This window comes from Burkholderia aenigmatica (genome assembly GCF_902499175.1).
GTDB classification, from domain to species: Bacteria; Pseudomonadota; Gammaproteobacteria; order Burkholderiales; family Burkholderiaceae; genus Burkholderia; species Burkholderia aenigmatica.
Map to the genome: position 1 here is coordinate 1 of NZ_CABVQC010000045.1, position 55763 is coordinate 55763.

Genomic DNA, 55763 nt, shown 5'->3' on the forward strand with positions numbered 1-55763 from the left:
CCACCACCATCTACGAAACTTGAATTCAGGAAAGATTCAAGTTTCTATCGGGGCGACAACTATTTTGCCGCGGGGGGACCGCTGGAGTATATGGCACACCGAGGTTTTGCCCACGTTGGTCGGCATTTTACGGGTGAAGGGGCGCGTGTTGCTTGCCAGATGCAGTCCATCGACGAGCTGCGTCACTTCCAGACCGAAATGCATGCTCTCTCGCACTACAACAAGTATTTTAACGGCCTGCACAACTCCATCCATTGGTACGACCGGGTCTGGTATTTGTCGGTGCCCAAGTCATTTTTTGAAGACGCGGCCACCGGTGGACCGTTCGAGTTTCTTACTGCGGTGAGCTTTTCGTTCGAATATGTGTTGACCAACCTGCTGTTTGTCCCCTTCATGTCGGGTGCTGCTTACAACGGGGACATGTCGACGGTCACCTTCGGTTTTTCGGCGCAAAGTGACGAATCGCGCCACATGACACTCGGCATCGAATGCATCAAGTTCATGCTGGAACAGGATCCGGACAACGTGCCCATCGTGCAGCGCTGGATCGACAAGTGGTTCTGGCGCGGCTATCGGCTGTTGAGCATCGTGGCCATGATGCAGGACTACATGCTGCCTAACCGGGTGATGAGCTGGCGCGAGAGCTGGGAGATGTACGTCGAGCAGAACGGCGGCGCGCTGTTCAAGGATCTTGCGCGTTACGGCATCCGTAAGCCCAAGGGCTGGGACCAGGCTTGCGAAGGCAAGGACCACATCAGCCATCAGACCTTCGCCGTGTTCTATAACTATAACGCCGCGGCCCCCATCCACACCTGGGTTCCCACAGAAGAAGAAATGGGGTGGCTGTCGGAGAAGTACCCCGAGACGTTCGACAAGTATTACCGTCCGCGTTGGGACTACTGGCGCGAGCAGGCCGCCAAGGGCAACCGTTTCTACAACAAGACGCTGCCGATGCTCTGCACTACCTGCCAGATTCCGATGATATTCACCGAGCCTGGCGACGCAACCAAGATCTGCTATCGCGAGTCGGACTACCTCGGCGACAAGTATCACTTCTGCAGCGACCACTGCAAGGAGATTTTTGACAACGAACCCGAGAAGTTCGTGCAGTCATGGCTTCCGCCGCAGCAAGTGTATCAAGGAAACTGTTTCAAGCCGGATGCCGATCCGACCAAGGAAGGTTTCGATCCCTTGATGGCCTTGCTCGACTACTACAACCTGAATGTAGGCCGGGACAACTTCGATTTCGAGGGGTCGGAAGACCAAAAGAACTTTGCTGCCTGGCGTGGAGAGGTCTTGCAAGGAGAAGCCAAATGAGCGTTGTTGCCCTCAAACCCTACAAGTTCCCGGCACGAGACGCGCGCGAAAACTTTCCGGCGCCGTTGCTGTTTATCGGCTGGGAAGACCATCTGTTGTTTGCGGCACCAGTTGCCTTGCCCCTGCCGTCGGACACGTTGTTCGGTGCGCTGTGCACCCAGGTGTTGCCCGGCACTTATGGCTATCACCCCGATTTCTCAAAAATCGACTGGAGCCAGGTGCAGTGGTTTAAGTCCGGCCAGCCGTGGCATCCCGACCCGGCGAAGTCGCTGGCTGAAAACGGTCTGACGCACAAAGACGTGATCCGCTTTCGCACGCCTGGCTTGAACGGTCTGAGCGGTTCCTGCAATTGAGATTGCGTCATGGCAGCGCAATCACACCGCAGCCGAAGTTACAGGCCGCGGTGTGATTGGCCTCTGGCGATTTGAACAATGACCTATCAACTCAACATTCAGCCCCTGGGTGCCACCATTGAGGTGGAGGAAGGGCAAACTATACTCGACGCGGCCTTGCGCCAAGGCATTTACATTCCGCACGCGTGTGGTCACGGGCTATGTGGAACCTGCAAGGTGCAGGTGTGTGACGGAGAAGTCGATCTCGGCGATGCGAATCCCTTCGCGCTGATGGACTTCGAGCGCGAGGAGCGCAAGGCGTTGGCCTGCTGTGCCACCTTGCTCGATGACACGACCATCGAGGCCGACATCGAGGAAGACCCGGACGCCGAAGTCATCCCGGTCGAGGATTTCAATGCCGAGGTGACACGCATCGAGCAACTCACACCGACGATCAAAGCCGTCTTCCTGAGACTCGATCAACCGATTCATTTTCAGGCGGGTCAGTACGTGCAACTTGAAATTCCCGAGTTGCGCCAGACACGGGCGTTTTCCATTGCCAATTCACCTGCGGACGTCGCAGCAACGGGGGAGATCGAGCTCAATATTCGCCGGGTTCCGGGAGGACAGGGCACGGGTTACATCCATGAACAACTGGCGGTGGGGAACATACTGCACGTGACGGGTCCCTATGGCCGGTTTTTCGTGCGCAGGTCAGCCGACCAACCCATGGTTTTCATGGCAGGTGGTTCAGGCCTGTCGAGCCCTCGGTCGATGATTATCGACTTGTTGCAAAGCGGATGGAGCAGGCCTATCACTCTGGTCTATGGCCAGCGCAATGAGGCAGAACTGTATTACGACGAGGAGTTCCGCGAGCTCAGCCAGCGGTATTCGAACTTCAGCTACGTGCCGGCACTATCGGAAAAAGCAGAAGGTGCGACGCATCCCTTGGCGCAGGGTTTCGTTCACGAGGTCGCCAAGGCTCATTTCGGGAACAACTTTTCCGGCCACAAAGCCTATTTGTGCGGGCCGCCGGCGATGATCGACGCCTGCGTCACGACCCTGATCCAGGGCCGGTTGTTCGAACGCGACATCTATTTTGAGAAGTTCATTTCCGCAGCCGACGCCCAACAAGTACGCAGTCCGCTTTTCAAGAGGGTGTGATCGTGACTACTCAGGACGGGAAGGTCTACGTGACCGTCAAGCAGACCGGCGAGCGTTTCAGCTGCGCTCTCGGTGAGTCTCTGCTTGCCGGCATGGCACGCCTTGGGCGTCGCGGCATACCAGTTGGTTGCCTTAGCGGCGGGTGCGGGGTGTGTAAGGTCGCAGTGTGCAGAGGCAGCGTGCGCAAAACAGGAGCAATGAGCCGTGCGCACATTTCCGAGGCGGAAGAAGCGCAAGGTGTGGTGCTGGCGTGCCGGGTGGCGCCCACTGATGATGTAGAACTGGAGGTGGTCGGCAAGATGCAAAAGCCCTTTTTCAAAGGGTTGAGCTTTCAGGTAGCCCAAGATTCAACGAAATAAGCCGAAGGAGATAGACCATGGGTGTGATGCGAATCGGCCATGCCAGTCTGAAAGTGATGGACATGGCGTTGGCAATCAAGCACTACGAAAACGTCCTGGGAATGAAAAGGACGATGGAGGACGAACATGGAAACGTGTACCTCAAGTGCTGGGACGAATGGGACAAGTACTCCGTTATTCTGACGCCGTCCGATCAAGCAGGGCTCAACCATGTCGCCTACAAGGTTGAGCACGACGCCGACCTAGACGCGCTGCAAAAGCGTATCGAAGCCTATGGCTTCAAGACACAAATGCTCCCCGAAGGTACCCTTCCTTCGACCGGTCGTATGCTGCAGTTCAACCTGCCGAGCGGACATGAGATGCGTCTGTTTGCGACGAAGGAATATGTGGGCACCGGAGTCGGAACGACCAATCCTGACCCGTGGCCCGATGACGTCAAGGGGGCAGGCGCCCATTGGCTGGATCACTGCCTATTGATGTGTGAACTCAATCCGGAGACGGGCGTGAATCGGGTGGCGGAAAATACCCGGTTCATGAAGGAATGCCTGGACTTTTATCTGGCTGAGCAAGTTATGGTAGGTCCGGATAGTAGCATTCAGGCTGCAACGTGGATGTTCCGCACGTCCACGCCGCACGACATCGCTTTCGTAGGTGGGCCTCGCAATGGCTTGCACCACATTGCCTTCTTCCTCGACTCGTGGCATGACGTACTGAAATCGGCTGACGTCATGGCCAAGAACAAGGTCAAGATCGACGTGGCGCCGACTCGCCATGGGATTACCCGCGGGGAGACGATCTATTTCTTCGATCCAAGTGGGAATCGCAACGAGACCTTTGCCGGCCTGGGCTACCTCGCTCAACCTGATCGGCCTGTGACGACCTGGACGGAAGAGCATCTCGGCAGCGGCATCTTCTATCACACCGGTGAGTTGGTCCAGTCATTCACCGAGGTTTACACCTGACTGCCACGCAGGAGATAGCACATGACTCAGGCTGACTCACTTCATAGCGTCGAGGCGCGGCTGATCAACTGGCCTGCGGCTAACCGCGTCGTCGAGGCAGCTGCGCTGCACGCGCAGCGCCTCGGCGTATGCGTGAACATCGCGGTGGTCGATGTGGCGGGGAATCTTGCCGCGTTTCTGCGCATGCCTGGAGCGCCGTTGCACTCCATCGAGATCGCCATCGACAAGGCATACACGGCAGCCAGTTTCGGCTTACCGACCAGTCGGTGGAGTGAGGCCTTGCTGAGTCATTCCGAAGCGGTCCGCCAAGGCATCGTGCGAAGGCCCCGCTTCATCGCCTTCGGCGGTGGTTTGCCGATTGTTGAAAGTGGCCATCGCATCGGGGGTATTGGCGTGTCTGGCGGTACCGAAGAGCAGGACGAGCACTGTGCGCAAGCCGGATTGAGCCTGCTAGGTCTAACTCAAACCTGAATCTTTCCGGAAAGTCGACTGCCGCCGCGACCACATTTGCCTAACAAGGAAGTTTACTGAAACATCATGCTGATTACCGATCCCCAAGCGACCGCGAGCACTGGAAACCAGTCCGGCGCTCGTGCTAAAGAAATCCACAACTTCATCAACGGCGAATATGTGCCGGGTCAGCGTTGGTTCGAGAAGCGCTCGCCGTTGAACAACGCGGTCATTGCCAAGGTGGCCGAAGCCGGCCGTGCCGAAGTCGACGCGGCGGTGGCTGCGGCGCAGGCCGCGCTCAAGGGAGCGTGGGGGCGCATGAGCTTGGCCCAGCGCGTGGAAGTGCTGTACGCGGTGGCCGACGGCATCAACCGTCGTTTTGACGACTTCCTGGCCGCTGAGGTAGAGGACACGGGCAAGCCTATGAGCCTGGCGCGGCATGTGGACATTCCGCGTGGGGCGGCCAATTTCAAGATCTTCGCCGACGTGGTGAAGAACGTGCCCACTGAGTTTTTTGAAATGCCTACACCGGATGGTGTCGGGGCGATCAACTACGCCATGCGTCGACCGGTCGGGGTGGTCGGGGTGATCTGTCCATGGAACCTGCCACTGCTGCTGATGACCTGGAAAGTCGGCCCAGCGCTGGCCTGTGGCAACACCGTTGTGGTCAAGCCCTCCGAAGAGACGCCGCAGACCGCTGCATTGCTGGGCGAGGTGATGAACGCGGCGGGCGTGCCGCGAGGGGTCTACAACGTCGTGCACGGCTTCGGCCCCAACTCCACCGGCGAATTCCTCACCACCCACCGCGGCATCAACGCCATCACCTTCACCGGTGAAACCCGCACGGGTGCGGCCATCATGAAGGCCGCGGCTGACGGTGCGCGCCCCGTGAGTCTGGAGATGGGCGGCAAGAACGCTGCCATCGTGTTTGCCGACTGCGACTTCGACGCCGCCATTGAAGGCACGCTGCGCTCGTGCTTCGCCAACTGTGGCCAGGTCTGCCTGGGTACCGAGCGGGTATATGTCGAGCGCCCCATCTTTGATCGTTTTGTCTCCGCGCTCAAAAAAGGCGCTGAAGGCATGCAGCTCGGCCGCCCGGAAGATCCGGCCACCGGCATGGGCCCGTTGATTTCGCAAGAGCATCGTGACAAGGTGCTGTCGTATTACAAGAAGGCGGTTGAAGCGGGCGCGACGGTGGTGGCGGGCGGCGGTGTACCCGATATGCCGGACGCGCTCAAAGGCGGCGCGTGGGTACAGCCCACCATCTGGACGGGCTTGGGCGACGACTCGGTAATTGCCCGCGAGGAGATCTTCGGCCCTTGCGCGCTGGTCATGCCATTCGACAGCGAAGAAGAGGTGATCCGCCGTGCCAACGATAACGACTACGGCCTGGCCACGGCGATCTGGACCACCAATCTGTCGCGTGCGCACCGCGTGGCGGGGGCCATCGAGGTCGGCATTGCGTGGGTGAACTCCTGGTTCCTGCGCGATTTGCGCACGCCGTTCGGCGGGGCCAAGCAGTCGGGTATCGGGCGCGAGGGCGGAGTCCACTCGCTGGAGTTCTACACGGAACTCAAAAACGTTTGCATCAAACTGTGATCATGGACAAAACTCAAATCACCCAGCTTGGCGACGCCCTGTATCAGGCACTGACCACGCGAACCGTGCTCGATCCGCTGACCGAGCGCCACCCCGATATGACGATCGAGGACGCCTATCACATTCAGCAGCGCATGATCGAGCGTCGTGTGCAGGCTGGTGAAACCATCATCGGCAAGAAGATCGGCGTCACGTCGGCGGCCGTGATGAACATGCTTGGCGTGTATCAGCCGGATTTCGGCTACATGCTCGACGGCATGATCTACAACGAAGGGCAGTCGATCGAGATCGGCACGCTGATTCAGCCCAAGGCCGAAGGCGAGATCGCGTTCATCCTCAAGAAAGACCTGATGGGGCCGGGGGTGACCAACGTGGACGTGCTGGCGGCGACCGAATGCGTGATGCCGTGCTTTGAAATTGTCGATTCGCGCATCCGCGACTGGAAGATCAAGATTCAGGACACCGTGGCGGACAACGCCTCCTGTGGCGTATTCGTGCTGGGTGATCACGCGGTCGATCCACGCAAGCTCGACCTGACGCTGTGCGGCATGGTGATGGAGCGTAATGGCGAGATTATCGCCACGGGCTGCGGCGCGGCGGCACTGGGCTCACCGGTCAACGCCGTGGCCTGGCTTGCCAACACGCTGGGGCGTCTGGGCATTGCACTCAAGGCGGGCGAGGTGATCTTGTCCGGCGCGCTGGCGGCGATGTTCCCGGCCAAGGCGGGCGACAGCTTCCGCGTCAGTATTGGTGGTCTGGGCGGTTGTTCGGTCCGGTTTCACTGAACGCGCCTGGCCAGGCACCACGCCCGGCCGTTGTCGGATGCCGTGCGTAAAAGTCATTTTTATAGGAAGGACAAGGTCATGAAAAAGATCAAATGTGCGCTGATCGGACCAGGCAATATCGGCACCGATCTGCTGGCCAAGCTCAAGCGCAGCTCGGTGCTGGAGCCGGTGTGGATGGTGGGCATCGACCCGGAATCGGAGGGGCTGAACCGAGCCCGTGAGCTCGGCATCAAAACCACGGCGGAAGGTGTCGACGGGCTGCTGCCGCATGTGCTGGCCGATGGTGTGCAGATCGCGTTTGATGCCACCAGTGCATATGTTCACGCGGAAAACGCGCGCAAGCTTAACGCGCTGGGCGTGATGATGATCGATCTGACGCCGGCGGCAATTGGCCCGTACTGCGTACCGCCGGTCAATTTGAAAGAGCACCTGGGCAAACGCGAGATGAATGTAAACATGGTCACCTGTGGCGGGCAGGCCACCATTCCGATGGTCGCTGCGGTCTCGCGCGTGCAGCCGGTCGCTTACGGAGAAATCGTCGCGACCGTATCGAGCCGATCGGTGGGGCCCGGCACGCGCAAAAACATTGACGAATTCACGCGGACCACGGCCGGCGCGGTGGAAAAGGTGGGGGGCGCGAGGAAGGGCAAAGCCATCATCATCATCAACCCGGCGGAGCCTCCGCTGATGATGCGCGACACGATTCATTGCCTGACCGAAAGTGAGCCGGATCACGAGAAGATTACCGAGTCGATTCACGCGATGATCAGGGAAGTCCAGAAGTACGTGCCCGGTTACCGGCTGGTCAACGGCCCGGTGTTTGACGGCAAGCGTGTGACGGTCTTCATGGAGGTGGCGGGCCTGGGGGACTATCTGCCCACGTACGCCGGCAACCTGGACATCATGACCGCTGCCGCGGCCCGGACCGCCGAGATGTTTGCCGAAGAGATGATTGCCGGCAATCTCACGCTCGAACCGGTTGTCGCTTGAGCCGTCAAGGAGAACAGAGATGAACCTGCAAGGAAAAAAAATCACCGTCCACGACATGACGTTGCGTGACGGCATGCATCCGAAGCGCCATTTGATGACGCTGGAGCAAATGAAAAGCATCGCCTGCGGCCTGGACGCAGCCGGGATCCCCCTGATTGAAGTCACGCACGGCGATGGCCTGGGCGGCTCGTCGGTCAACTATGGCTTTCCGGCCCACAGCGATGAAGAATATCTGGGGGCCGTGATCCCGCTCATGAAGCAGGCCAAGGTCTCGGCTTTACTGTTGCCGGGCATCGGCACCGTCGATCATCTGAAGATGGCCAAGGAGCTTGGCGTGCACACCATCCGGGTGGCTACGCACTGCACCGAGGCTGACGTGTCAGAGCAGCACATTGCCCTGGCGCGCAAGCTTGAGATGGACACGGTGGGCTTCCTGATGATGGCGCATATGAACAGTCCTGAAGGGCTGGTCGGGCAGGCAAAGCTGATGGAGTCGTACGGCGCCAACTGTGTCTACATTACCGATTCGGCTGGCTACATGCTGCCCGATGATGTCAGGGCCCGCCTTGGCGCGGTGCGTGAGGCGCTCAAGCCGGAGACGGAACTGGGCTTTCACGGCCACCACAATCTGGCGATGGGGATCGCCAACTCCATTGCGGCCGTTGAGTGTGGCGCCACCCGCATCGACGCCGCCTCGGCTGGTCTCGGTGCGGGTGCGGGCAACACGCCGATGGAGGTGCTGGTCGCCGTATGCGACCGAATGGGGATTCAGACCGGAGTGGATGTGTGGGCCATTCAGGACGTGGCCGAAGACCTGGTCGTGCCGATCATGGACTTCCCCATCCGGATCGACCGCGACTCGCTCACCCTGGGTTACGCCGGGGTCTACGGGTCGTTCCTGCTGTTTGCCAAGCGCGCCGAGCAAAAGTATGGCGTACCGGCGCGCGAGATCCTGGTCGAGCTTGGGCGCCGGGGCATGGTCGGTGGCCAGGAAGACATGATTGAAGACACGGCCATCACGCTGGCCAAAGCGCGTGCGTCAAAGGCGCAGAAGGTGGCGGCATGAAACTGGATCGCACCACCATTGCGCGCCTTGCAGAGCACCTCGAGAACTGCGAGCTCCACGCGCAAGACACGCTCAAGATCACCGATGAGCATCCCGAGATGGATTGGGATGACGCTTACGCGATCCAGGACGAGATTCGCCGCCGCAAGCTGGCCCGCGGCGGGAAGATCGTTGGGCTCAAAGCGGGGCTGACCTCGCACGCCAAAATGAAGCAGATGGGGGTTGAGAGCCCTGTCTTCGGCTTCATGGCCGACTATTACGCGATCCCCGATGGCGGCACGTGCAAGACCGAGGCGCTGATCCATCCCAAGGTCGAGCCGGAAATCGCCTTTGTTACCAAAGCGCCGTTGAAAGGCCCGGGCTGTCATATTGGAGCGGTGCTGGCGGCGACTGACTTCGTGATGCCGGGCATCGAAGTCATTGACTCGCGCTACCGCGATTTCAAGTTCGATCTCAAAAGTGTGGTAGCGGACAACACGTCGGCCGCACGCTTTGTGGTGGGTGGGCGCGCACTGCCAGTGTCTGAGGTGGATCTGCGCACCGTCGGCATCGTGCTGGAGAAAAACGGTGAGCCGGTTGCGTTCGGGGCGGGCGCCGCGGTGCTGGGCCACCCGGCCGCGGCGATTGCGATGCTGGCCAATCATCTGGGCGCGCGTGGCGAGGAGATTCCGGCGGGCAGTTTGATTCTGTCAGGGGGGATCACGGAGGCCATTGCCGTGCGAGCGGGGGATGCCATCGCCCTGCGGGTGCAGGGGATGGGCAGCACCGGTTTGCGCTTCGTTTAAAGGAGATAGCCATGCCGATTGCGCAGCTGTACATCATCGAAGGCCGCGATGCGGAAAAGAAGGAGCGGCTGATCGCCGAGGTCACCGAGGCGATCCATCGCGCGATTGATGCGCCGGTGGAGTCCATCCGCGTGCTCATTACCGAAATGCCGAAAGAACACTTTGGAATCGCGGGTCAAAGCGCCAGGAAACGAGGGCGTTAGGACGTTGTGTGTTTGGTGTGTTGAGGGCCAGTTGGCCTTAGAAATTATGGAGACTGAAAATGGCTTTGTTAAATCGGATGGACTGGTACGACCTTGCCAGGACGACTAACTGGTCGCCGAAGTACGTCACGGAGAGCGAGCTTTTTCCGCCCGAGCTCAGTGGAGATCACGGCATTCCCATGGAAAAGTGGGAGACCTACGACGAACCATACAAGCAGACTTACCCGGAGTATGTCAAAGTCCAACGCGAGAAGGACGCTGGCGCGTACTCCGTGAAGGCCGCGCTCGAGCGCAGTCAAATCTATGAAAAAGCAGATCCGGGTTGGCTCACGGTGATGAAGCAGCACTATGGCGCGATCGCTCTCGGCGAGTACGCAGCCGCGAGCGCAGAGGCAAGGATGATGCGTTTCTCCAAGGCACCGGGCATGCGCAATATGGCGACCCTGGGAAGTATGGACGAAATTCGTCACGGTCAGATCCAGCTCTACTTTCCTCATGAGCACGTCTCGAAAGACCGTCAGTTCGACTGGGCTGCCAAGGCCTTCCATACCAACGAATGGGCAGCGATTGCCGCACGTCATTTCTTCGATGACATCATGATGACGCGCGACGCGATCAGCGTCGCCATCATGCTGACCTTCAGCTTTGAAACCGGCTTCACCAACATGCAGTTTCTTGGGCTGGCGGCAGACGCTGCGGAGGCCGGGGATCACACATTCGCCAGTCTGATCTCGAGTGTGCAGACCGACGAGTCGCGCCATGCACAGATCGGCGGTCCAACGCTCCAGATTCTGATCGAGAACGGCAAGAAAGCCGAGGCCCAGAAAAAGGTTGACATCGCTTTTTGGCGCGCGTGGAGGCTGTTTTCGGTGCTGACTGGGCCGGTGATGGACTACTACACCCCGCTCGAGCATCGCAAGCAGTCGTTCAAGGAGTTTATGCAGGAATGGATTGTTGCGCAGTTTGAACGCGCACTGAGCGATCTGGGGCTCGACAAGCCTTGGTATTGGGACACGTTCCTGCAGCAGCTCGATCAGCAGCATCATGGCATGCATTTGGGCGTCTGGTATTGGCGTCCTACCGTCTGGTGGAACCCGGCAGCCGGCGTCACGCCCGCAGAACGGGATTGGCTGGAAGAAAAATACCCTGGCTGGAACGACACCTGGGGCCAGTGCTGGGATGTGATCATCGACAATCTGGTCGACGGGAACATCGCGCAAACGTACCCGGAGACGTTGCCGATCGTGTGCAACATGTGCAACCTGCCGATCAATTACACGCCGGGCAACGGGTGGGCCGTGCAGGATTATCCGCTCGAATACAACGGCAGGCTGTATCACTTCGGCTCGGAGCCGGATCGGTGGTGCTTTGAGCAGGAGCCGGAGCGTTATGCGGGCCATATGACTTTGGTGGACCGTTTCCTGGCTGGCTTGGTGCAGCCGATGGATCTGGGGGGCGCATTGGCTTACATGGGTCTGGCACCCGGCGAAATCGGTGATGACGCCCACGGCTACTCATGGGTGGACATTTACAAGAAGATGCGCATGAAGAAGGCAAGTTGAGCACTGCTGCCTGAAGAGCCGGTGGTATGACCACCGGCTCAACCACCAACCAAACAGAGGACTCCAAAATGGCTTTGTTTCCCTTGAGCTCCAATTTCGAAGGCGACTTCGTGCTTCAACTGGTGGCGGTCGATACCGAGAACACCATGGACGAAGTGGCGACCGCTGCTGCGCATCACTCCGTTGGACGGCGTGTGAAAGCGCGTCCCGGGCATATCCTGCGGGTGCGCCGGCAAGGTAGCAAGGAATGTTTGCCCCGAACGATGAAAGTGGCTGATTCGGGCCTCAAGCCGACCGAGTGTGTTGAGGTCATCTGGGAACCCGCCCAGCAATAACCAGGCATTCGGCAGTTGATGTGCTGGGGCCCCTTCATCAATAGAAAGGAAGTTCATGACATTTAAGAAAGTGTGCTCTCTGGACGATCTTTGGGAGGGCGAAATGGAGTCGTTCGAGGTCGATGGGCAGGAAATTCTGATGGTTTGGCCGCAGGGCGGCGACCTGAAGGCGTTCCAAGGTATTTGCCCACACCAGGACATTCCGCTCATTGAAGGCAAATTCGACGGCAAGACGGTGATCTGCAGGGCGCATCTTTGGCAGTTCGATGCCTGCTCTGGAAAAGGTATCAACCCGTCGGACTGTGCGCTGGCCGAGTACCCAATCAAGATCGAAGGCGATGCGGTATTTGTGGAAACCGAGGGTGTGAAGCCGCTGTTCGCACATACGTGAGCAGCATTCGGTCCGCCAATTCGAAAGCAAGGAGAAAGCTGTGACTAAAAACGATATTGCATCGGCCCACCTTAACAACAGGGTGGGTCCGGTCATGCGTGCTGGGGAGCTCGCTGAGGCAGTAGTTGAGGCAGCGCGAGAGGACAACCCTGGCAAGGAAATTCGCGTGGACGACAAGCGCGCCTATTTGCGCATCGACACCGACGGGGAGTTAATCCTGCGCCGCGAAACGATCGAGCGGGCGCTGGGCCGACCGTTCAAAATGCCTGACCTCGAGGTTGAATTGAGTTCGTTTGCCGGGCGTATTGAAACTATGCCCGATCAGGTCCGCTTCTACTTTGAGAAGCAAGTCTGAGTAGCGGTACCGGACAACATCCGCCCCACCAAGTAAAGATTCGAGGAGACAAGCATGTCTGAAGTTCAAGTTCTCAAGCCGCTCAAGACCTGGAGTCATCTCGCGACGCGGCGCCGCAAACCGAGCGAATACGAGATCGTTTCCACCAATTTGCACTACAACAAGAGGGATCCGAATGCTCCCTACGAGCTCGATCCGGATATGTGGATGAGCCGCTGGTTCAAGCAGCACACCCTCAATAGTCCGCTCAAGCACGACGATTGGAACGCGTTCCGCGATCCGGACGAAGTCATCTATCGCACGTACAACCTGATGCAGGACGGCCAGGAGACGTATGTCTTCGGGTTGTTCGACCAGTTCAATTCCCGTGAACATGATAAGTCGCTGGATCCCCGCTGGGCTGGTAAGCTGGCCCGGCTATATACCCCGGCCCGCTACCTGTTCCACACGCTGCAAATGGCCTCCGCTTACGTCGGCCAGATGGCTCCAGCGAGCACTATCACCAACTGCAACTATTTTCAGATGGCCGATTCTTTCCGCTGGTTGAGCCATACGGCCTATCGTACGAAAGAGTTGTCGCTAGCATTCCAGGACAAGGGCTTTGGTAGCGACGAACGTAAATATTGGGAAGATGACGTCGCCTGGCAAGGCTTCCGTGAGCTTATGGAAAAGGTTCTCGTAACATGGGACTGGGCCGAAGCGTTTGTGGCGCTCAACCTGGTCGCCAAGCCTGCGGTGGAGGAATCGGTGCTGCGCAAGCTGGGCGAGTCCGGACGCCATAACGGAGATACTTTGCTAGGCCTGTTGACGGACGCCCAACTCATCGACGCGGCACGTCACAGGCGTTGGGCCACGGCGTTGGTCAAGATGGCGCTCGAAAAGCCAGGTAACGCCGAAGTTATCAAGAATTGGATTGCCAATTGGGAATCGCTCGGCGATGCGGCTATCGATGCCTATTGCAGCACGCTTGCCGATGTACCAGACGCCTCGGAGTCGGCCAAGTCGGCGACTCGAGAGTTTCGTCGATCCCTGGGTCTGTAAGGAAAGACTTCCAGCCGATGCTGTCTCAGGGGACCATCAAGAGCGCCTGGATCACGCGCTCTTGGTGATCTTGACAGCGTAATCACAGGGATTTCATGTATGTCTGAACATCAAATACTCATAGAGGGAGAGAAAAATGCCTTTGTCCAGGCGGGGGAAGACACTGTCCTGCGGGCAGCTTTGCGCGCCGGAATAGGATTTCCCTATGAGTGCAACTCGGGCGGGTGTGGCAGCTGCAAGTTTGATCTTCTGGACGGAGAGGCCGAGAATCTTTGGCCAGACGCGCCAGGGCTGACCGAACGCGATCGCCGTAAAGGTCGTCTGTTAGCGTGCCAATGCAGAGCCAAGGGGAACATACAGATAAAGGTGCGCGTCGAGGCGGACCATCAAGCTCAAGTGAGGCCGAAGCGACTGCTGGCCAAGTTTGTGGAATCGCATGAAGTCACCCACGACATTCGCGAATTTCGCTTTGTGACGGATGGCCCGGCCACCTTCTTGGCGGGACAGTATGCGATGCTTTCGGTCCCTGGTGTGACCGCGCCGCGAGCCTACTCCATGTCTAACACCGGCAATGATCGAGGCGAGTGGCATTTCCAGATCCGGCGCGTGCCGCAAGGTAAAGCGACAGAGCAGTTGTTCCATCACCTTCGTGCGGGCGATCAACTGGAGATCGATGGACCTTACGGCCTTGCTTTCTTGAGAACGGAGGCCCCACGCGACATTGTTTGCGTAGCGGGCGGGTCGGGTCTTGCACCGATGGTGTCAATTGCACGTGGCGCGTCGCAGTCCGGCATGCTGGAAACACGCCATCTCCATTTTTTCTATGGTGGGAGAACGCCGTCAGACATTTGCGGAGAATCGTTCCTGCGCATGTTACGTGGCTACGACGAACGCATTCATTTTTACCCCGTCGTGTCTTTGCCGGGTGAGGCCTCCGGATTTCAGTGGAGCGGTGAAACGGGATTTGTTCATGACGTGGTTCGGCGTGTGTTCGGGGATACGCTGTCAAATTTTGAGTTTTATTTCGCCGGTCCTCCACCTATGACTCAGGCTCTTCAGGAGATGTTGATGATCGGCTACTGTGTTCCTTTCGAACAGCTTCATTTCGATCGTTTCTTTTAATGAAGCGTCCACACGACTTGCGAATTAATGTCAATGCAAGTCTATTAATCAGAGGAGAGTAATCGATGAAACTGTACTACAGTCCTGGCGCTTGTTCGCTTTCACCGCACATCGTATTGCGTGAAATGGGCTTGACATTCGAGCTCGAAAAAGTGGATCTGCAAAGCAAAAAGACCGAGAGCGGTTCTGACTTTCGCAGCGTCAACCCCAATGGTTATGTGCCGCTGCTGGTTCTCGACGATGGGCAGGTGCTCACGGAAGGTCCGGCGATCGTACAGTACTTGGCCGATCGGGCTCCCGAAGCGCGGCTTGCGCCTGAAGCCGGGACGATGGAGCGCTATCGTTTGGTGGAATGGCTAAACTTTATTTCGACCGAGCTTCACAAGGCTTTTGCACCGCTTTTCAATCCTAAAACGCCGGAAGAATGGAAAGCCATCGTAAATGATTTGATCGCGGCGCGTCTGGCTTATGTTGAAAAAAAGCTCGGTGGTCAGGTCTATCTGATGGGAGATAACTTCACGGTTGCTGATGCTTATCTGTTCACCGTGCTGTCTTGGGGCAAGTGGGTCGGCGTAGATATCGGACGCTGGCCGACTTTGCAGAGCTATACGAATCGAATTTCTTCTCGCCCGACCGTGCAGGCCGCGCTCAAAGCCGAGGGTCTGATCTAACGAAGACCGGTTCTTGTTGCCCCAACTTTTTCGGAGTTTTGGGGTTCAAGATTTTCCTTTAGAGGCCAGTTCAAAAAGGCTGCTCCGTACGCCTGAAGATGTTCCAGCAGACGAGGGCGCAGCCGAATTTCAAGAATGCTTCGTGAATGTCAGCTCGACGATCGAAGCGTATGCGAAGACGACGGAAGTTGTGGAGCCACGAGTGAGTCCGTTCAACGACCCAACGGAATTTGCCCAGACCACTGCCATGTTCAGTGCGGCGCCGTGCGATCACCGGTTTGATGCCGCGTTCGCGCAATCGTTGACGATGCGGATCGGAATCGTAACCACGATCGGCATAGATGACCTTGGGTCTCTGAAGTGGTCGGCCGCGCGCGCCACGGATCGGGGGAATCGCGTCGACGAGCGGCAGCAACTGGGTGACGTCGTTGCGGTTCGCGCCTGTCAGGATGGCGCTGATGGGAACGCCATTGGCGTCTACGAGGATGTGGTGTTTGGAACCGGGTCGCGAGCGATCCGTGGGGTTCGGGCCAGTTTTTCGCCCGCCCCAACAGCTCGTACCGACGAGGAATCGACGGCAGCGTATGAAAGATCGATCTGCCCGGCCTCGCGCAACTTGTCGAGCAGCAGTTCGTGCAGTCGATCCCATACGCCTGCTTTGCGCCAGTCGTTCAGTCGTCGCCAGCAGGTCGCGCCGGAGCCAAAGCCCAATACGGTCGGCAGGTGGTTCCATCGCAGTCCGGTTTTCAACACGAACAGGATGCCATTCAACGCCGCCCGATCCGATACGCGTGGGCGACCAGGATGCCCTTTGCGCCGGGGCTTGGGCGGCGGCAGTAACGGTTCGATCAGTGTCCACAATTCGTCATCAATAATCGGCGCTTCCATCCCTTGGGTTCCGTTGTTCAGACATCCAAGGTTAACAGCTTACCGAGAAAGTAAACAGCCGCCTCAGGGGTTTTTGAACTGGCCTCTTAAGTATGAAGAGGGGTTGAGACATCAGGATACGGGAAGGTGAAAGCACCACTTATGCTAACTAATCTATAAGGAATCCAAAATGAAAGCCGCAGTCTATTACGGTCCGCAGGATATTCGCTGTACGGATATTCCAGACCCTGTCATTCGCGCCGACCACGAAATGCTAGTCAAAGTAACGGCCACATCGATATGTGGCTCTGATTTGCACCTTTACCGGGGCGCGCTTGATGGAATCATGGAAAAAGGCAAGTCCCAAACAGGTCATGAGTTGATCGGCGAAGTCATGGAGGTCGGTAAGAGCGTCGGGCGCTTCAAGCAGGGGGATCGAGTCAGTATGGGGTACTCAGTCTCATGCGGCCACTGCTACATGTGCGAGGTTGGGCAGACCGCACATTGTGAGACTACCAAAAACGCAGTCTATGGATTCGGCATACCTTTCGGCAGCATCAATGGAACTCATGCGGAGGCCCTGATCGTCCCTCACGCGGATGGTCACGCGATGAATGTGCCGAAGGGAATTCCCGATGAAGCGGCGGTTACGCTTTCCTGCAACCTGCCGTCGGCAATCATCGCCAACCGCCTGGCCGATATCCAGGTCGGGGAGAATGTTGCACTGGTGGGCTGCGGGCCGACGGGAATGATGGCTCTCGATATCGCGCTGCACAGAGGGCCAGGGCGCGTGGTTGTACTCGATAAGGTTGCCCATCGTCTTGACGTGGTGCGCGAGAAGGGTGGCGTGGCGATTGATGCGAACCAGGAAGACTGGAAAGAAAAAGCACTGACAGAAACCGGCGGACGTGGCTTTGACAAAGTGATCGAGGTGGTCGGTTATCCCGAAACCCTACAGATGTGCCTCGATCTGGTTCGCCCCGGCGGAACGGTTGCCGCGATCGGCGTTTTCTGCGACTCAACTTTCAATCTGAATTTGGCCGATGTGTTTCTGCGCAATATCAGCTTGCACATGAATGGCTTCGCTAACGCCCAGCCTTACATGTGGGAGGCATTGCGGATGATGGAGCGTGGTGTGATCAATCCGCAAGAGTACTTTTCACACGCGTTCGAACTTGCTGATGTTGACAAGGCATTCTCGGTCTTTCATCAGAAATCGGACAGCGCAATGAAGGTACTGATCCGGCCATAAAGCTGCTTCGACGTAAAGCGAGAGTAAGCGCGCGTACCCTATACCAATATTAGAAAAATTCTGATCGGGAGACGAAATTGAATATCAATCAGAGTTGTGTCGCTGTACGGGTGATGGTGGTTCTTTCGGCCGCGTTATTTGCGATGAGCACTGCGAAGGCTACTGACGTGTTCAATCTGGAAGGGTACGGGCCGGTCTCGCGTGCCATGGGCGGTACCGGCGTGGCCTACGACGTTGGCCCTGCGGCGATGATGCTGAACCCGGCAACGCTCGGGTTCATGGGTGATGGGAGATACCTCTATCTCGGGTTCGATGTTGTGACGACCGACATCAAAACCACCAATATCGCGACGGGCGAATCGGCAAGCTCGGGCAATCACGGCAACAACAACGGCCCCTACTTTGCGCCCGAAGCGGCATTCGTGTATCGGACCGAGAAGTATGCATTCGGCGTGGGTGCCTTCGCGGGAGGGGGGCTCGGCACGCAGTACGGTGGCAGTAGCTTTTTGTCGCGCACGAGCACCAACGGCATCAACACCGGCTTCGACAATTTTTCGCGTCTCCTCGTGTTGCGCATTCCGTTTGCCATGTCTTACGACGTTACGGACAAGCTGACAGTCGGTGGCTCGCTGGACGCGGTCTGGACCTCGCTGAATCTCGGCTTGCTGCTGGATGCCTCGCAAATCGGTACGCTCGCGGCCCAGCACCGCGCGTCGGGCACGCTGCTGCCCGCACTCGCCAGCGTGCCAGGGCTGTCGGGCGGGTATCTAAACTTCTCGAATAACGGAATCGTGGGCGGCGGAGCCGATGCCTGGGGGATCGGCGGCAAGCTGGGCCTCACGTATCGCCTCACGCCGAACACCGTGTTTGGCCTGGCCTACAACTTCAAGACGCACGTGGGCGATCTGGGCGGGCATGCAACGTTGTCGGCAGTGAGTTCCGTTGCGGGAAACATCCCGCTCGACGGTCAGATCACGGTCCACAGCTTCGAAATGCCCGCGCAGTTCACGGCAGGTATTAGCCACCGGTTCAACGATCACTGGAGCGTTTCGGCCGACTATCAGCGCGTGTTTCTCGCGAGCGCGTTCAAGGACATCAATGTGAGCTTTGTACAGTCGGGCACGGGGGCGAACCTGAACCTGTCGCTGCCGCAGAACTACCGTGACATCAACGTGTTTGGCGTGGGGGCGGAGTACCGCTACAACGCGAGCCTCGCGTTCCGTGCGGGCTTCCATTATGCGCAGGAAGCCATACCCAACAATATGCTGTTGGCCGTCATTCCCGCCATCCCGACCACGACCCTGACCGGCGGCGTCTCTTATGCGTTCAGCCAAAACAGCAAGATCGACCTCGGCATATCATTCGCACTGCAGAAGACCTTGACGAACACGAGTCAGCCCAACACCTCCGTGCCGATAAAGGTGACCCACTCGCAGATCAACGCAGCGGTGGCCTGGCAAAAACGGTTTTGATGCAGAGGCGGGCGCGGGTGGGGTTGACCCTGTAGGTCAGGACTGTCAGACACCGTTAAAGGCAAACATTGTGATTATTGACGTACCACGTTCATCGGCGAAATTTAAGCCCACAAGAGGTCGCGTGAGTCGGGAACAGCAATTTTTGTGTTCACGAAGCCGGACATTGAAGTCATGAATGACCAAAGACGTTTTTAGACATAATGTATTGGACCTGCCGTACCTCAAGCGACGCGGGTTAAGCTTGAGGCTAGTGTCCTGAATTTGACGCTCGTAGAAGGGAAACGGAAGCGGACGCTCGTGCAATGAGATCTACGCGAAAATCCGCTAGCCGCTCAGGAAGTGGTACTTCCCCCAGAGGGCGCGGTCTAGCGTAAGTCGCATTGCGCAGATGATTGCTCCGAGTCATCAGAGGTCGACAAACTATGTTTGACGAGTCAAATATACTGACGCATCGGGGATGCAAAGCACCTGCAGGCGTGGACGAACGCCTGGTTTGAGGCGGCCGTCGAACTAGGTTTTATCCGGTGGCCCTATGTACCCGACAAAGAAGTCGTCAAGCGTTTGCATGGCTACTTCAATGCAGGGTTGATGCCAATGGAAGCCGCCCAAGCATGCTTTGCGGCGAAGCATTGAGAAAGATCGATGATGATTCAACCAAGAAAAATCATACGAGGTTGTTAAGGGAAATCAAGTTATTGCTCGTTGCCGGATACTGGATATATGGAGTTGCAAATGTCGGATTCTTTAGAAATTGCGAATACAGTCACCGCAAATGGTATAAAAACCAATTATCACGATCGTGGTCAGGGAGTGCCTGTTCTTTTGATTCATGGATCGGGCCCTGGAGTAACCGCATGGGCGAACTGGCGCCTCACAATCCCTGAACTCGCGAAGCAGTTTCGCGTCATCGCACCGGACATGGTGGGCTTTGGATATACCGAGCGGCCGGTGGGTATCCGGTATGACATGGATACCTGGGTCGGGCATGCGCTCGGGTTGCTGGATGCGCTTGGCATTGACAAGGCTCACGTGGTGGGCAACTCTTTCGGAGGGGCTCTGGCCTTGGCGCTGGCCATCCGGGCGCCCGAAAGAGTGCGCCGATTGGTCCTCATGGGCAGCGTGGGTATCTCCTTCCCGATAACGGAGGGGTTGGACAAGGTTTGGGGCTACGTTCCGTCAATCGACAACATGCGAGAGTTGCTCGATGTTTTTGCGTTCGACCGCAATCTCGTAAATGACGACCTCGCTCGCCTGCGTTATGAGGCAAGCATCCGGCCGAACTTTCAGGAAGCGTTTTCAAGTATGTTTCCGGCACCGCGCCAGCGTTGGGTGGACGCTATGGCGAGCCGGGAGGAGGACGTCGGCTCGCTTCCGCACGAGACACTCATCATCCATGGGCGCGAAGACCAGGTCATCCCGCTGTCCAATTCCTATACACTGCTCAGACTGATTCCACGGGCGCAGCTGCACGTGTTCGGCCGCTGTGGCCATTGGACGCAGATTGAACATGGAGAGCGATTTAACCGGTTGGTCGGTGACTTCTTCTCGGAAGAGGCGCTTTAAGCCTCCGCGCGGAGGCCTTTGGGGGGCGTTCAAGTGACGCCAACGGCATGTGGCAACGAACGGTCCCCCAATTAGGTTTTCGTTCCAGGCAGGTTTACGCACCCGGTGAGAGCGTGCGAGACGATGAACTTTTAAGAAAGAGCCCTGACTGGCGATTTCCTGAGGAGGGAACATGAAGGAGGAGAAAGGGAAAGCGGGAGAAATAGACAGAGGAATACCGCTTTTCGTGCCAGATGTAGTGGCTGATCTGCATTTTCCGGACATTCGGGATCTGGCGGAACGGCTTCGTTTCAATCCTGCGGACGGTCGCATCTGGCTCGACGATCGTCGAATGGTCTTGATCCATACGGACGCGTTTGCTTCACTGCGACAGGAACTCATCGAAGCTTTAGGTAGCGATGCTGCGCGCGGATTGCTGACCCGCATGGGATATCTATCGGGTTCTCGGGATGCCGCGCTCGCACGAAAGGTTCGCGGGCAAGACAGCGCATTTGATGCCTTCGCGGTAGGTCCTCAACTTCACGCCCTGGAAGGCATCGTCCTGGTAGAACCTGTCAGAGTGGATATCGACAGCACCACCGGTCAGTATTACGGGGAATTTCTGTGGAAAGACTCGTCCGAGGATGAGGCTCACATATCCGTGTACGGCATCGGCTCCGAACCAGCCTGCTGGATGCAGATTGGCTACGCGTGCGGCTACACGAGCGCTTTCATGGGCCGGCGTATTCTATACCGGGAAGTCGAATGCCGCGCGATGGGCAATACATTATGTCGAATCATTGGAAAGCCCGTGGACGAGTGGGACGCCCCCGATGCGGATCTTCGGTATATGCTGCCACAATCTCTGGAGAAACGTCGCTTTGTCGCGTTGAAAAGTTCAGGGCCAGCCCCGACTGACTCTACAGATCATGAGTGTGTGCCTTGCAAGCCTGACGAAGTGCCTGTCAAAGAAGGACCAATAGGGGCGTCTGCTGGATTCAACGCAGTGATGCACAAAATATTCAGAGTGGCTCCCACTAGTGCGACCGTTTTACTGATGGGCGAGAGCGGCGTGGGCAAAAGCCTGTTTGCTCGGGAACTGCACAACAGAAGTTCGCGTGTAGGGAAACCATTCGTTGAATTAAATTGTGCAGCTCTTCCCGATTCGCTGATTGAATCGGAGCTTTTTGGTGTGGAGCGAGGGGCATTCACCGGCGCATCCGATGCCCGCGTTGGGCGTTTCGAAAGCGCAAACGAAGGGACCATTTTTTTGGATGAGATTGGTAATCTCAGTCTAACCGCTCAAGCGAAGCTATTGAGAGTTTTGCAAACGGGGGAGATGGAGCACCTCGGGAGTTCAAAGACGGTTAAGGTAAATGTTCGGGTAATTACTGCGACTAATGACAACCTCAAACAGGCGATAAAAAGCGGGCGTTTTCGTGAGGATCTTTTCTACCGGCTGAATGTATTTCCAATTGTTATTCCACCTTTGCGTGAAAGAAAGGATGATATCCCGGTTTTGCTGGAATTTTTCATAAAGAAATTTTCAAAAAGGCATGGTCGGTCCCTCAAGGGCTTATCCAATCGTGCGCTTCATCTATTGCTGGATTACTCGTGGCCCGGGAATATCCGCGAGATGGAAAATGTGCTCGAACGTGGCGTTATCCTCGCCGAGGAAGGCGGTACGCTCGATGTATGCCACTTGTTTAGTAGCGGTGACACCGTGGAATGTAAGGGTGCTTTTGGTTTAAGCGACCTTGGGTCGCTTGCCCTCGATTCCATATCGACGAGCGCTCCCCCCGAGACGATCCGCAAGAGCGGAGAAGCCCCGGAGGGGCTCGAGGATTGGGCAGCGCTTGCTGTACAGATGAACAAAGCGACACTTTGCGAGGTCGAAGATGCGCTCGTACGCGCGGCACTCAAAGCCGCGAACGGGAACATATCAGAAGCCGCACGTCTTCTCGGATTGACACGCGCGCAACTCGACTACCGTGTCAAGAAGTTGAACAATTCAATGCCAATCTCGACGGAGAAGTAGAGAGCGCAAAGCACCAGCGTTTGGGATCAACCGAATCGAAGATCTGCTTCGGCTTTGTTCGGGAGGTTAGGGGCGCTGGTGGTGCAGACGCAATTAGGCTTTTTTAACGCACCTCGCCTGACCAAATGCATTCCATTGATTGATCAGGTTGGCGATAGCGCGGCCTTCCTGAGTTTGTGACGCGATGCGACGCGTCAGCAGCGTGTCGCCGATGCAGCGCTTAATGCGCGAAAATTGCGCCTCAACGCGAGCGCGCAGGCCATAGCCATATTTGTTCTGGAATGCATACTGTCCCTTCTCTTTCAGATAACGCACAAGTTGATCGTGCCAACGATTTTGCTTCGCGTCATCGACCGCATCGGCCTTGGGAGGAATCACCGGCACGACGCCGCTGGCGAGCAGTTGTTCATTGCGCTCGATCTGGTAATACGCCGTATCGGCAATGAGTCGATCGATCTTACCGACTTGCGGCAACAGCAAATCGAGGCCGCTACTGTCTCCAGTGCCGGTATCGGTGATTTCCACTGCCAGTACGTCGCCTTCAGCATCCATGGCCAGATGCATCATGCGCCATGGCGTACGCTCAGCTTTCTTGCCGTATTTCTTTTCGTACCATGCGCCGGCATGAGAAAAGCGCAAGCCCGTGCTGTCCACTATCACCGTCACCGGCTCGCCTTCATTGAGGCGCTCAGCCGCGCGCACGCACTTCCTGCGCACCGTGATGTCCAGCGAAGCAAACAGGTCCGACAGATGGCCAAAGCTGGGTACGGGCAGCTCGACGCCACGCCCGCGCCAATAGTCGTGCATGAAGCCCGCGAATTCCCGCAAACCCATCCGGTACATGCGATACAGCATAAACAGCAAGTTTGAGATAGCCCCTTGATTCACCGGACACGGTCTCTGTTTCTGGATGAACCCACTTCAGGGGTAGATCCCATCACCCGGCGCGAATTCTGGACCCACATCAACGGACTGGCCCGCAAGGGCGTGACCATCATGGTCACCACCCACTTCATGGACGAGGCCGAATACTGCGATCGCGTGGCCATGCTGTCGCGTGCGCAACTGATTGCGCTGGATACGCCCGACGCGCTCAGTATGAGCTCCATTAACCGCATCCTATTTGCCTAGAGGGAAGTCGTGCACAGTTGACTGGGTGATGATTGAAAACGGAGTCGAGGATGTCGGAAGCGGTAGCGCAGTGGGCGGGCCACTTGGAGGCGATCGAGGCCGAGGGTACCGCGCTCAAGCGTTCGGCGATCAGCCCAGAACGGCCCGACCCGACGATGGAGGACGCCTTCATTCACCTGGTGGAGTCGGCGGACCGCGAGATGGAGGCCACCATATGAACGGCGCCACAATGCACAAAGACGGGAGTGGCCCCCTGCAGACCGACTTGCGCCGTTTTGATCTGCGGCGCTTGATGGCACTGGTGACCAAGGAAAGCTACGGGCTCGTTTCGTAAGCTCCCCCAATTGGTAGACATCAGCCGGTAGAATTTCGGGGCCTCCACGAGTCGGAGACTCCCTTGAAGAAAAGCAGGTTCACGGAAAGCCAGATCGTTGCGGTGCTGAAGGAAGGCGAGGCCGGTATGCCGGTTGCCGAACTGTGCCGCAAGCACGGCGTTAGCAGCGCCACGTACTACCAGTGGAAGAGCAAGTACTCGGGCGTACAGGTGTCCGAGTTGCAGCGGCTGCGCGAGCTCGAGGCCGAGAACGCCAAGCTCAAGCGCATGTACGCGGATCTGGCCCTGGAGAATTCGGCGATCAAGGATGTTCTGAACCGAAAATCCTGACGCCGTCGGCCAGGCGCGAGGTGGTCGAACAGTTGGTGCAAGCCCGACTGTCGATCGCTCGTGCCTGTCGAATTGCAGGCCTGTCGCGGGCGGCGTACTACAAGAGGCCAGTGTCGGCATCCGAGCGAGATGCCGACGTGATCGAGGCGCTCAATGCCATCGTCAGCCGGCATGGGCGCTGGGGGTTCTGGAAATGCTTTACCCGGTTGCGGCTTGATGGCCGCTGCTGGAACAAAAAGCGTGTGCATCGGGTGTACTGCGATATGGGTTTGAATTTGCCTCGGCGTTGCAAGAAGCGGCTACCAGACCGGCCCCATCAGCCGTTGGACCTGGCAAGCGAGCCCAACCGCTGCTGGGCCTTGGACTTCATGCACGACGCCTTGTATTGCGGTCGGCGGTTTCGGACATTGAATGTAATCGACGAAGCCAATCGGGAGTGCTTGGCCATCGAGGTTGGCACGTCGATCCCATCGGCCAGGCTGATCCGCGTCTTGAGTCGCTTGGTCGACTGCTACGGCGCCCCGAATGCCATACGGCTGGACAACGGCCCGGAGCTAGTCTCCCAAGCGTTCACTGAATGGGCCGCAGCCAAAGGCATCGCGGTTCGATACATCCAGCCGGGTAAGCCCAACCAAAACGCCTTTATCGAGCGTTTCAACCGAACGTACCGCACCGAAGTGCTCGATGCGCATCTGTTCGCCAACCTGGAGCAGGTCCAGGCCATCACAGACCAGTGGCTGGTCGAGTACAACGAATACCGCCCCCATGAAGCGTTGGGTGGCGTCCCGCCGGCGCAGTATATGCCCCGGTTAACCCACGCTCCGAATCTCTATCGGCCGCTGTCTACTTGACGGGGGTGCTTACGGTTTGCGCTCCTGCTCGCCAGTCTGGTGCTGTTCATCCTGTCGGTGGTCGGCATCGGTCTGATGATTTCCGCGGTCAGCATGACGCAGCAGCAGGCCATCCTGGGGGCGTTCGCCATCGGCGTGCCGGCGGTGCTGATGTCCGGCTTTGCGACGCCTGTGGAAAACATGCCCGTCGTCCTGCAATGGCTGGCCCAGGCCATTCCGCTGACCCACTTCCTCATCATCGTCGAAGGCAGCTTTCTCAAGGCCATGCCGCCCGGTGACATTCTCGCCAGCCTGTGGCCGCTGGCGGTCATCGCCCTGGCCACGCTGACGATGGCCACCGTATTCGTCCGAGGACGCCTGCAATGAAATCCAAGCCCCGCACTCCCTTTCTTCGCGCAACCGTCACCGGCCTGACCCCTGGGCGCGCGCGTCCGCTCGCGCTGGCCCTGTCCTGCGTGCTGCTGACTGCCTGCGCAAGCGTGGGCCCCGACTACCGCGAGCCGCCGCCGGTCGACGTCGGCAGCGGCTGGAGCTTGCCGTTGGCAAGCGAATCCCAGTCCGCAGACTTGAGCCAATGGTGGTCTGCACTGGACGATCCCATCCTCGATCGCCTGATGGCCACGGCGCTGGCACAGAACCTGGATCTGCGCCAGGCTGCGGCACGCATCGATGAGGCACGCGCCCTGCGCGATCGTGTGGCCGGCGAGGCATTGCCCACCGCCGCCGCTGGCGCGAGCGTCAACCGGCGCCGTCAAAGCGAGAACGGCCCCTTGCCCGTAGGCTCGATCCCCGGCCTTGACGCCACGCAGACCATCTACGACGCGGGCTTCGACGCGGCCTGGGAGGCCGACTTGTTCGGGGCCAAGCGGCGCGCCCTGGAAGGCGCCAACGCCCGCCTGCAGGCGACCGAAGCCGAGGCACAGGGCATACGCATGCGCATCGTGGCCGAGGTCGCGCGCACCTGGTTCACCGCCGTCGGCGCCCGCTACGAGTTGCACGCACAACAGGCCACGCTGGATACGCTGCAGCAGACTTGGGAATTGGTGCGCCTTCGGCATGCGCTGGGCGACGCGTCGACCGCCGACGTGGAGGCGGCGTACGCCCAATGGACAGCAGTCAACGCGCTCATCCCGGATATCCAGGCGCGCCAGCGCGCCGCGGTACTCAGCCTGGGCGTGCTGCTGGGCGCACCGCCGGAGCGGGAGCTGGCACTGCTGGATGGCCCCTTGACGCCGAGCACGCTGCGGGCGCTGCCGGTGGGCGAGCGTGCCGACATGCTGCGCCGGCGCCCTGACGTACTGGCTGCGGAACGTCGCCTGGCGGCGAGTTCTGCCGACATCGGCGTGGCCACGGCCGAGTTGTTCCCCAAACTCTCCATTGGTGTCGGCGGCGGGTTCCAAGCGCTCAGTACGGGCGATTGGTTCGATGCATCCAGTTCGCGTTTTTCCATCCTGCCGCTGATTTCCTGGCGCCTGTTCGACGGCGGCCGCGTGCGCGCCGAGATTCGGGCGCGCGAGGCGGGGCAGCGGCAGGCCGCGCTGGCCTACGAGCAGGCCGTGCTGGCGGCGCTGGGCGACGCCGAACGCGCGCTGGGCGACTACCACGGCGGGCTGGACACACTGGAACGCCGTGGCATGGCACTGGATGCCGCGCGCACAAGCTACGGCCACGCCAAGGCGCGCTACGCGGCGGGCGACATTGCACTGGTCGAACTGCTGGCCGCCCAGCGAAGCCTGCACGAGGCCGAAACCGCAGCGGCACGCGCGCATACCAACGCCGCCGTGCAATTGGTGGCGCTGTACAAGGCCCTTGGTGGCGGCTGGGACGTATCCACGGCGGCATCCAGCGCAACCCATCTGCTGCGGGGCACTGCCGCCCCCGTCGCGTTTTCAAGCCGCTGATTCAACACAGGAGACCGTCATGCAAATCAACGTTGGAAATCTCGACCGCATTGTGCGCATCGTCATCGGACTGATTTTGCTCAGTCTCCCATTGTGGCTGGACTCATCTTGGCGTTGGCTGGGACTCATTGGAATCATGCCGCTCCTCACCGGCCTGGCAGGCCGCTGTCCTGGCTATCGCCTGCTCGGCCTCAGCACTTGCCCGATGCGAAAACCCGAGTGAACGCCCTATGAAACTCAGTTTTTTGGGCGCAGCCCGAGAAGTCACCGGATCGTGCTTCCTGGTCGAAGCGGCTAATGTCCGCTTCCTGGTCGATTGCGGCATGGTTCAAGGTGGGCGTGTAGCAGCAGCACGCAACTACGAGCCGTTTGCGTTCGACCCGGCGTCCATTGACTTCGTCCTGCTGACCCACGCCCACATCGACCATAGCGGGCTATTGCCCAAACTGACGCGCGCCGGGTTCAAGGGGCCCATCTACGCCACGCCAGCGACGGTTGATCTGCTCGGGGTGATGCTGCCCGATAGCGCTCACATCCAGGAAAGCGATGCCAAGCGGGTTGCCAAGCGGTTCAAAGAGAAGACCGTGCCGCCACCCCTGTATACCCTGCAGGATACACACGAATGCCTGCAGCAGGTACGCGGCATCGAATACGACCGGGAGTTCGCACCCCGCGTCGGGGTGCGCGCCCGCTTTCGTGATGCCGGCCACATCCTCGGCTCGGCCATCGTGGAAGTGTGGATTACCGAGTACGGTTACCCCACGAAGATCGTGTTCAGCGGCGATTTGGGCCAGCCGGGACGCCCCATCCTGCGCGACCCGACACCCATCGAGGACGCGGACATCCTCGTCATCGAGTCCACCTACGGCGACCGCCGGCACAAGGATTTTTCGGCGACCGAAGCGGACATGATCGGCATCGTCGAGAAAACCCTGTTCGAGCGCGGCGGCAATGTCATCGTTCCGGCCTTTGCGGTCGGCCGAACCCAGGAGGTGCTCTACCACCTACATCGTCTCACCTGCGAAGGGCGTCTGCAGCGTCCAATGGTGTTTGTCGATTCGCCGATGGCCACCGAGGCCACACGCATCACGCGTGAGCATCTCGAATTGTTCGACGAACAGGCGAAGCGGTTGGCCGGATGGCATGCGCGCGGCGAGAACCTCCCGTATCTGGATTTCACCGCGAGCGCTGAGGAGTCCATGGCGCTGAACCGGATTCGCTCCGGGGCCATCATTATTTCTGCCAGCGGCATGTGCGATGCGGGGCGTATCCGGCACCACCTGCGCCACAACTTGCCACGCCGCGAATGCAGCATCTTGTTTCCCGGTTTCCAGGCGCAGGGGACGCTTGGCCGGCGCCTGATCGAGGGGGCCGAACGTGTACGCATCTTCGGTGAGGACATCCCGGTACGTGCGGCGATCCACAGCGTGGACGGCCTCTCGGCGCATGCCGACCAAAAGGCGCTGCTGGATTGGGCCCGTGCTTTCATTCAAGCACCGGCGCAAACCTTCGTGGTGCATGGGGAATCGTCGGCCGCGCAAGCCTTCGCTGAACTCTTGCAGCAGCAACTCGGCTGGCAGGTCACGGTGCCCGAGTATGGCCATGCGCTGCGCTGGCCGGACTTTCTGGCGCACGAGTGATGAAACCTGCAGAAGATCTCGCTGAACGCCTGCGCGCCATCCGCGAGTCACCAACATACCGTCTTGCGTACGAAGACATCGAGCTGCTTGGCCAGGACGAACTGCGGCCGCTGCGACTACAACTCGAACTGCTCAAACCTGAGCGCATCCTGCACGAGCAAGGCATTCACTCGACGGTAGTGGTCTTCGGCAGCGCACGCGTGAGCGATGCCGAGACGGCAGAAGCCCGCCTTGGCGCGCTGGAGCGTCAGGCGCTCGTCACTCCGGAGAATGTCGGGCTGAGGCAAGAGCTTGCGCGAGCCAATCGCCGGGTCGAACAGGCACGTCACTACGAGCAAGCGAGGCGTTTCTCGGGCCTTATTTCGGCGCGTTTCCAGCAGCAAAACCGCCGTGATTTCGTCGTCGTCACCGGGGGTGGGCCCGGCATCATGGAGGCCGCCAACCGCGGTGCTTTCGAGGTTGGCGCACGTTCGATTGGCCTCAACATCACGCTGCCCCACGAACAGGCACCCAACCCCTACATGTGCCCGGATTTGGCGTTCCGATTCCACTATTTCGCGCTGCGCAAGATGCACTTCTTGTTGCACGCCAAGGGCTTGGTGGCATTCCCGGGTGGCTATCGAACGCTCGATGAGCTGTTCGAGGTGCTCACCTTGATCCAGACCGGAAAGATGCAGCGTATTCCGGTAGTGCTGGTCGGCCGTGCATTCTGGCATCGCGTAGTTGATTTCGATCTTCTGCTCGACGAAGGCTATGTCTCTCCATCCGATCTCGACTTGTTCACCTGCGTAGACAAAGCAGAGGAAATCGTCAGTGCCCTCGAACGCTTTTACGTCACCAGGGCAGCAGGCGATGGGGCAACATGATTGGCATCGACGGGTATCGCTGGAGCCTGCGCGGCACCAAAGTGCAGCAGCCGATGCAGTGCTGTCAGCAGCACGTTGAAAATGACCCAGCGGCAGCACATTGGATTTGACCCACCCGGGTAGGATGGGCCCTTTTTGGAGGGCCAGTGCTTACAAGGGAGGTAATCGTGGAAATACGTGTGTTGGCCCGCCAAGGATTAGGAATCCGGGAGATCTCGCGGGAACTGGGGTTGTCGAGGAACACCGTGCGCAAATACTTACGCAGTTGTGCTGAGCAGGATCGTGCGCCGCGATCGGGGCGCACGCAGAAGCTCGATCCGTTCAAAACCTATCTGCATGACCGGGTTCGCGCAGCGCATCCGGCCTGGCTGCCGGCGACCGCGCTGCTGATCGAGATTCGCGCGATGGGTTATGACGGAGGCCTGACGCGGCTGCGGGTCTATCTGCGGTCGCTGAAGTCGATCAAGGCGCCGGAGCCACTGGTACGTTTCGAAACCGATCCGGGGCAGCAGATGCAGGTCGACTGGATCGTGTTGCGACGTGGCAAGCTGCCGCTGTCGGCATTCGTTGCGACGCTCGGTTACAGTCGGGCGAGTTACGTCGAGTTCGTGACCGACGAACGATTGCCGACGCTGCTGGGATGCCATGAGCGCGCGTTCGACTTCTTCGGTGGGGTTCCTCGCGAGGTCCTGTACGACAACGTCAAGACGGTGGTGATTGGCCGAGACGCCTATGGTCCCGGACTGCATCGCTATCAACCGGCCTTCCTCGACTTTGCGAAGCACCACGGCTTCGTGCCGCGCCTGTGCAAGCCCTACCGAGCGAAGACCAAGGGGAAGGTTGAGCGCTTCAACGGATACCTGCGCCGCAGCTTCTACAATCCGCTGGCAAGCCGGCTCGCTCAGGATCGCCTCTCGCTTGACGCGACCACGGCGAACGCCGAGGTCGTGCGCTGGCTGAGAGATGTCGCCAATGTGCGCATCCACGGCACGACTGGACAGTCGCCGCTCGAGCGTCTCCTGCTTGAGCAACCGAAGCTGCAGCAGTTGCCGGAGCCGTGGCGCGCGAACCTGCCGTCAGCTTCCGTGCCGACGATGCCACCGCCGTCGCGGTTCGATGATACGCCGCTGCAGCATCAGCTGTCAGTGTATCAAGCCCTGCTGACGGAGGCACGTTGATGGACATCCAGCACGAACGTATCCTCGAAGCCTGTCGACAACTGCGGATCGACACGATGGGCGAGCAGTACAGCATGTTGGCAGCTCGCGCGGCAGCGAACCAACTCACGTTTGCCGACTTCTTCGAGGCGCTGTTGAAATCTGCGATGGACGCGAAGCACACGCGGACCAAATCCATGTTGCTGCGCACGGCCGGCTTCCCTGTGCTGAAGACGCTGGAGGAGTTCGACTTTACGTTTGCTCACGGCGTTGCCAAGAAATCGGTGCTGGAGCTGTCGTCGATGGCCTTCGTCGAGCGCGCCGAGAACATCGTGTTGCTCGGGCCGAGCGGCCTTGGCAAAACGCATCTGGCGATCGCACTCGGTTACATCGCAACGCAGATGGGGATCAAGACGCGCTTCATCTCTGCGGCGGATCTCGTCATTGCCTTGGCCGCCGCTTCCCGGCAGGATCGATTGGCCGACTTCCTGAAGCGCAACATCATGAACCCACGGCTGTTGATCATTGATGAGGTCGGCTATCTGCCGCTCGGCCGGGACGATGCCAATCTGTTCTTCCAGGTGATCGCCAAGCGGTATGAAAAGGGTTCCGTGATCGTAACGAGCAACTTGCCGTTCGGGCAATGGGACCAGACGTTCGCCGGAGATCAGACGCTCACGGCCGCGTTGCTCGACCGCCTCCTGCATCACAGCCATGTTCTACAGATCAAAGGCGAAAGCTACCGACTGAAGGACAAGCGAAAAGCCGGCGTGATCCGATCCCGTGCATCCGAAAGTGCTGAACAGCAACTGGAGATGCACGCGTAAGTGATGATCAGCAACATCGTTTGACCCTGGGTCAGGCGAAACCGATGGCCAGCAACTGACGCTGACCCAGGGTCACGCAACATGCTGGGCATCAACTTGGTGACCCAGGTGGGTCAAATCTAATGTGCTGCACAACGGCCCAAGTGGGTCACTTCTAAGTTGCTGTTGACAGTGCGTCACCTTGTTGATTGCGGGTGCATTGTTCAGCCCGATCTCTACTTTCGGTTCCGAAGTCTCGCTCTCTACAAATCCTTCCTCCTGCTCGCCAGAGCAATCCCTGCGCTGGCGGGGCGGCACCCTGCGTCTGGAGAACGATTTGTTCACCGGCTCCGATCGCAACTACACCAACGGTGTCGCGCTAACAGCAGTCTCACGCGATCTGCAAGGCGGGCTCCGTCCGGAGTGCCTGCCCCAGCCGATTGGTTTGTACGCCCGCTTCATCGGCTGGGCTGATCCAGGCTTCTGGCACGAAGCCGGCGCCCACTCGTCGTCGCAAAACCTCGTTGTGCGCTTTGGCCAAGCCATGTACACGCCCGAGAACAAGACGCGCACCGATGTGATTCCAGATGACCGACCGTACGCTGGTTTGCTCTACCTGGGTTTGGCGTGGAATCGCCGCATCCACCCACAAGCTGCCAGCTACGAAATGCTTGACGTGCGTGAGTTGACCCTGGGCGTGATCGGCCCCTGGTCGCTGGCCGAGCAATCTCAGGATCTGGTGCATCGCGCACGCGGCATTGAGCGCTTTCGCGGCTGGAACAACCAGTTGCGCAACGAGCCGGCATTTCAGATGGCCATGGAGCGCAAGTTCAAGCCGTACACGGAGGGTGCCGTCCGTCCTGGATGGGGCAGCGACGTGATCGGCAGCTATGCCTTGCGGGTCGGAAACATCGAAACCGCCGCCAGTACCGGCGTGGAGTTTCGCGCGGGCTGGAACATACCGAACGACTTCGGCAGCTATCCGATCCGCCCTGGCGCGGAGAACCGCCCGCCCTCTGGTGTTGCCGATCTGCGCACGACAACGCCGCAATCGGTCCTGGCGCCCAAACCTGGGGCACATGTCTTCCTGAGCCTGGAGGGTAAAGCCGTCGCCTGGGACTTCTCACTCGACGGAAACATGTTCCGGCATAGCCATCATGTCAGCCGGCGGCCTTGGGTCGCGCAAGCAGCTCTCGGCATCAGTAGCCAATGGATCGTTGCTGGACGTGGCGTGCGGCTCGCCGTGATGCGCGTTTGGAGAACCCGCGAGTTCGACCAGCAGGCGGGCCATCACGCATTCGGATCGATCGCGCTGAGTCTGGAATTTTGAGGACACCTGCAACCATTCGTTAGACCCAAAGCATTCGTCACAACATCAATGGAGAAATTCGTGAACCAGCCCCTGAAACCCAGATCGTTCTTCACCGTCTCGCTGTCCGTGCTCTTGGCAACCTTCGCCACGGCACTCGGTGCGCAGTCCGTAGAGGCGGCAAAGCCAATGGCGCTTCGTACCATAATGGAAAGACTCGGTCGCGACATGCAAGCCGTCACGGGCGCGATCTCCAAAGAAGACTGGCCACTGGTCGCCGAGCTAGCACCACGAATCGCCAAGCATGCCGAGCCGCCCATGTCGGAAAAGATGCGCATCCTTGCCTGGCTTGGGGCAGACGCTGGAAAGTTTCGGGGTCTTGATGGACAGGTCCATGACGCCGCGACCGCCATGGGCGAGGCTGCACAGCGGAATGACGGCCAAGCAGTCATCGCGGCTTTCTCCAAAACCCAGCAAAGCTGCCTAGCCTGCCACCAGAGTTACCGTCGCTCGTTCGTGGAAAAGTTCTATGGAAGCCGCTAGCAAGGGATGGCTACACCTGTTGACGGAAGACTAACTTCTATCCAATCGATATACCTCGACGAATTCCGAGTTCCCAGGAAGCCGATCCTTTGTGAATGGTCGCAGCGAGTTGCTGTCCCAACCGCTGCTCGATCACCGGCTTCCACGGCACCAGGCTGAACCCCATGCCGTCATCGAGCATCGCGTAGCGCCCGCTAGCGAGCATGACGGAACGCCTGTAGATGCCAGCCACGCGTTGGCCGTCGGACACGGGCCGGTGCTCCAAGCCGGTTTCGGCCGCAATGTCCTTGGCGGCCTGCGCCAATTCCCGATTGCGCAGCGTGCCCAACAGGTTCCGGGCCAGGATTACGCGCTGCCCACGGCGCTCGGCCAGCCCCTGTTCGGCCAGGAAGTCGGCGCGCTGCTGCATCGCTTGTTTGGCCTCGCTGCCAAAGCCCAGGTTGCCAAGGCCCGAGCCGCCGCCGATCAGTTGGTGGTCGAGCCAGGTGGCCCCCATCACGCGGGCCTGCCGCTCGATAGGCAGGTGCGATTTCAGTTCCACCGCCACGCCGCCCAGGCGCTGCGCGTCGTAGCGGCGGCCCTGCTCGGGCAGGTCGCCCGGCACCTTCCACAAACCTTCGGCCACGCGCTCCACGATGCCGGCCCGGCGCAGGGCTTCAAGGCGGCGAACGTGAGCCGCGACGATTTCCTGCGGATCGCGCCCATGCGTGGCCCGGCCTTGCTCAATCGCCAGGTGATGATCGGTGCGATACAGGCCATCGCTCGCCAGTGCAGCGATGTTCTTGTCGGCCGCGCGCACGTCGGCCGAACCCTTGACCTCCACCACGGCGCCGGTCGGATAGTTCGCCAGCTCGTCGCGGGCGTTGAGCGCGACGTAGTGGGCCTTGCCGTCCACGCCGTCGATGACCAGGTAGCCCCGGTCGCGCAGCTCGTCGGCCAGCCCCTTCGCGGCCACGCGGCCGAGAATGGTGCGGTCGTCGTCGCCCGGCTCGAACACCGCCAGCTCGCGCGGCTGGCCGCGCATGGCTCGCTGCATGGTGCGGATGATGTCGCCACGCTCGCCCAGGGCGCGCAGGGTCTTCTCCGCGTCGGCATGGACGACCCAGGTGCCCGGCCGCAGCTCGTCGGCCAGGCCCAGGCGCTGCAAGCGTTGCAGGCGGCCGATCAGCGGCAGGCGCTGGCGTTGCAGCATCGGTTCGTTGAAGCGTTCGGTCTGCACCCGGCCGTCCTCGCCGGCCTCGCGTTGGAGGGTGCGGTCGAGGCTCGTCCACCGCTCCTGTTCCACCTCGCGCTGCAAGGTCTGCTTGATCTCCAGCTCGGTGCGCGGCCCCAGCCATTCGGTTGCCAGTTCGGCGGCGCGATGGCGGAAACCATCGGTGATGTAGTCGCCCGCGATGATGAGGTCTTTGCCGGTGTCGTCGCGCCCGCGCACGACGATGTGCGTGTGCGGGTTGTCGGTGTTCCAGTGGTTCACGGCCACCCAATCGAGGCCCGTGCCCAAGTCGGCCTCCATGCGGCCCATGAGATGCCGCGTGTAGGTGCGCAGGTCTTCGAGTTCCGCGCCATCCTCGGGCGAGAGGATGAAGCGGAAGTGGTGCCGGTCATCCGCGCAGCGTTCCTTGAAGCCGTCGAGGTCGGCAGCATCGGTCTGCGGCCCGTAGGCTTGGCCCGGCTCGCCATCGCGGCCCACGCCATCGCGCTCGATGTAGCGCAGGTGCTTGGCGAGCGACTGCGGACTGGCCTGGCGCTGGTTGACCAGCAGCGTCTTGATGGTCACGCGCCGCGACATGGGCGTGAGCTTCGCCCCCGCGAAGCGCGCCGCCGTGTGGCCGCGACCCAGGCGCGAGCCGGGCCGCTGGACGGTGCCCCTCCCGGTGCCGCCAGTCGTCCCAGGACGGCGCACCGAGGACTTGCCGCCGCTGGCCTTGCCCGCCTGCTTGAGCACCTTGGAGACGAAGCCCTGGCCTCGGTTCTTCGGGGCGCTGGGGCGGATGCGGAAATCATCATCGCGGCGGTCGGTCATGGTTATGCCCTCTGCAACCTCTGGCGTGTCCGGTCGTGCAAAGCACGCGGACATGCCTGCATTGGCGCGGGCCTCGCGCCACAAGCGGCACGGCGGCGAAGCCGCTGCGTGCTGCGCCACCCCCACGTGCAGACTGGCTTTCGACGCGGCCCGGTGCCGCGTCCTTTTGTCTTGCCTTCCGCCTTTGCCCCTCGCTGGCGCTCCGGGCAGCGGCGGCCCGGCGGTGCTGCTGCGCGAGCAGCCAGCGCGCCGGCGAACGCGGCGACGGCCATAGGCCGGGCGCGTTCGAGGCAAGACGCCTGCACGTTGGACGGCTGCGCCGAAGGCAGCGCGAAGTGCGGTGCGAATGCACCCGCACTGCACGCGCGACGACACGGCGACGGCCAGCAGAGCGACACGCCCGATGGCACGACAAGATGCACGGCAACGTGCAGCGAGTCGGCGGCCATCATGGGCGGGATTCCAGCCAGACTGGATGCGCGACCCCGATCACGGCGGATGCGCTGACCGGCCCGAAATACCGGCTGTCGAACGACGCCGGGTTGGTCACACTCAAGAGGAACAGTTCGCCGGATTCGAGGCGGCGGCATTGCTGCCAGGATGGCAGCGGCCGGCCCCAGCGGTCGGCAGGCAGCACGGCGGCCGAAGGCACGCCGTCGATGCGGACGACGCGGCCAGTGCTGCACACCTCCTGCGGCGCGACGGCGCCCACGCGCTTGAGCAGCGGCACGCGCGCCGGCAGGTAGCCGCGCTGCGCGGCCAGCGCGGCGGCGTCTGGCGGCAGCGTGGTCAGGACGATGCTGCCCACGGACAAGGGACGTGGCGGCGAGTCGGTGCCGTGGCCTTGCGGATCGACGCGATACCAGCCGACCGCCACGCTGTCGGACGGGTTGTAGATCAGGCGCGGCAGCGGATGCACGAAGGACGCCCAGGCGAGCGCAGCGAGGCCGCAGGCGGACAGGCCCGCCAACACGAGGCGAGCGCGCAGGCGCGAGCGAGGATGCGGCGGGATGCCGGTTGCGCTGGCAACGGCGGATGGAAGCGTCATGGCAGCGTCCTCCCGGTTAGCCAGGCAGCGTGCCGCTCGGCGGTGTATTCGGGCAGCGGCAGGCGTGCAGCGAGCCGGTTGGCGAGCGTGCGCCAGTACGCGGGCGAGACAGCGGCGGGCGCGATGCCCAGCGCCTCGATGGCGTCGATGCACTCCAGCACCGCGCGCACCTGGTTCTCCCCTTCGGCGTGGAGCAGCAAGCGCGCCCCCGGCTGCACGCCGGGGATGCGCTGCGCTGCATCCAGCGGCGTGCAAGCCTGCATCACCATGAGCTGCCAACGCACAGTGCCGTAGTCGTTGGCCTGCCAGCGGATACGGCACAACATGGCGCCCGGCAGGAACACCGCGCAACGGCGCCAGCGGTCGAGCTGGTGCGTGCGCGCAGGTTCGCCGAAGCGCAGGTAGAGCTTGAAGCGTGGTTCGATGTAGGCCAGCGCCACGCGCGTCAGCGGCGCGCTGGCAGGCTGGCCGGCAAGTGCAGCCGTAGCCGCGCCAGCGGCAGGCGAAGCGGATGCAGTCATGGTGCGTTCTCCCTGCGGTGCTCTGGAAACTCCCGCTCCAACAGGCCACGCAGCAGGTCGGCCACGGTCACGCCTTGCGTGAAGGCCGACACCTTGATGCGTGCCCGCATCGCGGGCGTGATGTCGAGAGTCAGACGGGCGGTGTAGAGGTCGCCCTTGCCCAGCGCATCGGCGTCGCCCTGGCGAATCCACGCCTCGGCGTGCGGATTCGCGGGCGGACGCGCGCCGATGCCGACGCGCTTTGCCGTGCGCTTGCTGTTCGATGGCGGCTTCGCGGTCATGTCGGCCACCGCAGCAATTCGTCCACCAGCGCAGTGATTTCGCGTGCGGCGGCGCTGTCGGGTGCCGTCTCGCGTGCAAGCCGGCCAGCGGCCACGCTATCGGCGAACACGATGCGCTGATGCACTTCCGCGCGCAGCGCAGGAAGCGGCTGGTCGGCGAGTGCCTGGCGTGCTTCGCGCCCGATCACGGTGGTACTGACGCGCCGATTGATGACGAAGGCCGCGCGCAGCGCAGGCCGAAATACCTGCGCCTCGCGGATCAGCGCCACCATCTCAGCGCTGGCCCACAAGTCGTAGGGGCTGGGCTGCACCGGGATCAGCACGCGCTCGGCCGCCAGCAGCGCGGAGCGCGCCAAGGCGGCGATGCGCGGCGGGCCGTCGATGACGACGTGATCGGCCCGCCTGGCGAGTTCCGGCGCCTCTTGGTGCAGCGTTTCGCGTGCGAGGCCCACGGCGCTGAACAGCCGTGGCAAGCCTTGCTGGCTTCTGCGCTGCGTCCAGTCCAGCGATGAGCCCTGCGGGTCAGCGTCCAGCAGGACGACGTGCTGGCCGCGCATCGCCAACTCGCCGGCGATGTGCGTGGCGAGCGTGGTCTTGCCGACGCCGCCTTTCTGGTTGAGCAGTGCGACGATCATGGCCTGGCCCTCCATGCTGGAAAGCCGGGCTTTTGCTGCTGCGTTTGTGGCCGCGGGGTGGTTGTCCACCGCAGCGGCGTTTCCCTACTAAAAGTTAGAGAAACTAAGTTAGGGAAGTTAGAGGACGCGCAAACCCAGTGCTGGCGCGGGTTTGCGGCCGATCGGCACGCCTGATAGCACGATAGTCCCACGCCTGATAGCACGATACCCCGCACGCCTGATAGCACGACACCATTCACAGGCTTTCCCGGAGTTATCCCCGTGCCGTCTGCGGCACGGGCCGGAACGTCAGCAGTTCCATGCCGTTGTCGGGCATCCGCTCGATGCCCAGGACGTAACCGGGCAGCGACTGCCGCGCGACGAGCGCGCGCAGATCGCAGGCGAAGTCGTAGGGCTTCGCGGTGCTGCCGGACTTCTGGTGCAGATAGCGAAAGTCGAACTGCCAGCCGTATGCCTGCTTGCCGCCGTGCTTGCGCACCAGGCGGTACAGCCACCGCTCGATGCCGCCGGTGAGCCGGAAATACGCCGGGTCGATGGTCAGCACCAGCGCGGCGTCGAGCACGCCGGCAAAGAACCAGTCCGGCAGGATCAGCTCGATGCCCAGCGGCGTGCCGCTGGCATCGGCCAGTTCCTTCCATTCGTTGATCCACGAAAAGCGGTGCAGGCGCCGGCCTGTTGTCTCGCGGATGGACGTGGCCACCGTGGTCGATTGCAGGCGATCCAGCGCGGCCTTGAGGCGCTGGTAGTCTCGCAGCGACTTGCCGCGCCCGATGAAGCGCAGGATCTCGTAGGGCGTCGCGCGCATCAGCCGCGACGGGCGCAGGCCCGCGTCCTTCGCTTCCACGATCTGCGAGGCCGCCCATATCAGCACGTCCGCATCCCAAATCGTGGCGATGCCGTGCTCCTGCGTGCCCTCTACGCGGATCGTCACGTTGCCCGCGCGGAAGTCGATGGGTTTGACCCGCTTGGACTTGCCGAGCGAGAAGAACGGATAGGCCATCAAGTCCTGGCTGTCGCGCGGCGCCATGTCGCCGGGCAAGGCGCGGAACAGGTCGAGCTGTTCGCGCTCCTGCAACGACCGCTGCCGGAACGGCAGCGCGGAGCTGGACATGGTGATGGCCTGCCGCGCGCCGCCGATCAGCGCGCACGGCTGTCGGCCGAGTGGTGCTCGGCGTACTCGGGATCGGAAGTCGTCTCGAAGCTGCGATCGGCGGCCCAGGCATCGAGGTCGGCCACGGCGTACATGACGCGCCGGCCGAACTTGCGAAAGCGCGGACCACCACCGATCACGCGCTGCTTTTCCAGCGTGCGCGGCGACAGCCGCAGGTACTCGGCGGCTTCGTCGTTGGTGAGATAGCGTTGGGGCTGCGCGGCAGCGGTCGAGACAGTGGCTGCAGGCCGCAAAGGAGCGGGACGCATGGTGTGAACCTCCATAGCTTTCAAAGCTCCGGCCACACAGCGCAACCGGATGGAGGCAGTCTCAGAAAACCAAGCTGTCCTGCTCAGGGCCGTTTTGCGTCGTCCTCAAAACGACCCTTCTCAAGCGGCGGAAGCTGTGCTAGGCGGCGATAGCCGCCGCGCATCAGCGCATCGCCGCGCCGTACCAAGCGGCGTACCTTGGAGCGCAGGCCGCCGTCGCTGTACCAATCGGCTGCGGCATCGCCGCCGAACAAGCCTTCGGCCACCTCGCGCAAGGACGCACCCGCTAGGGTTGCGTCGAGCGCCTGCAAGGTGTGTAGCTCAAGCAGCGCGGCGGGTGCCGGCCTGGGCTTCGCAGAAGCCAGGGCCGCGCCGAGCGCATGGTTGCGCGCAGGTGCGGCGGCGCCGCCGCGGCGGGCATAGGCGACAGCCATCCCGTCTTCCAGGCCGGGCGCCAGCGCGAAGCGCAGGCAATGACCTGGGCTGTGCGCCATCAGCGCCAGCCCTTTGCCGTCATGGAGCAGTTGCTTGTGCCCGGCAATGCGCCAAAACGTGAACGCGGGAGCATACTGCGGCGGATCGGCGTCGGGATAGAGCTGCACCACGGCCACATGGCCGGGCAACCAGGCTGGATGCGCGTCGCGCGCATCCAACGCCGGATCTTCCAGCAGGCGCAAGCCCCAGCGATGCGCCGCCTGCTGCGCGGCTTTCGGCCGGCGATGATGGCGCAGCCAGTCGAGCCGGTAATCGGGGTTTCTGCGCAGATATTCCCAGGCCGTCCCAAGGTCGTCCAAGTGCAGCACGTACAGATACGCGGCAGTCGGATACCAGTGCTCGGCGCTGCGATCGACCATGACGCAACCTCCCTGCGAACAGGACTGGCCGCGACGGAAGAACTACGTGCTACATCGGTGTCATCAGAACGAAATGGGTTAAGGGAATAGTTGGGCTGTCAAGTCCGACTGGCTCCGATGCGTTGCGGTATTCGTCTCAATGCTGCGGCGGCAGCGTCCCTCCCGTGGGACGCCGTACAGGCCAGCCTGCCGCAGTCCGCGTCAGGCATCATGTCCGTTTGGATCAGACTGGCGCGGCTACGCCGCAAGAATCTCGATTGAGACCTGCCCGGTATGACACCAGACTGAAAAAGTCACAGTAGGCTGTGTTCAGTCCGGGATAGCCCCGTCGCGCTCGGCCAGCCGGGTGTATTCCGACAGCGTGCGCGTGGGCCGGAAGTAGCGGTCGCGCATCACGGGCTGCTGATGCGGCCCGACGATGCCAGCCAGCTCGGACAGCTTGACGGTTCCTTGCGCCGGCATTCCGATTCCCAGGTCGATGAGGCCCCAGGCGGTGTCGCCATCGGCGGGATCGAGTGCGGCCAGCAGCCAGGTCACATGCGCGTCCGGCGTGAACAGCCGCACCACGGGCACCGGGTCGATGGCCTGGCCGGCGGCACGAGCCTCGCCGTTGGCGAGCAGTTGCGCGCGCTCCGGGACGGTGGCGAGTGGCTGGGGCATGGTTGGCAATCCCACAAATCCAATGATGCACGGATGCGGTTTCACGCCCAAGCGCAGAACCGCCAAACCGGATTTACGCCTTCGTGTGCAAGCACGGATGCGCTTGCGTGGCTTTGCTGGAACCAGCAAATGCGGATTTCCGTAAAGGCACGAAAACGTAGAACACCAAATGAACACTATAGATTGTAGCCCTATAGGGCGCAATGGGCTGTCATCTTGGTTTTTCGAGGGAAACCATAGGTGGCGGCTGGGAACTCATTGGCGAAGGCGTTGAAGACAGTCAGGAAGGCGCGTGGCTTGAGCCAGGAAGCCTTCTCTGACGTGTCCAGCCGCACCTATATGAGCACCCTCGAACGCGACCTGAAAAGCCCGACCCTGCATAAGCTGGCCGAGCTGTGCGAGGTGATGGAGATCCACCCGCTCACGCTGCTGACGCTGGCCTACGCGGGCGACAGCCCGCACAAGGCCGACGAGCTGCTGGCGCAGGTGCGCCGGGAGCTGGAGGCGGTGCTGAAGGAGCGCGGCGCGGCGAAGCCGCGCGCGTGACGTGGTGATGTGCTGCGAACAGCAGCACAGCGCCCCGCCGCGATGGGCGGGGCGCTGCGGCGGTCACGCCGCCTGGGGCTTGCTGCGCGACCAGATCAGGTCGTGCGTACCGTCCTCGCCTTCGATCAGGCGGGCATAGACCGGAGCCGGGAACGAAGGATCGTCGAGGGTCACGGACTTGTATTCCCGCCCGGCCTCGCTGGTCTTGTTCCACGCCGCGCCGATGTCGTGGCCGGCGGCTTGGAGGCGGAAGTCGGGGGCGTTCTCGCTGCTGCCCTTGTCGTTGGGAACCAGCTTGACCTTGACGTTGAGCGTCAGGGTGCGCAGCGTGCCGGTGAAGCCGTCTTTGTCTGCGGTGAAGGTGCCGATGTTGGCCATGATGATTTCTCCTTTCGGTTGAACAAGGTTCGCGCCCATCGCGTCCTTGTTGTGATCCGGCCGGCGGGGGACGGGCTGGCTGCACCGCTTGCGGTCGAAACGCAGTGGAGAGCCTGGAGGCGAAAAGAATTTGCTGCGCGAGGAAGCCGCGCAGCGGCGGGGAAATTGTTTTCGCCGGACGGTTGCAGCCATGAAGCCCGAGGCGCAGCCGTGCCCCGCCAGGATTCACAACGAGACAAGGACGCCTTGGGCCGAACCGCTCCGAAAGGAGATGGGGCCGACTCGGCATCCCCGCCCGAAGGCTTCGCCGGCTCGCCCGCTGACGCGGGCCAGGTCAACCACCCGACGACAGGCGAGAACGCCCCTGCCGCACCTTGCGGCGCCGCTCTTGAGGCGTGGCGTGGAAGCTCCATAGCGATGCCGGGCGGGTTGTCCGTGAACCTCCTTCGTGACGTGATGGGCAGGCACCGCCAGCGTTGAGGACGGCATGCACCTGCACAACCTGCCGCAGCAAGCGCCAGCGTGTTCGCCAGCGCCCCGTCCGTCGCGGCGGGGCGCGGGCCGGGCCGATCCGGCGCAGCCGGTTCGGCGGCATCGAGGGGCGCCAAGCATCGCGCGGCGGGGATAGCCCGCAGGGCTTTCCCCTGGAGGCAAGCGAAGCGCGCAGCGCCGCAGGCGCGAAGGCGTGAGGGATTGAAGCCGAATGGGCCGTGACGGCAAAGACGGCACGGGGCGTAGCCCGAAAGCCCGGCGGCGCTGCGCGCCGACACGCCCAGGCCGTTCCAGATTTCCAAGCAGGAAACGCGGACATGCCTCTGATGAAATGGGCGCGGCTTACGCTGCGGGGTATGCACGCGGCAAGCCGAAAACTGCGGGTGATTCCTGCGCACTGCGGGCGCTTCGGCTTGCAGGCCCATGCGGGCCTGCCATCGCCGGGCGGGAAGCCCGGTCACGTCAACGCCGCCGCCTGAACTGCCGTGATGGCGGCGGCGTTCCGATTCGGCTGTGGGCTTGGAACACCGGGCGCGGCCACTGCCGCGCCCGGATTTTGCGTCCACCGCGCCCAGGACGGTACGGCCTGGGCGCGGTGCTGATCGCGGTTATCCCTTCGTCTCGATGAGCCACCACACGGCACGCGGCAAGGCGCGGCCTGTGATGGGATGAATGTCGGTGAGGTCGGCGCGGGCTGTCCAGCCCGAGGGCGGACGGTAGCCGCGCACGTCGCCTGCGCCGTGCCAGCGGCGGGCGCGCACAGTGCCGGGGGCGTAGATCGCCGCCATGCGCGGGCGGCGGGTGGTGGTGCGGGTCATGGGGGCTTCTCCTTCCAGCGAAGCGCCCCGGTCGAGGCCGGGGCGCTTGCCTTCGGCGCGGGTCAAGCGGCCAGCGCCTCGGCGGGTTCATCCGCCATTGCTTCGGCATCTTCCGGGGCGTCCTGCTCCGGGCCTGCCTCCTGCGCGGCATCCTGCGGGCCTGCGGCCTTGAAGATGGCGGGCATCCAGCCCGTACCATCGGCCAGCCGCTCGGCCTCGCTGGCAATGTCGGCCTTCTTGAGCTTCGCCAGCCGGGTGACGGATTCCGGTGCGAACGCGCCCACGGCATCCAGAATCACGGCCTTCGGAACGTGCTTGAAGTAGCCTTCTGCGGTCGGCTTCCACCATGCGGCCATGTCGAGGCCCACGGCCTGCGCCAGTTCTGCGCCGGGCTGGTGCGGCGTGGCGCGAGGCGTCACCACGTCCACCGTGGAGGCCACGCACACGGCCAGCAGCCGCACCAGTTCGTCTTGCGACTTCGCCAGCAGCACGGCGAGCAGTTCGGCGCTGTCCTCCGGCAAGGCTTCACCTGCCACCTGTTGCAGTTCGCGCAGCGCCACGGCAGCAGGCGATTCCGGCCAGTCCGGGGCCATGCCTTCCAGCCGGTCTTGCGCCGTGAGGCGCACGCCGAGCGGCAGGCCATCGCCATAGGCGTCGGGCTGCAAGACGGTCTGCACCATGTCATGCACCAGCGCGGCCAGCGCGACGTGCGGATGCCGTGCGACTTCGATTTGCAGCGCCGCCGTGCGGTGGGCGCTCAATCGCTGCGCCAGCCGGTCGGACAGGCTCGCGGCCTTGGGCGCGTCGTCGGCGTCCTCGTGCTCGTCGTTGGCGGCTTCGCCTTCGGTGCTGCCGAAACCGCGCCGCAGCTTTTCCAGCGTGCGCAGCGCCTTGGCCTCGGCTTCGCGCAGCAGGCCGCGATGAATGACGGCCTCGCCGTTGCGGTCGATGGTGACGATGGCACCAGCCACCTCGCGCACCTCGGGCGCATAGCCTTGTAAGGCGTCCTCCGCGTCTTGCAGTTCCCCGACCACCTGATCGCGCCGCTGTTCCAGCTTCTCGGCCTTGGCCTCGTCCTCGGCGTCGCAGGCTTCTTCCAGTTCGGCGTCGATCTTTTCGAGGCGGGTTTCCAGCGAGGCGATGCGGCGGGCCTCGCGGGTGGTCGGCTCGCGGCGATGGCGCGGGGCGTTCTGGAACGCTTGCCGTTCCTCGTAGGCCAGATGCGGCACGGCCTCCACCCATGCCCAACCCTCGCCGCGCACGTCCTCGGCCAGCGTTGCCAGCTTGTCGCGCACCAGCGTTTCCAGCACTGCGGTATCGGTGAGGTAGGTTCCGGCATCGCCTTCCGCGAACAGGTCGCGGCGGATGCCGCCGCCTGCCTGCCGGTAGGTGTCCAGCCCGACGAAGCGCACCAGCGCGTGCGTGGCGTCGATTTCGCGCTCGGTCAGGCGCTCGCGCAGCTTGGACGGGCTGCGCTGCCATTCCGGCGCACCATAGAACGCGGCTTCCTGCGCGGCGTGGTCATCGGTGATGGTCAGGGCCATCAACTGTTCCAGCGTCACGCCACCGGCCCGGTAGTCGGCCATGAGACGCGGCGAGACGTTCGCCAGCTTCAAGCGGCGCTGCACCACCAGCGGGGACACGCCGAAGTCGGCGGCAATGTCCTCGACGGGCCGGCCTTCCTTGACCAGCGCGGCGAAGGCCGCGAACTGGTCGGCGGGGTGCATGTTCTCGCGCTGCACGTTCTCCGCGAGGCTGACGGTGCGGGCGGACGCATCGGCCACCAGCAGGCACGGCACTTCGTAGTCAGTGGGGATGCGCTTCTTCTTCGCCAGCAGCTTCAAGGCGGTCAGGCGGCGGTCGCCTGCCACCACCTCGTAAGCCTCGCCATCGGCGGATGCAATCACGATCAGGTTTTGCAGCAGGCCGATGCGGGCAATGCTCGCGGCCAGCTCGGGGATGGACTGGCGCGGGGTCGTGCGGACGTTGCGCTTGGAGCGGCGCGGCAACAGTTGCGACAGCGGAACCAAGATCAGGTTCTTGGTCGGATCGGCCACTTCCAGCGGTGCGGCGGCTTCGATGGCGACGGTTTCGGTTTTGAGTACAGCGTTCATGGTGATAACTCCTTGCGGTTGGGATGCAGCAGCGAGAGAAGCGGCAAGGGCTGCTGCCTGCCCCTGCCGCGTGGGGATTCAGGCTTTCAACTGGCGCAGGCCATCGGCCAGCAGCCACAGGGCGCGATTGAGGCGCACGCTTTGGTCGATGCCCTGCACGGGCCGGGTGGTCTGGCGGCGGCCATTCGCGGCGCGGGCGGACAGGCCGCCTTTGGTCAAGTTCTCCTGCGTGCGGTTGAACACGCTCCACAGGTCGCGGCGGTCGTCGTCGTGGCGGCGTGGCATCAGGATTTGCGATTCCGTGATGGGCGCGGGCTTGTCCTCGTCGTACTTCAACGCCAGCGCAGCGCGGGCGAACACTTCGGATTCCCCGGCGTCGAGCGTGATGGCGCGCATGGCATCGCGCGATTCCTGCGCCCGGTCGAAGCCGTGCAGGACTTCGTAAGCGCCTTCGATGACGTGCCCGGCTACGTCGCCCTTGTGCGGCACGCGCACGTCGGCCACGGTGTCGCCGCAGACAAGGCCATTGCTGCAAACGAAGCGGAACATCCCGGCCAGCATCTGATAGCTGCTGGTGCCGTCATGGGAGTTCAGCAGGATGATTTCGTTGGCCTCGCGGCCGTTGATCTGGCTGGCGTGGCGCAGCCGGATCATGTGCTTGGTGTAGTCGCGGCGGTCGTCGTGGCGCACGCGGGTTTGCGTCACCATGAAAGGCTCGAAGCCTTCCCCGCGCAGTTCTTGCAGCACGGTCGCGGTGGGGATGTAGCTGTACCGCTCAGAGCGGCTTTCGTGCGGGGCGTCCGCGAAGATGGACGGGGCCACGGCCCGGATTTGGTCGTCGGACAAGGGACGTTCCGAACGCAGCACCGGGGAACGGGAAGCGAAGCGGGATGCGAGTTGCATGGCATTTCTCCTGACAAAGAAAAAAGGGGTTGCTGTTCACCGCACACCGGATTCCTAGATTCGGAAGCCCAGCCTTTCGGCGGTTCGGTGCGGTCGGCACGAGGAACCCGGTTGGCCCTGTTGCCACCGTCTTTCCTGAGTTCATCGCCCGCGACGGTCAGGAGCGCCTTGACGGCACACGGCCGCGGGCGATGAAGTCAGGGGAGACGGTTGGACATGGCAACGGCCCCTCAGCACGCCGACAGCACGGCAAGCGAAGCGCGCAGGCCCGGATCTAGGAATCCGGGCCGGAGGCGTCAGCCGAGCGGAGCGAGGGAACGATGGAAGCCCGTCAGGGGCGAGACGCCGCAGGCGGCTCGATGCGCTACGCGCACGACAGCGCGACCGGCCATGTTTCTTGGCCGGGGACGCACGGACTCCAAGGCTCGATGTACAAGCTCATGCGCCAGTCATCGGGAAACAGGTTCGACAGCGGCTGCTGCGGTCTGGCCGATCCGGCGCAGCCGGATCGGCGGCCTTTGAGGGGCGCCAAGCTCCGCGCGGCGGGGATAGCCCGCAGGGCTTTCCCCTGGAGGCAAGCGCAGCGCGCAGCGCCCCGTCAGGGGCACTTAGGCATCACGCCGAGTCGTCAGGACGCAGGCTGGATTCCGCAACCGGCATCCAAGGCGAAGTCGAGTTCAGGTAGTAGCGCCTGCCACGCGCATACAGCCCCGAAGGCTCGGTAGGCTGGTAGAACCCGGTGACGCGGCGCCGGAACTGCGCGCCAAACTCGTTGGTGTAGATCACCGCGTCGCCGATCTTGAAGCGCAAGGGCTGACCGTTCTCCGGCGCGAACGGCTTGAGCGCATCGTGTTGCGCCGTGATTTCGATGATGTAGTCGTGATGGCTGCTCATGGCATTGATCTCCTGCGAAGGTTGGGAAAGCGCAAGGAGCGCCTTGCGGCGCTCCAAGGGCTGGTTCAGACGACGACACGCCCGACCAACCGGGCATCGCGCGCGTAGGCGCTCAACCGCTTCTCGGCGCGGAAAGACAGGTCGCGCTCGATCGGCAGGCCCAGCCTGCCGCGCACGGTCGCCAGCTCGCCCAGGCTGACCCAGCCGATTTCCGGCATCCCCAGGCCCAGGTCGCAAAGACCAAAGGCGTGGTCGTGGTCATCGGGATCAATCTCGGTCAGCAGCCAGGTCGCGCCGGCATCCGGCGTGAACAGCTTGACGACGGGTGCCGGATCGAAGTCCGGGTTCTCCAAGGATTCGCGGCCGTTGGCCAGCAGCACGATGCGCTGCTCGTCAGTGATGAGTGCGTTGTTCATGGTGAACTCCTGAAAGGTTGCCGGGCGGAATTGCCCGACCCTTCCGGGGCACGGCGCAGCGCAAGCAGTCAGGGGTCAACGACGGCCGCCAGGACGCAAGCGCCATCGGCGCGCAGCCCTTGACGGCGAGAACGCCGTGGCACGATGAAGGGGACAGCAAGACCGCCTCCCTCGCACCTCCACGCACGCGGTTTTTGGCAAGCGAAGCGCGCAGGCCCGAATAGCAATCCGGGCCGGAGGCATCAGCGATGTGAAAGGCGGGCAGTTCTTAAATGCGCGCCCAGTCCCGGTGCAGATCGTCAACGATCATGGGATGACGGTGCCCGCCTCGGTCTGCTTGTTCGCGCAAGTGAGGATGATCTGGCGGTAGATGATCGTGGGCGATGTCGGAAGAATCACTAGCGGGCCAGAGCCACAGCGCCAGTCCCACTCCGACAAGACCAATCAGCGACATGATGATGAAGGTCGATTGCAGCCCAAAGGCAGCGCCGAAGCGACCGGCCAAGGGATAGCAAATGAGCCAACACGCATGGGACAGGGCGAATTGCGCGGCAAAGACCGCGGGGCGATCCTCGGGATGAGCGGAGCGGCGCAACAGCCGGCCGGAAGGTGTTTGCGCCACGCTGTAGCCGAAGCCGACCACCAACCAGATCACCACCAGAACGGCATAGGTCGGAATCATTGCCCCGGCTGCCGTTCCCACAACCAGCATCGTCGCTCCCGCAATCATGACAGGTCGATCAGCAATCTTGTCGAGCAGGCGAGGCAGCGCGAAGGCCGCAACCATCGACCCGCCTCCGAAGGCCGCCAGCGCCCACGCTACCTCGGATTCGCCCAGGCCAAAGCGTGCCTTCACGATGACCACCGTGTTCACGATCACCATTGACCCCGCTGCTGCCACAGCGAGGCTGATCGCCAGCAGACCCCGAAGGCGCGGCGTGGCGAGGTAAATGCGCGTGCCCCGCGTAGTACGATCCCATATGCCACGACACGGGCCGGGAACGGTTGTGGGAAGCCTCACGCTGACCACAAGCGCGGCTGACACGAGGAAGCCGAGAACCGTTCCGGCAAACAGGTTGTGGAAGCTGATGACCGTCAGTAGCGCGGCGGCCAGCATCGGGGAAATCAGGCTTTCCAAATCGTAGGCCAGCCGGGAAAGCGACAGTGCTTTCGTGTACTCGTCTTCGTCGGGAAGGATGTCCGGGATAGTGGCTTGAAAGGTCGGCGTGAAGCCTGCGGACGCCGCCTGCAAGACGAAGATCAGCAGATAGATTTGCCAGATTTCGCTGACAAAGGGCAGGCAGAGCGCAACGGATGCTCGTACTAGGTCAAGGGCAACGAGCAACGACCGTCGCGGCAGCCGGTCGGCGAACGCCTGCGCGACCGGGGCGACTCCGACATAGGCCAGCATCTTGATTGCGAGTGCCGTCCCGAGTACCGCGCCGGCATTCGCCCCGGCCAGATCGTAGGCAAGCAGGCCAAGGGCCACCGTCATCAGGCCGGTGCCGACAAGCGCAATCACCTGAGCGGCGAACAGGTGACGATAGGTACGGTTCTTCAGGACGGAGAGCATCGGCGGGCCTCAGAGCAGTTTGGTCAGTGCCTTCATTTCGGTCAAAACGGAGTCTTCGTCATGGGCCAGGCAATGGTCGATGTGGTCGTGGATCAGGACGCGCTTTGCGGCCGTCACCGCGCTTTCCACCGCCGCGAGCTGGCGGGCGATGTCGAGACAGGATTCGCCACTTTCGATCATCCCTATGACGTGCCGAAGATGACCATCGGCGCGTTTCAGCCGCTTCACGAGATCGGGATGGGTTGAGTGCTTGTGTGTCGCGTTCATGTGGCAATTGTATCCCCCCTGGGGGGATATGAAAAAGTGCGCCGCCCGCGAAGGAGCGACGCACCGAAGGCCGCACGACGCAATCAGCCCGCCGCCGGCGCTGTCATCGACTGCAACTGCTCGATCACGCCAGGCTCAACGAACACGCAAGCCTGCTCGTCCGCGATCGGCACGTTGAACACCTGCGCGAACACCGTGCGCCGCAGATGGGCCAGCCGGCCCGTCCGGTATGCCTGCTCGGGCTTCATGCGCCCGCCAGCCTGCGACCCGCTGCGCTGCGGATCGCATTCGACCAGCGCGACAAAGCCATCGTCGGCCAGCTTCTGATGCTCGGGGCACAGGCCCCAGCCGGTCGCCGTGTGGCGCTCCATGCTCGCGCGCAGGCGCTTGTCCAGCAGGATCGCGCCGGTGTCGAACGCCGTGCCGCAGACCAGGCAAACGTGCTGTTCGAGGGAAACGTGTGATTTGTCGTTCATGACGGTTCTCCGGTTGCAAGGGCGGAATTGCCCGGAACCGTCGCCCTCACGGCGCAGCGCAGCAGTCAGGGGTCGCAGACGGCCGCCAGGACGCAAGCGCGCAAGGCGCGCGCAGCCCTTGCACGGCGAGAACGCCGTGATACGGTGAAGGGACACAGCAAGACCGCCCCCTCACACCACCCCACGCACGCGGGTTTTTGGCAAGCGAAGCGCGCAGGCGCGGATCAGCGAGCCGGGCCGGAGGCGTCAGTGATGGAAGCCCGACAGGGGCGAGACTCGCGCAGCGAGGCTCGATGCGCAGCACGACAGCGCGACGGCGGTACGCCGGGACGCCCGACTGCTTGGGACAGGACTATTCGTTGTCGGTCTTGCGCTGCTCGAGCTGCAACTGCGCCCGTTGCGTTGCTTGTTGCAGCCGCTCCACCAGCACGCCCCTCGGCGGCAAGGCGGTCAGGTACTCGGCGACGTGGATGCCCGACTTGTCCAACTCCAGCAATTCGATCTGCTCGCGCTTCTTGCCGGTGCAAAGGATGATCCCCAGCGGCGAGGCTTCCTCCGGCTCCCGTTCGTGCTTGTCCAGCCAGCGAAGATAAAGCTCCATCTGTCCCTTGAAAGCTGCCTTGAACTCGCCGACCTTCAACTCCACTGCCACCAGCCGCCGCAGCTTGCGGTTGTAAAACAGCAGGTCGAGGTGGAAATCCTCGCCGTCGATCTGGATGCGCTTCTGCCGGGCCACGAAGCTGAAACCCGCGCCCAGCTCCAACAAGAACGACTCCATTTCGCGGATGATCGCCGCCTCCAAGTCGCCTTCCTGCCAAGTGTCCCGCAGCCCCAGGAAGTCGAGGATGTACGGGTCGCGCATGACCAGGGCGGGCGACATGCGCTGCGCATCGCGCATCGTCGCCAGCTCGTGCGCGATCGTCTCGCCCGGCTTTTGAGACAGCGCCGTGCGCTCGTACAGCATCGAGTCGATGCGCTCGCGCAGCGTCCGGACGCTCCAGCGTTCGGCGCTCGCCATCTGCGCGTAATAGTCCCGCTGGAGCGGGTCTTTCAGCGGGATCAGGGCGATGAAGTGCGTCCAGCTCAATTCTCGTATCAGTGATACGAGAATCTGCTCGTCGGGGAAGGTGGCCGCGAACTGCACCATGCGGCGCAGGTTCTGCTCGGCAAAACTGCCGCCGTACTCCTTCACCAACTGCGCCGCCAGGGTGGGCAGGACTTCCTTGCCGTAGGCGCCCCGGCGTCCGTCCAAGACGTGCGTGCGGATGCGCTGGCCGATGCGCCAGTAGAGCATCGTCAGCTCGCTATTCACCGTCGAGGCGGCGCGCTTGCGCGCCGCCTCGATCAGTGCCCGAATGTCGCCCAGCAGCGCCGAAGGCGCTGCGGACGATGCTGCGGATGACCGGCGCGTGTTCATGCCGCCGCCTCCGCAAGCTGGCGCGCACCCGTGATGGCTTGGCGGCGGCTGGCCACCAGCTCGGCCGCATCGCGCACCGGCTTGTCCTCGGTGTGGACGTAGTGCATGAACATCGCCACGGTCTTGTGGCCCGTCAGCTTCATGCCCACTTTGGTCGGCACGCCCGAATTGGCAATGTCGGTGGTCGAGCGATGGCGGATGCCGTGCGTGCCGACGTGCGGGACGCCGGCGGCCTTGAGCACCCGGCACCAGCCGCCATAGTGCTCGCCAAAGGTCAGGTGCTTGGCCGGGTCGTTCGGCGATGGCAGGACGTAGGGGCAGCCCTCCCGGCGCGGCGCCGTCGAAAGCAGCCGATAGGCTTCCTCGCTCATGGGCTTGGAAATGCCGCCGACCTTGCTGTCGGGCCACACCACGCGCCGGTTCTCGAAGTCCAGCCAGCTCCATTCGAGCGGGCAGATTTCGGAGCGCCGGGCGGCGAACTCGAATTGCAGGCGGATCGCCAGCGGGATGACGTAGTTCTCCAGCCCCTCCGCCTCCAGCTTCTCCAACTGGCGGAAGATCCGCACCATTTCCTCGTCCACGATGAGCCGGGTTTCCTTGCCCGGCGGGTACATGGGGACGTGGCGGCACGGGTTCGTGCCGTCCGGGCGGTAGCCCCACACTTCGGCCAGGTTGAACATCTTGCGCAGCACGCCGAAGGTCTTGTTCGCCTCGGTCGGCTTGTAGGCCAGTTTCTCCATCAGCCCGGCAATGTCGGGCCGCTTCACGTCATGCACCTTCTTGCGGCCCAGCAGCGGGATGATGTTGCGGTCTATGACGCCCTGATAGCCGTCCTGCGTGCTGGGCTTGTTGCGCTTCTTGGAGTAGTCCTCCATGAACTTCTTGCACAACTCGGCCATCGTGGGCGCCTTGCGCGCCTCGGCCTTGGCGCCGCCGGGGTCGCCGCCCCGGCGAACCTCGGCCAGCCAGTCCTGTGCCTTGACTCGTGCCTGTTCGACGGTCAGCTCCCCGTACAGCCCCAGCGAGGGCTTGCGGGGCTGGCCGGAGTTCGTGCGGTACTGGAGCATGAACACCCGGCGGCCGGTCGGGGTAATCTTGCACAGGAAGCCGGGCACCACGGTATCTCGCAGTTCAACATCCTTGGCCTGGGGTTGGGCCGACTCCACGGCGGTCTTGGTGAGCTTGATCTTTGCCATGATGACTCCTCGGAACAACCCGGATTCCAGGAGCCAGATAGGAGCGGCGCGAGGGAAAACCGGGTCAAGTTTCAGAAAGCACCGGCATATGATGGACGCGCGTAAGTTATTGATAAACCTGCTGTATCTAGCTACGGCGCAGTCCAGCGAACTACCGGGCTGGAGTCATCGTGAAACAAAAAATGCCGTTCAGTCGCTTAACTGAACGGCATTAGGCCCGAAGGCCGGTTTTCAGGGAAGGGAAGGGCGTTGATCAGAAAGCGAAGAACGGCCCAGTTCCTCCCGAATTTGTCGTGCCCGCGATCGCCGTATAGATCGACCGTCCGTAGAAGAAGGGGAGTCCCCAATCGAACAAGTTCGCCGAGCCGCCTTGAGCCGCGAAATCGTTCATCGCGTACGCACCATTGCCCACCATCGTGTTCGCGTTACCCACGTCGAAATTGAGCGAGACGTTGTTCCCGTTCAATCCCTGCATCACTGCGGAGAGACTCATGGTCGACGCCGGGCAGTAGAAGGTACTCCCGGAACAGGTGGTGATCGAGTCATTGAAGAAGAGGCCATTCGATCCGCTGTCGAGGAAGGATTCCGGGAATGTGTTGCCGTTGAACGACGTGGTCAGGTCATAGTTGTTGTTCAGCGTGTAGACCTTCGCGGATCCCAGCGCATTATTGGCTTGGGTGTCGATGCCGAAAGTGAGCGTCCCGGAAACACTCGATACCCCGGTCGACGGAACGCTCGGCAGCGTCAACACGACTCCGTTGTTGTCGTGCGCAAACATGCTCACCGGATTCGTCACCTGGTTTGCCAAAGGGACTGTCGTGCCAGGGCACGTCGTCGCATTAGCGGGACAGCCAAAATACCACCCCGGCGAAGTCGTCGCCACGCAGCTCGCACCACAATCAGCTGCGTTTAAACCGACGCCGAGAACTCCGTTCGCGCCCAAAGCAGAGGGGCTGTTCAAGTCCGTCACGCCGGTAGGAATGCAGTTGTTCGTGGCCGAGCCGCTGACAGCCGGATCCGCAATCAGCTGGATCGGGGCCTTTGACGCCACTTCACCTGCGAGCTTGATGTCCGCTTGCGCGACGGTGCCCCATGCCGTGCCTGAACCGAAGGTCGTGCATTCGGTCAGGGTGCCGCCAACCGTTGCCGAGACCTTCTGGAGCGGAAGCGTGATCTGCGAGTTGAACAGTCGCAGACCAAAGGAGCCGGTGTCGACAAGAACGTTATTGATGGTCTGGCAATTAGATGTGCCCGGCACACAGATCGTGACCGACGTGTAGAGCACATTTTGCGCGTTCCACGCGTTTGGGCCGACTGTTACGGACATCTGGTTTGCGACCGGAGTAGGCGGAGCTCCCGTCGACGGTGTCCCCGCGGTCGGCGACGTCGAGGTATTTGACGGCGGACTTTGCGTGCTCGGGGCAGGGGAGCTAGAACCTCCGCCGCCCCCGCCGCAGGCTGTCATCAGAGCGAACAGGCACGAGGCCGCCGTGATCATCACGATTTTGCGCATTGTCGAGTCCTTTATCGAATGTCCGAGCTTGTGACGCCGCTGGGAAATGCACTCGGGATATAGGCACGGCCGGCATAGAAACCCATGTGGCCGCCCGACTGAAACACGAAATCCCCGGACGAGACTGAGACCGGTCCGATGCCACCGTGCGCCTCGCGAAACGCCTTGACGTCTGCGCTGGCCTGATCCGCATACACGCCCAGCAGCTGCCGGACGTTCGGCGCAGACGGGCCGCTCCAGCTCACTGCGAAGACCTTTCCGCCGGCGACGTATTCCCGCACGACCGTCGTACTTGGCAACACCATCTCGCTGACCGTGTAGCCCACGCCAGCTGTTGCTTGGAGATTCACGGCCTGGTGGTTCGCGACCAGACGAACTTGATCATCCGATACGGTGGGGGCGCTGCCCCCGAGTGAAGCGTAGGCAAGCGTACTGATCAAGCAACACGCCGTAGTTGCAAGCGCCAGCAATCTCATCTTCATCGTCATCTTCCCCGACACGTTTATGGAAACAACCAGGGGTCACGGTCATCAAGGCCCGTAACTTCCTGGTGGGAAGTATAAAAGGAGGCGGGTCCAAAAACGAGGGATGTCGGATTCCCGTCATGTTCCGGGAAATATGGAAGGGGGGAAGCGGGGTGAAGTTTCCGGTGGGAAGTGATTTCCCACCGGGTGATCGACCTTATCGATCCAACAGCAACTTCTCGGTGTCGAGAGCCCGGGACGTTTCCTCGTCGTCGATGTACACGAGACTGGTATTCACGTCGGCGTGGCCAAGGTTTCGGGCGATCGTCATTAGATCGGCGCCGGCCGACACGAGGCTCTTGGCAAAACTGTGGCGCAGCCAGTGCGTGGAGGCGCGTTCGAGCTTGTCCGCTTCGACCGGGTCGCGAGCATCCCACCAAGCCAGCGCCTCACGGAAAATCGCCTTCACTAGCCGGTACAGCGAGGAGCGGTCCGTGACGCCGTCAATGGTCCCGAGATCACGCCTCAAGCCGCGAAGCCCTCTTTCACTGACCTGCCTGCTGACCTCGGGCGTCCGACGCCGGGCGCCAAGGATGAGAGGGGTCGTTTCTCCTGGGATGGGCAGTGAGGAGAGGCCATAGGCGACACGATAATCCTGAAGGCTACCCATGATGGCCGCGCACGAGACCGTCCGTGCATGGCCGCCTTTCCCGGATTCCACCTCGATTACCCAGACGCCCTCCGGATAGTCGGGGTTCTTCGCCCGCTGCGCGGGGGTGAAGCGCGCGTACTGGATTGATCCCATCGTTGCATTGATCGCCTCGGACGTGCGCAAGCCGGTCTTGGTGAACAGGTCAACAATGAACAGATCGCGGGCCCGCTTGGCCCGTTCGCGGTCGGTGCGACATTCCCGGCCGACGACCGCGTCCCGGGCAAGCTCGATGCCATCCTGCCCAACGAACCGTTTCTGTTTCTTGGCGCGCTGGCGCTTCTTTCCCGCCAGCCCATAGCCGGCGAAGGGATCGGCACGAAGGTACTGCACGGCGACGAGCCATTTGAACAGGCTGCCGGCGATGACCTGGCTCTGGCGCGCAGATGCCGTGCTCAGCGCCTTGCGGAAAGGCGTCCAGCGCGGATCGCCGCGCGGCACGCGCTCCGCGCAGATCGCAGCCTCGTCCGGAGCCTTCAGGAACGCGAGGTAGTCACCGGCTTCCTCGAGCGTCCATTCCGAGATCGGCGTGTCGATCCATCGCGCATACCAGAAGAGCCGCCGGGCCTCGACCACATACTGGGCGAGCGTCGTATCTGCCAGTCGGCCGTCACC

61 protein-coding genes and 1 pseudogene (1 of these 62 running past the window's edge) are annotated in these 55763 nt (G+C 61.8%); 37 read left to right on the forward strand and 25 right to left on the reverse strand.

The window, feature by feature from the left end; all coding sequences use genetic code 11:
• The 19 genes from BDO18943_RS27400 to gstA form a co-directional block, all read left to right on the forward strand.
• On the forward strand, window positions 1-1317 hold a 1317-nt coding region (locus BDO18943_RS27400), incomplete at its 5' end, for a YHS domain-containing protein (RefSeq protein WP_235996206.1).
• Window positions 1314-1670 (forward strand): phenol hydroxylase subunit P4, encoded by a 357-nt coding sequence (locus BDO18943_RS27405; RefSeq protein ID WP_011516093.1) that lies wholly within the window; start codon window positions 1314-1316, stop codon window positions 1668-1670. The genes BDO18943_RS27400 and BDO18943_RS27405, both read left to right, overlap by 4 nt.
• Window positions 1671-1748: 78 nt before the next feature.
• Entirely contained in the window at window positions 1749-2813 is a 1065-nt protein-coding gene (locus BDO18943_RS27410) for an NADH:ubiquinone reductase (Na(+)-transporting) subunit F (RefSeq protein WP_069746426.1), read from the forward strand.
• A gap of 2 nt (window positions 2814-2815) precedes the next feature.
• Window positions 2816-3172 (forward strand): 2Fe-2S iron-sulfur cluster-binding protein, encoded by a 357-nt coding sequence (locus BDO18943_RS27415; protein WP_011516091.1) that lies wholly within the window; start codon window positions 2816-2818, stop codon window positions 3170-3172.
• 17 nt (window positions 3173-3189) lie between these two features.
• Complete coding sequence (locus BDO18943_RS27420; RefSeq protein ID WP_011516090.1) at window positions 3190-4134, forward strand: catechol 2,3-dioxygenase; 945 nt, start codon at window positions 3190-3192, stop codon at window positions 4132-4134.
• Window positions 4135-4155: 21 nt separating this feature from the next.
• Complete coding sequence (locus tag BDO18943_RS27425; protein ID WP_011516089.1) at window positions 4156-4605, forward strand: GlcG/HbpS family heme-binding protein; 450 nt, start codon at window positions 4156-4158, stop codon at window positions 4603-4605.
• Between the two features lie 66 nt (window positions 4606-4671).
• Complete coding sequence (locus BDO18943_RS27430; protein ID WP_066132407.1) at window positions 4672-6183, forward strand: 2-hydroxymuconic semialdehyde dehydrogenase; 1512 nt, start codon at window positions 4672-4674, stop codon at window positions 6181-6183.
• A gap of 2 nt (window positions 6184-6185) precedes the next feature.
• Window positions 6186-6968, forward strand: a complete 783-nt coding sequence (gene dmpE, locus BDO18943_RS27435; protein WP_029310117.1) for a 2-oxopent-4-enoate hydratase — start codon at window positions 6186-6188, stop codon at window positions 6966-6968.
• A gap of 78 nt (window positions 6969-7046) precedes the next feature.
• A complete protein-coding gene (locus BDO18943_RS27440) occupies window positions 7047-7958 on the forward strand; it encodes an acetaldehyde dehydrogenase (acetylating) (RefSeq protein WP_094068168.1) in 912 nt (303 codons plus the stop codon).
• A gap of 19 nt (window positions 7959-7977) precedes the next feature.
• Complete coding sequence (gene dmpG / locus BDO18943_RS27445; RefSeq protein WP_021159332.1) at window positions 7978-9024, forward strand: 4-hydroxy-2-oxovalerate aldolase; 1047 nt, start codon at window positions 7978-7980, stop codon at window positions 9022-9024.
• The gene (gene dmpH, locus BDO18943_RS27450) at window positions 9021-9809 is read left to right on the forward strand and encodes a 2-oxo-3-hexenedioate decarboxylase (RefSeq protein WP_021159331.1); all 789 of its coding nucleotides are present in this window, start codon (window positions 9021-9023) and stop codon (window positions 9807-9809) included. The genes dmpG and dmpH overlap by 4 nt, the downstream gene beginning before the upstream one ends.
• A gap of 11 nt (window positions 9810-9820) precedes the next feature.
• Complete coding sequence (locus BDO18943_RS27455) at window positions 9821-10012, forward strand: 2-hydroxymuconate tautomerase (protein WP_011516083.1); 192 nt, start codon at window positions 9821-9823, stop codon at window positions 10010-10012.
• A gap of 59 nt (window positions 10013-10071) precedes the next feature.
• Entirely contained in the window at window positions 10072-11574 is a 1503-nt protein-coding gene (locus BDO18943_RS27460; RefSeq protein WP_069746427.1) for an aromatic/alkene/methane monooxygenase hydroxylase/oxygenase subunit alpha, read from the forward strand.
• 68 nt (window positions 11575-11642) lie between these two features.
• Window positions 11643-11909: a toluene-4-monooxygenase system B family protein gene (locus BDO18943_RS27465; protein WP_021159329.1), complete on the forward strand. Its 267-nt coding sequence runs from the start codon at window positions 11643-11645 to the stop codon at window positions 11907-11909.
• A gap of 55 nt (window positions 11910-11964) precedes the next feature.
• Complete coding sequence (locus BDO18943_RS27470; protein ID WP_011516080.1) at window positions 11965-12300, forward strand: Rieske 2Fe-2S domain-containing protein; 336 nt, start codon at window positions 11965-11967, stop codon at window positions 12298-12300.
• A 40-nt stretch (window positions 12301-12340) separates the two neighbouring features.
• Complete coding sequence (locus tag BDO18943_RS27475) at window positions 12341-12655, forward strand: MmoB/DmpM family protein (protein ID WP_035480072.1); 315 nt, start codon at window positions 12341-12343, stop codon at window positions 12653-12655.
• 54 nt (window positions 12656-12709) lie between these two features.
• Window positions 12710-13696, forward strand: a complete 987-nt coding sequence (locus BDO18943_RS27480) for an aromatic/alkene monooxygenase hydroxylase subunit beta (protein ID WP_011516078.1) — start codon at window positions 12710-12712, stop codon at window positions 13694-13696.
• Window positions 13697-13795: 99 nt separating this feature from the next.
• A complete protein-coding gene (locus tag BDO18943_RS27485) occupies window positions 13796-14818 on the forward strand; it encodes a 2Fe-2S iron-sulfur cluster-binding protein (RefSeq protein ID WP_011516077.1) in 1023 nt (340 codons plus the stop codon).
• 65 nt (window positions 14819-14883) lie between these two features.
• Window positions 14884-15489 carry a glutathione transferase GstA gene (gene gstA, locus BDO18943_RS27490; protein WP_069746428.1) on the forward strand — a complete coding sequence of 202 codons (606 nt, stop codon included), beginning with the start codon at window positions 14884-14886 and terminating at the stop codon, window positions 15487-15489.
• Between the two features lie 70 nt (window positions 15490-15559).
• Here gstA and BDO18943_RS27495 read toward each other — a convergent pair.
• Window positions 15560-16377, reverse strand: a protein-coding gene (locus BDO18943_RS27495) for an IS5-like element ISRme6 family transposase (protein ID WP_085960479.1) whose coding sequence is annotated in 2 segments (ribosomal slippage) — window positions 15560-16029 and window positions 16029-16377 — 819 coding nt in all. Because the reading frame shifts where the segments join, the coding sequence is not laid out codon by codon here.
• Window positions 16378-16546: 169 nt separating this feature from the next.
• On the opposite strand from BDO18943_RS27495, the gene BDO18943_RS27500 reads away from it, so the two are divergent.
• From BDO18943_RS27500 to BDO18943_RS27515, 4 genes are all read left to right on the forward strand, one after another.
• Window positions 16547-17608, forward strand: coding sequence for an alcohol dehydrogenase (locus BDO18943_RS27500; protein WP_042974932.1), 1062 nt, complete (start codon window positions 16547-16549; stop codon window positions 17606-17608).
• A 113-nt stretch (window positions 17609-17721) separates the two neighbouring features.
• Window positions 17722-19080 (forward strand): OmpP1/FadL family transporter, encoded by a 1359-nt coding sequence (locus BDO18943_RS27505; RefSeq protein WP_021159323.1) that lies wholly within the window; start codon window positions 17722-17724, stop codon window positions 19078-19080.
• A 735-nt stretch (window positions 19081-19815) separates the two neighbouring features.
• A complete protein-coding gene (locus tag BDO18943_RS27510; protein ID WP_011516071.1) occupies window positions 19816-20646 on the forward strand; it encodes an alpha/beta fold hydrolase in 831 nt (276 codons plus the stop codon).
• A 172-nt stretch (window positions 20647-20818) separates the two neighbouring features.
• Complete coding sequence (locus tag BDO18943_RS27515; RefSeq protein ID WP_011516070.1) at window positions 20819-22663, forward strand: sigma-54-dependent Fis family transcriptional regulator; 1845 nt, start codon at window positions 20819-20821, stop codon at window positions 22661-22663.
• Window positions 22664-22756: 93 nt separating this feature from the next.
• Here the strand turns inward: BDO18943_RS27515 and BDO18943_RS42750 are convergent, their stop codons facing one another.
• Window positions 22757-23551: an IS5 family transposase gene (locus BDO18943_RS42750; protein ID WP_235996207.1), complete on the reverse strand. Its 795-nt coding sequence runs from the start codon at window positions 23549-23551 to the stop codon at window positions 22757-22759.
• Between BDO18943_RS42750 and BDO18943_RS27525 the strand changes: the two genes are divergently transcribed.
• The 12 genes and pseudogenes from BDO18943_RS27525 to BDO18943_RS27580 all read left to right on the forward strand — a co-directional run bounded on the left by BDO18943_RS27525 (window position 23543) and on the right by BDO18943_RS27580 (window position 33531).
• A complete protein-coding gene (locus BDO18943_RS27525) occupies window positions 23543-23794 on the forward strand; it encodes an ATP-binding cassette domain-containing protein (RefSeq protein ID WP_011516046.1) in 252 nt (83 codons plus the stop codon). The two genes, BDO18943_RS42750 and BDO18943_RS27525, sit on opposite strands and share 9 nt — an antisense overlap.
• Window positions 23795-23844: 50 nt before the next feature.
• On the forward strand, window positions 23845-24012 hold the full coding sequence (locus tag BDO18943_RS27530) for a hypothetical protein (RefSeq protein WP_021161685.1): 168 nt from the start codon (window positions 23845-23847) through the stop codon (window positions 24010-24012).
• Window positions 24013-24191: 179 nt separating this feature from the next.
• Window positions 24192-25309 (forward strand): IS3 family transposase gene (locus BDO18943_RS27535; protein ID WP_087779327.1). Its coding sequence is split into 2 segments (ribosomal slippage): window positions 24192-24453 and window positions 24453-25309, totalling 1119 coding nucleotides; the frame shifts between segments, so codons are not numbered across the junction.
• Between the two features lie 15 nt (window positions 25310-25324).
• A pseudogene (locus tag BDO18943_RS27540) lies at window positions 25325-25675 on the forward strand (ABC transporter permease); the annotation flags it as partial.
• Window positions 25672-27210: an efflux transporter outer membrane subunit gene (locus BDO18943_RS27545; RefSeq protein ID WP_011516038.1), complete on the forward strand. Its 1539-nt coding sequence runs from the start codon at window positions 25672-25674 to the stop codon at window positions 27208-27210. The pseudogene BDO18943_RS27540 and the gene BDO18943_RS27545, both read left to right, overlap by 4 nt.
• Window positions 27211-27229: 19 nt before the next feature.
• Entirely contained in the window at window positions 27230-27433 is a 204-nt protein-coding gene (locus BDO18943_RS27550; protein ID WP_010792188.1) for a YgaP family membrane protein, read from the forward strand.
• A gap of 7 nt (window positions 27434-27440) precedes the next feature.
• Window positions 27441-28850: an MBL fold metallo-hydrolase RNA specificity domain-containing protein gene (locus BDO18943_RS27555; protein ID WP_011516037.1), complete on the forward strand. Its 1410-nt coding sequence runs from the start codon at window positions 27441-27443 to the stop codon at window positions 28848-28850.
• Window positions 28850-29716: an LOG family protein gene (locus BDO18943_RS27560; protein WP_011516036.1), complete on the forward strand. Its 867-nt coding sequence runs from the start codon at window positions 28850-28852 to the stop codon at window positions 29714-29716. The genes BDO18943_RS27555 and BDO18943_RS27560 overlap by 1 nt, the downstream gene beginning before the upstream one ends.
• Before the next feature lie 146 nt (window positions 29717-29862).
• On the forward strand, window positions 29863-30894 hold the full coding sequence (gene istA / locus BDO18943_RS27565) for an IS21-like element ISRme20 family transposase (RefSeq protein ID WP_042976508.1): 1032 nt from the start codon (window positions 29863-29865) through the stop codon (window positions 30892-30894).
• Window positions 30894-31700 carry an IS21-like element ISRme20 family helper ATPase IstB gene (gene istB, locus BDO18943_RS27570; RefSeq protein ID WP_011516034.1) on the forward strand — a complete coding sequence of 269 codons (807 nt, stop codon included), beginning with the start codon at window positions 30894-30896 and terminating at the stop codon, window positions 31698-31700. Before istA ends, istB begins: the two co-directional genes overlap by 1 nt.
• 199 nt (window positions 31701-31899) lie before the next feature.
• On the forward strand, window positions 31900-33009 hold the full coding sequence (locus BDO18943_RS27575) for a lipid A deacylase LpxR family protein (RefSeq protein WP_231886079.1): 1110 nt from the start codon (window positions 31900-31902) through the stop codon (window positions 33007-33009).
• Window positions 33010-33057: 48 nt separating this feature from the next.
• Window positions 33058-33531, forward strand: a complete 474-nt coding sequence (locus tag BDO18943_RS27580) for a cytochrome c (protein WP_029310270.1) — start codon at window positions 33058-33060, stop codon at window positions 33529-33531.
• Between the two features lie 37 nt (window positions 33532-33568).
• On the opposite strand, the gene BDO18943_RS27585 is transcribed toward BDO18943_RS27580, so the two are convergent.
• The 9 genes from BDO18943_RS27585 to BDO18943_RS27625 form a co-directional block, all read right to left on the reverse strand.
• Window positions 33569-35554, reverse strand: a complete 1986-nt coding sequence (locus BDO18943_RS27585) for a relaxase/mobilization nuclease domain-containing protein (RefSeq protein WP_041240063.1) — start codon at window positions 35552-35554, stop codon at window positions 33569-33571.
• 448 nt (window positions 35555-36002) lie between these two features.
• Window positions 36003-36602 (reverse strand): S26 family signal peptidase, encoded by a 600-nt coding sequence (locus BDO18943_RS27590; protein WP_023114176.1) that lies wholly within the window; start codon window positions 36600-36602, stop codon window positions 36003-36005.
• Complete coding sequence (locus BDO18943_RS27595) at window positions 36599-37123, reverse strand: DUF2840 domain-containing protein (RefSeq protein WP_023103957.1); 525 nt, start codon at window positions 37121-37123, stop codon at window positions 36599-36601. Before BDO18943_RS27595 ends, BDO18943_RS27590 begins: the two co-directional genes overlap by 4 nt.
• A complete protein-coding gene (locus BDO18943_RS27600; protein ID WP_023114175.1) occupies window positions 37120-37404 on the reverse strand; it encodes a hypothetical protein in 285 nt (94 codons plus the stop codon). The genes BDO18943_RS27595 and BDO18943_RS27600 overlap by 4 nt, the downstream gene beginning before the upstream one ends.
• Window positions 37401-38039: a ParA family partition ATPase gene (gene parA / locus BDO18943_RS27605; protein WP_023114174.1), complete on the reverse strand. Its 639-nt coding sequence runs from the start codon at window positions 38037-38039 to the stop codon at window positions 37401-37403. Before parA ends, BDO18943_RS27600 begins: the two co-directional genes overlap by 4 nt.
• Window positions 38040-38292: 253 nt before the next feature.
• Window positions 38293-39150 carry a replication initiator protein A gene (locus tag BDO18943_RS27610; RefSeq protein WP_023103960.1) on the reverse strand — a complete coding sequence of 286 codons (858 nt, stop codon included), beginning with the start codon at window positions 39148-39150 and terminating at the stop codon, window positions 38293-38295.
• A 26-nt stretch (window positions 39151-39176) separates the two neighbouring features.
• Window positions 39177-39458, reverse strand: a complete 282-nt coding sequence (locus BDO18943_RS27615) for a helix-turn-helix transcriptional regulator (protein WP_003107109.1) — start codon at window positions 39456-39458, stop codon at window positions 39177-39179.
• Between the two features lie 83 nt (window positions 39459-39541).
• The gene (locus tag BDO18943_RS27620; RefSeq protein WP_023114173.1) at window positions 39542-40312 is read right to left on the reverse strand and encodes a DUF2285 domain-containing protein; all 771 of its coding nucleotides are present in this window, start codon (window positions 40310-40312) and stop codon (window positions 39542-39544) included.
• A 309-nt stretch (window positions 40313-40621) separates the two neighbouring features.
• The gene (locus BDO18943_RS27625) at window positions 40622-40972 is read right to left on the reverse strand and encodes a DUF2958 domain-containing protein (protein WP_023103962.1); all 351 of its coding nucleotides are present in this window, start codon (window positions 40970-40972) and stop codon (window positions 40622-40624) included.
• A 240-nt stretch (window positions 40973-41212) separates the two neighbouring features.
• Between BDO18943_RS27625 and BDO18943_RS27630 the strand changes: the two genes are divergently transcribed.
• Window positions 41213-41518 carry a helix-turn-helix domain-containing protein gene (locus BDO18943_RS27630; RefSeq protein ID WP_023103963.1) on the forward strand — a complete coding sequence of 102 codons (306 nt, stop codon included), beginning with the start codon at window positions 41213-41215 and terminating at the stop codon, window positions 41516-41518.
• A 63-nt stretch (window positions 41519-41581) separates the two neighbouring features.
• Here the strand turns inward: BDO18943_RS27630 and BDO18943_RS27635 are convergent, their stop codons facing one another.
• Window positions 41582-41896, reverse strand: a complete 315-nt coding sequence (locus tag BDO18943_RS27635) for a DUF736 domain-containing protein (RefSeq protein ID WP_023103964.1) — start codon at window positions 41894-41896, stop codon at window positions 41582-41584.
• An 809-nt stretch (window positions 41897-42705) separates the two neighbouring features.
• On the opposite strand from BDO18943_RS27635, the gene BDO18943_RS27640 reads away from it, so the two are divergent.
• Window positions 42706-42867, forward strand: coding sequence for a hypothetical protein (locus BDO18943_RS27640; protein ID WP_023114172.1), 162 nt, complete (start codon window positions 42706-42708; stop codon window positions 42865-42867).
• A gap of 129 nt (window positions 42868-42996) precedes the next feature.
• On the opposite strand, the gene BDO18943_RS27645 is transcribed toward BDO18943_RS27640, so the two are convergent.
• From BDO18943_RS27645 to BDO18943_RS27705, 13 genes are all read right to left on the reverse strand, one after another.
• Window positions 42997-43206, reverse strand: a complete 210-nt coding sequence (locus BDO18943_RS27645) for a hypothetical protein (protein WP_023114171.1) — start codon at window positions 43204-43206, stop codon at window positions 42997-42999.
• A gap of 62 nt (window positions 43207-43268) precedes the next feature.
• On the reverse strand, window positions 43269-45320 hold the full coding sequence (locus tag BDO18943_RS27650; protein ID WP_023114170.1) for a ParB/RepB/Spo0J family partition protein: 2052 nt from the start codon (window positions 45318-45320) through the stop codon (window positions 43269-43271).
• Window positions 45321-45398: 78 nt separating this feature from the next.
• Window positions 45399-46223, reverse strand: coding sequence for a DUF932 domain-containing protein (locus BDO18943_RS27655; RefSeq protein ID WP_017677013.1), 825 nt, complete (start codon window positions 46221-46223; stop codon window positions 45399-45401).
• Window positions 46224-46838: 615 nt separating this feature from the next.
• The gene (locus tag BDO18943_RS27660) at window positions 46839-47174 is read right to left on the reverse strand and encodes a hypothetical protein (protein ID WP_456151302.1); all 336 of its coding nucleotides are present in this window, start codon (window positions 47172-47174) and stop codon (window positions 46839-46841) included.
• An 8-nt stretch (window positions 47175-47182) separates the two neighbouring features.
• Window positions 47183-47533: a DUF2958 domain-containing protein gene (locus tag BDO18943_RS27665; RefSeq protein ID WP_023114168.1), complete on the reverse strand. Its 351-nt coding sequence runs from the start codon at window positions 47531-47533 to the stop codon at window positions 47183-47185.
• A gap of 268 nt (window positions 47534-47801) precedes the next feature.
• Window positions 47802-49106 carry an MFS transporter gene (locus BDO18943_RS27670; protein WP_038206985.1) on the reverse strand — a complete coding sequence of 435 codons (1305 nt, stop codon included), beginning with the start codon at window positions 49104-49106 and terminating at the stop codon, window positions 47802-47804.
• 9 nt (window positions 49107-49115) lie between these two features.
• On the reverse strand, window positions 49116-49373 hold the full coding sequence (locus BDO18943_RS27675; RefSeq protein ID WP_003111693.1) for a metal-sensing transcriptional repressor: 258 nt from the start codon (window positions 49371-49373) through the stop codon (window positions 49116-49118).
• A gap of 83 nt (window positions 49374-49456) precedes the next feature.
• The gene (locus BDO18943_RS27680; RefSeq protein ID WP_023114166.1) at window positions 49457-49849 is read right to left on the reverse strand and encodes a hypothetical protein; all 393 of its coding nucleotides are present in this window, start codon (window positions 49847-49849) and stop codon (window positions 49457-49459) included.
• A gap of 352 nt (window positions 49850-50201) precedes the next feature.
• Window positions 50202-51266: a PDDEXK nuclease domain-containing protein gene (locus tag BDO18943_RS27685; RefSeq protein ID WP_023114165.1), complete on the reverse strand. Its 1065-nt coding sequence runs from the start codon at window positions 51264-51266 to the stop codon at window positions 50202-50204.
• The gene (locus BDO18943_RS27690; protein WP_023114164.1) at window positions 51263-52462 is read right to left on the reverse strand and encodes a tyrosine-type recombinase/integrase; all 1200 of its coding nucleotides are present in this window, start codon (window positions 52460-52462) and stop codon (window positions 51263-51265) included. Before BDO18943_RS27690 ends, BDO18943_RS27685 begins: the two co-directional genes overlap by 4 nt.
• Before the next feature lie 253 nt (window positions 52463-52715).
• Window positions 52716-53789, reverse strand: coding sequence for a DUF3443 family protein (locus BDO18943_RS27695; RefSeq protein WP_171030112.1), 1074 nt, complete (start codon window positions 53787-53789; stop codon window positions 52716-52718).
• Between the two features lie 197 nt (window positions 53790-53986).
• A complete protein-coding gene (locus BDO18943_RS27700) occupies window positions 53987-54463 on the reverse strand; it encodes a DUF2844 domain-containing protein (protein ID WP_025647455.1) in 477 nt (158 codons plus the stop codon).
• Between the two features lie 193 nt (window positions 54464-54656).
• Window positions 54657-55763 carry the 3' portion of a tyrosine-type recombinase/integrase gene (locus BDO18943_RS27705; RefSeq protein WP_025647454.1) on the reverse strand. 144 nt of this gene lie beyond the right edge of the window, so 1107 of the gene's 1251 nt are visible here — the last part of the coding sequence; the start codon falls outside the window, past its right edge; its stop codon occupies window positions 54657-54659.

Coding starts and splice junctions, on each gene's coding strand:
- BDO18943_RS27405 (WP_011516093.1), top strand. CDS start 1,314: ATGAGCGTTGTTGCCCTCAAACCCTACAAGTTCCCGGCACGAGACGCG.
- BDO18943_RS27410 (WP_069746426.1), top strand. CDS start 1,749: ATGACCTATCAACTCAACATTCAGCCCCTGGGTGCCACCATTGAGGTG.
- BDO18943_RS27420 (WP_011516090.1), top strand. CDS start 3,190: ATGGGTGTGATGCGAATCGGCCATGCCAGTCTGAAAGTGATGGACATG.
- BDO18943_RS27425 (WP_011516089.1), top strand. CDS start 4,156: ATGACTCAGGCTGACTCACTTCATAGCGTCGAGGCGCGGCTGATCAAC.
- BDO18943_RS27430 (WP_066132407.1), top strand. CDS start 4,672: ATGCTGATTACCGATCCCCAAGCGACCGCGAGCACTGGAAACCAGTCC.
- dmpE (WP_029310117.1), top strand. CDS start 6,186: ATGGACAAAACTCAAATCACCCAGCTTGGCGACGCCCTGTATCAGGCA.
- BDO18943_RS27440 (WP_094068168.1), top strand. CDS start 7,047: ATGAAAAAGATCAAATGTGCGCTGATCGGACCAGGCAATATCGGCACC.
- dmpG (WP_021159332.1), top strand. CDS start 7,978: ATGAACCTGCAAGGAAAAAAAATCACCGTCCACGACATGACGTTGCGT.
- dmpH (WP_021159331.1), top strand. CDS start 9,021: ATGAAACTGGATCGCACCACCATTGCGCGCCTTGCAGAGCACCTCGAG.
- BDO18943_RS27455 (WP_011516083.1), top strand. CDS start 9,821: ATGCCGATTGCGCAGCTGTACATCATCGAAGGCCGCGATGCGGAAAAG.
- BDO18943_RS27460 (WP_069746427.1), top strand. CDS start 10,072: ATGGCTTTGTTAAATCGGATGGACTGGTACGACCTTGCCAGGACGACT.
- BDO18943_RS27465 (WP_021159329.1), top strand. CDS start 11,643: ATGGCTTTGTTTCCCTTGAGCTCCAATTTCGAAGGCGACTTCGTGCTT.
- BDO18943_RS27470 (WP_011516080.1), top strand. CDS start 11,965: ATGACATTTAAGAAAGTGTGCTCTCTGGACGATCTTTGGGAGGGCGAA.
- BDO18943_RS27480 (WP_011516078.1), top strand. CDS start 12,710: ATGTCTGAAGTTCAAGTTCTCAAGCCGCTCAAGACCTGGAGTCATCTC.
- BDO18943_RS27485 (WP_011516077.1), top strand. CDS start 13,796: ATGTCTGAACATCAAATACTCATAGAGGGAGAGAAAAATGCCTTTGTC.
- gstA (WP_069746428.1), top strand. CDS start 14,884: ATGAAACTGTACTACAGTCCTGGCGCTTGTTCGCTTTCACCGCACATC.
- BDO18943_RS27500 (WP_042974932.1), top strand. CDS start 16,547: ATGAAAGCCGCAGTCTATTACGGTCCGCAGGATATTCGCTGTACGGAT.
- BDO18943_RS27505 (WP_021159323.1), top strand. CDS start 17,722: ATGGTGGTTCTTTCGGCCGCGTTATTTGCGATGAGCACTGCGAAGGCT.
- BDO18943_RS27510 (WP_011516071.1), top strand. CDS start 19,816: ATGTCGGATTCTTTAGAAATTGCGAATACAGTCACCGCAAATGGTATA.
- BDO18943_RS27515 (WP_011516070.1), top strand. CDS start 20,819: ATGAAGGAGGAGAAAGGGAAAGCGGGAGAAATAGACAGAGGAATACCG.
- BDO18943_RS27530 (WP_021161685.1), top strand. CDS start 23,845: ATGTCGGAAGCGGTAGCGCAGTGGGCGGGCCACTTGGAGGCGATCGAG.
- BDO18943_RS27545 (WP_011516038.1), top strand. CDS start 25,672: ATGAAATCCAAGCCCCGCACTCCCTTTCTTCGCGCAACCGTCACCGGC.
- BDO18943_RS27550 (WP_010792188.1), top strand. CDS start 27,230: ATGCAAATCAACGTTGGAAATCTCGACCGCATTGTGCGCATCGTCATC.
- BDO18943_RS27555 (WP_011516037.1), top strand. CDS start 27,441: ATGAAACTCAGTTTTTTGGGCGCAGCCCGAGAAGTCACCGGATCGTGC.
- BDO18943_RS27560 (WP_011516036.1), top strand. CDS start 28,850: ATGAAACCTGCAGAAGATCTCGCTGAACGCCTGCGCGCCATCCGCGAG.
- istB (WP_011516034.1), top strand. CDS start 30,894: ATGGACATCCAGCACGAACGTATCCTCGAAGCCTGTCGACAACTGCGG.
- BDO18943_RS27580 (WP_029310270.1), top strand. CDS start 33,058: ATGGAGAAATTCGTGAACCAGCCCCTGAAACCCAGATCGTTCTTCACC.
- BDO18943_RS27585 (WP_041240063.1), bottom strand. CDS start 35,554: ATGACCGACCGCCGCGATGATGATTTCCGCATCCGCCCCAGCGCCCCG.
- BDO18943_RS27590 (WP_023114176.1), bottom strand. CDS start 36,602: ATGACGCTTCCATCCGCCGTTGCCAGCGCAACCGGCATCCCGCCGCAT.
- BDO18943_RS27595 (WP_023103957.1), bottom strand. CDS start 37,123: ATGACTGCATCCGCTTCGCCTGCCGCTGGCGCGGCTACGGCTGCACTT.
- BDO18943_RS27600 (WP_023114175.1), bottom strand. CDS start 37,404: ATGACCGCGAAGCCGCCATCGAACAGCAAGCGCACGGCAAAGCGCGTC.
- parA (WP_023114174.1), bottom strand. CDS start 38,039: ATGATCGTCGCACTGCTCAACCAGAAAGGCGGCGTCGGCAAGACCACG.
- BDO18943_RS27610 (WP_023103960.1), bottom strand. CDS start 39,150: ATGTCCAGCTCCGCGCTGCCGTTCCGGCAGCGGTCGTTGCAGGAGCGC.
- BDO18943_RS27615 (WP_003107109.1), bottom strand. CDS start 39,458: ATGCGTCCCGCTCCTTTGCGGCCTGCAGCCACTGTCTCGACCGCTGCC.
- BDO18943_RS27620 (WP_023114173.1), bottom strand. CDS start 40,312: ATGGTCGATCGCAGCGCCGAGCACTGGTATCCGACTGCCGCGTATCTG.
- BDO18943_RS27625 (WP_023103962.1), bottom strand. CDS start 40,972: ATGCCCCAGCCACTCGCCACCGTCCCGGAGCGCGCGCAACTGCTCGCC.
- BDO18943_RS27635 (WP_023103964.1), bottom strand. CDS start 41,896: ATGGCCAACATCGGCACCTTCACCGCAGACAAAGACGGCTTCACCGGC.
- BDO18943_RS27640 (WP_023114172.1), top strand. CDS start 42,706: ATGCCTCTGATGAAATGGGCGCGGCTTACGCTGCGGGGTATGCACGCG.
- BDO18943_RS27645 (WP_023114171.1), bottom strand. CDS start 43,206: ATGACCCGCACCACCACCCGCCGCCCGCGCATGGCGGCGATCTACGCC.
- BDO18943_RS27650 (WP_023114170.1), bottom strand. CDS start 45,320: ATGAACGCTGTACTCAAAACCGAAACCGTCGCCATCGAAGCCGCCGCA.
- BDO18943_RS27655 (WP_017677013.1), bottom strand. CDS start 46,223: ATGCAACTCGCATCCCGCTTCGCTTCCCGTTCCCCGGTGCTGCGTTCG.
- BDO18943_RS27665 (WP_023114168.1), bottom strand. CDS start 47,533: ATGAACAACGCACTCATCACTGACGAGCAGCGCATCGTGCTGCTGGCC.
- BDO18943_RS27670 (WP_038206985.1), bottom strand. CDS start 49,106: ATGCTCTCCGTCCTGAAGAACCGTACCTATCGTCACCTGTTCGCCGCT.
- BDO18943_RS27675 (WP_003111693.1), bottom strand. CDS start 49,373: ATGAACGCGACACACAAGCACTCAACCCATCCCGATCTCGTGAAGCGG.
- BDO18943_RS27680 (WP_023114166.1), bottom strand. CDS start 49,849: ATGAACGACAAATCACACGTTTCCCTCGAACAGCACGTTTGCCTGGTC.
- BDO18943_RS27685 (WP_023114165.1), bottom strand. CDS start 51,266: ATGAACACGCGCCGGTCATCCGCAGCATCGTCCGCAGCGCCTTCGGCG.
- BDO18943_RS27690 (WP_023114164.1), bottom strand. CDS start 52,462: ATGGCAAAGATCAAGCTCACCAAGACCGCCGTGGAGTCGGCCCAACCC.
- BDO18943_RS27695 (WP_171030112.1), bottom strand. CDS start 53,789: ATGTCCGTAACAGTCGGCCCAAACGCGTGGAACGCGCAAAATGTGCTC.
- BDO18943_RS27700 (WP_025647455.1), bottom strand. CDS start 54,463: ATGACGATGAAGATGAGATTGCTGGCGCTTGCAACTACGGCGTGTTGC.